The organism is Campylobacter canadensis (assembly GCF_013177655.1).
Classification (GTDB): Bacteria; Campylobacterota; Campylobacteria; order Campylobacterales; family Campylobacteraceae; genus Campylobacter_E; species Campylobacter_E canadensis.
On sequence record NZ_CP035946.1, the window covers coordinates 1,326,446 to 1,384,116 of the forward strand.

General features: G+C 27.1%; 52 protein-coding genes and 3 pseudogenes (2 of these 55 running past the window's edge). 17 read left to right on the forward strand and 38 right to left on the reverse strand.

The genetic code is table 11. From position 1 onward, the window contains the following. From CCANL266_RS06315 to CCANL266_RS06355, 9 genes are all read right to left on the reverse strand, one after another. A protein-coding gene (locus tag CCANL266_RS06315; protein ID WP_172232963.1) for a TIGR03986 family type III CRISPR-associated RAMP protein crosses the window boundary here: on the reverse strand, positions 1–2,038 show its 5' portion. Its footprint begins 71 nt before the window's first position; only the first 2,038 of its 2,109 coding nucleotides appear in the window; its start codon is at positions 2,036–2,038; its stop codon lies beyond the left edge, outside the window. Further along, positions 2,038–2,475 (reverse strand): type III-D CRISPR-associated protein Csx19, encoded by a 438-nt coding sequence (gene csx19, locus CCANL266_RS06320; protein WP_172232966.1) that lies wholly within the window; start codon positions 2,473–2,475, stop codon positions 2,038–2,040. Before csx19 ends, CCANL266_RS06315 begins: the two co-directional genes overlap by 1 nt. Next, positions 2,472–3,788: an RAMP superfamily CRISPR-associated protein gene (locus tag CCANL266_RS06325; protein WP_172232969.1), complete on the reverse strand. Its 1,317-nt coding sequence runs from the start codon at positions 3,786–3,788 to the stop codon at positions 2,472–2,474. The genes csx19 and CCANL266_RS06325 overlap by 4 nt, the downstream gene beginning before the upstream one ends. Beyond that, the gene (locus CCANL266_RS06330; protein WP_216657289.1) at positions 3,785–5,203 is read right to left on the reverse strand and encodes a hypothetical protein; all 1,419 of its coding nucleotides are present in this window, start codon (positions 5,201–5,203) and stop codon (positions 3,785–3,787) included. Before CCANL266_RS06330 ends, CCANL266_RS06325 begins: the two co-directional genes overlap by 4 nt. Beyond that, positions 5,203–5,784 (reverse strand): RAMP superfamily CRISPR-associated protein, encoded by a 582-nt coding sequence (locus CCANL266_RS06335; protein ID WP_172232976.1) that lies wholly within the window; start codon positions 5,782–5,784, stop codon positions 5,203–5,205. The genes CCANL266_RS06330 and CCANL266_RS06335 overlap by 1 nt, the downstream gene beginning before the upstream one ends. Next, the gene (locus tag CCANL266_RS06340; protein ID WP_172232979.1) at positions 5,781–7,280 is read right to left on the reverse strand and encodes a Cas10/Cmr2 second palm domain-containing protein; all 1,500 of its coding nucleotides are present in this window, start codon (positions 7,278–7,280) and stop codon (positions 5,781–5,783) included. The genes CCANL266_RS06335 and CCANL266_RS06340 overlap by 4 nt, the downstream gene beginning before the upstream one ends. After that, entirely contained in the window at positions 7,273–8,034 is a 762-nt protein-coding gene (gene cas6 / locus CCANL266_RS06345; protein ID WP_172232982.1) for a CRISPR system precrRNA processing endoribonuclease RAMP protein Cas6, read from the reverse strand. The genes CCANL266_RS06340 and cas6 overlap by 8 nt, the downstream gene beginning before the upstream one ends. 100 nt (positions 8,035–8,134) lie before the next feature. Beyond that, positions 8,135–8,332, reverse strand: a complete 198-nt coding sequence (locus CCANL266_RS06350; protein ID WP_172232985.1) for a hypothetical protein — start codon at positions 8,330–8,332, stop codon at positions 8,135–8,137. 278 nt (positions 8,333–8,610) lie between these two features. Next, positions 8,611–8,847 carry a helix-turn-helix domain-containing protein gene (locus CCANL266_RS06355; RefSeq protein WP_172232988.1) on the reverse strand — a complete coding sequence of 79 codons (237 nt, stop codon included), beginning with the start codon at positions 8,845–8,847 and terminating at the stop codon, positions 8,611–8,613. Between the two features lie 120 nt (positions 8,848–8,967). On the opposite strand from CCANL266_RS06355, the gene CCANL266_RS06360 reads away from it, so the two are divergent. After that, complete coding sequence (locus CCANL266_RS06360) at positions 8,968–9,309, forward strand: hypothetical protein (protein WP_172232991.1); 342 nt, start codon at positions 8,968–8,970, stop codon at positions 9,307–9,309. 1,069 nt (positions 9,310–10,378) lie between these two features. On the opposite strand, the pseudogene CCANL266_RS06365 reads toward CCANL266_RS06360, so the two are convergent. The 12 genes and pseudogenes from CCANL266_RS06365 to CCANL266_RS06420 all read right to left on the reverse strand — a co-directional run bounded on the left by CCANL266_RS06365 (position 10,379) and on the right by CCANL266_RS06420 (position 20,859). Next, a pseudogene (locus CCANL266_RS06365) lies at positions 10,379–12,839 on the reverse strand (type I restriction endonuclease subunit R). A 25-nt stretch (positions 12,840–12,864) separates the two neighbouring features. After that, positions 12,865–14,700, reverse strand: coding sequence for an AAA family ATPase (locus CCANL266_RS06370; RefSeq protein WP_172234415.1), 1,836 nt, complete (start codon positions 14,698–14,700; stop codon positions 12,865–12,867). Next, a complete protein-coding gene (locus CCANL266_RS06375; RefSeq protein WP_172232994.1) occupies positions 14,697–15,176 on the reverse strand; it encodes a hypothetical protein in 480 nt (159 codons plus the stop codon). Before CCANL266_RS06375 ends, CCANL266_RS06370 begins: the two co-directional genes overlap by 4 nt. A 10-nt stretch (positions 15,177–15,186) precedes the next feature. Then, a complete protein-coding gene (locus CCANL266_RS06380; protein WP_172232997.1) occupies positions 15,187–15,609 on the reverse strand; it encodes a restriction endonuclease subunit S in 423 nt (140 codons plus the stop codon). Positions 15,610–15,827: 218 nt separating this feature from the next. After that, the gene (locus CCANL266_RS06385; protein WP_172233000.1) at positions 15,828–16,298 is read right to left on the reverse strand and encodes a restriction endonuclease subunit S; all 471 of its coding nucleotides are present in this window, start codon (positions 16,296–16,298) and stop codon (positions 15,828–15,830) included. A gap of 132 nt (positions 16,299–16,430) precedes the next feature. Next, positions 16,431–17,562, reverse strand: a pseudogene (locus CCANL266_RS06390) (N-6 DNA methylase). Between the two features lie 102 nt (positions 17,563–17,664). Continuing rightward, on the reverse strand, positions 17,665–18,180 hold the full coding sequence (locus CCANL266_RS06395; RefSeq protein ID WP_172233003.1) for a hypothetical protein: 516 nt from the start codon (positions 18,178–18,180) through the stop codon (positions 17,665–17,667). 76 nt (positions 18,181–18,256) lie between these two features. Then, the gene (locus tag CCANL266_RS06400; RefSeq protein ID WP_172233006.1) at positions 18,257–18,571 is read right to left on the reverse strand and encodes a hypothetical protein; all 315 of its coding nucleotides are present in this window, start codon (positions 18,569–18,571) and stop codon (positions 18,257–18,259) included. 387 nt (positions 18,572–18,958) lie between these two features. After that, positions 18,959–19,381 (reverse strand): hypothetical protein, encoded by a 423-nt coding sequence (locus CCANL266_RS06405; protein ID WP_172233009.1) that lies wholly within the window; start codon positions 19,379–19,381, stop codon positions 18,959–18,961. A gap of 22 nt (positions 19,382–19,403) precedes the next feature. After that, positions 19,404–19,619, reverse strand: a complete 216-nt coding sequence (locus CCANL266_RS06410) for a hypothetical protein (RefSeq protein ID WP_172233012.1) — start codon at positions 19,617–19,619, stop codon at positions 19,404–19,406. A gap of 11 nt (positions 19,620–19,630) precedes the next feature. Beyond that, the gene (locus tag CCANL266_RS06415) at positions 19,631–20,335 is read right to left on the reverse strand and encodes a hypothetical protein (RefSeq protein WP_172233015.1); all 705 of its coding nucleotides are present in this window, start codon (positions 20,333–20,335) and stop codon (positions 19,631–19,633) included. A gap of 215 nt (positions 20,336–20,550) precedes the next feature. Beyond that, positions 20,551–20,859, reverse strand: a complete 309-nt coding sequence (locus CCANL266_RS06420; protein ID WP_172233018.1) for a hypothetical protein — start codon at positions 20,857–20,859, stop codon at positions 20,551–20,553. A 115-nt stretch (positions 20,860–20,974) separates the two neighbouring features. On the opposite strand from CCANL266_RS06420, the gene CCANL266_RS06425 reads away from it, so the two are divergent. Further along, a complete protein-coding gene (locus CCANL266_RS06425) occupies positions 20,975–21,847 on the forward strand; it encodes a WYL domain-containing protein (protein WP_172233021.1) in 873 nt (290 codons plus the stop codon). 13 nt (positions 21,848–21,860) lie between these two features. Here the strand turns inward: CCANL266_RS06425 and CCANL266_RS06430 are convergent, their stop codons facing one another. From CCANL266_RS06430 to CCANL266_RS06445, 4 genes are read right to left on the reverse strand one after another with little or no spacing between them, the layout of a single operon-like run. Next, complete coding sequence (locus CCANL266_RS06430; protein ID WP_172233024.1) at positions 21,861–23,123, reverse strand: LlaJI family restriction endonuclease; 1,263 nt, start codon at positions 23,121–23,123, stop codon at positions 21,861–21,863. Further along, positions 23,110–24,921 carry an AAA family ATPase gene (locus CCANL266_RS06435; RefSeq protein WP_172233027.1) on the reverse strand — a complete coding sequence of 604 codons (1,812 nt, stop codon included), beginning with the start codon at positions 24,919–24,921 and terminating at the stop codon, positions 23,110–23,112. Before CCANL266_RS06435 ends, CCANL266_RS06430 begins: the two co-directional genes overlap by 14 nt. Beyond that, entirely contained in the window at positions 24,905–25,999 is a 1,095-nt protein-coding gene (locus CCANL266_RS06440; protein WP_172233030.1) for a DNA cytosine methyltransferase, read from the reverse strand. The genes CCANL266_RS06435 and CCANL266_RS06440 overlap by 17 nt, the downstream gene beginning before the upstream one ends. Continuing rightward, the gene (locus tag CCANL266_RS06445; protein WP_172233033.1) at positions 25,996–27,627 is read right to left on the reverse strand and encodes an HsdM family class I SAM-dependent methyltransferase; all 1,632 of its coding nucleotides are present in this window, start codon (positions 27,625–27,627) and stop codon (positions 25,996–25,998) included. Before CCANL266_RS06445 ends, CCANL266_RS06440 begins: the two co-directional genes overlap by 4 nt. 364 nt (positions 27,628–27,991) lie before the next feature. Here CCANL266_RS06445 and CCANL266_RS06450 point away from each other — a divergent pair, with 364 nt between their 5' ends. From CCANL266_RS06450 to CCANL266_RS06460, 3 genes are all read left to right on the forward strand, one after another. After that, positions 27,992–28,933 (forward strand): HamA C-terminal domain-containing protein, encoded by a 942-nt coding sequence (locus CCANL266_RS06450; protein WP_172233036.1) that lies wholly within the window; start codon positions 27,992–27,994, stop codon positions 28,931–28,933. Continuing rightward, positions 28,930–30,528: a DEAD/DEAH box helicase gene (locus CCANL266_RS06455; protein WP_172233039.1), complete on the forward strand. Its 1,599-nt coding sequence runs from the start codon at positions 28,930–28,932 to the stop codon at positions 30,526–30,528. The genes CCANL266_RS06450 and CCANL266_RS06455 overlap by 4 nt, the downstream gene beginning before the upstream one ends. A gap of 140 nt (positions 30,529–30,668) precedes the next feature. Then, positions 30,669–31,463, forward strand: coding sequence for a hypothetical protein (locus CCANL266_RS06460; protein ID WP_172233042.1), 795 nt, complete (start codon positions 30,669–30,671; stop codon positions 31,461–31,463). A gap of 72 nt (positions 31,464–31,535) precedes the next feature. Here CCANL266_RS06460 and CCANL266_RS06465 read toward each other — a convergent pair whose 3' ends face one another. From CCANL266_RS06465 to CCANL266_RS06485, 5 genes are all read right to left on the reverse strand, one after another. Next, on the reverse strand, positions 31,536–31,736 hold the full coding sequence (locus tag CCANL266_RS06465; protein ID WP_172233045.1) for a cold-shock protein: 201 nt from the start codon (positions 31,734–31,736) through the stop codon (positions 31,536–31,538). 54 nt (positions 31,737–31,790) lie between these two features. Beyond that, positions 31,791–31,949, reverse strand: a complete 159-nt coding sequence (locus CCANL266_RS06470; RefSeq protein ID WP_172233048.1) for a hypothetical protein — start codon at positions 31,947–31,949, stop codon at positions 31,791–31,793. After that, positions 31,942–32,166 carry a lysophospholipid acyltransferase family protein gene (locus CCANL266_RS06475; RefSeq protein WP_172233051.1) on the reverse strand — a complete coding sequence of 75 codons (225 nt, stop codon included), beginning with the start codon at positions 32,164–32,166 and terminating at the stop codon, positions 31,942–31,944. The genes CCANL266_RS06470 and CCANL266_RS06475 overlap by 8 nt, the downstream gene beginning before the upstream one ends. Before the next feature lie 443 nt (positions 32,167–32,609). Next, positions 32,610–33,590: an NADP-dependent oxidoreductase gene (locus CCANL266_RS06480; RefSeq protein WP_172233054.1), complete on the reverse strand. Its 981-nt coding sequence runs from the start codon at positions 33,588–33,590 to the stop codon at positions 32,610–32,612. Positions 33,591–33,655: 65 nt separating this feature from the next. Continuing rightward, on the reverse strand, positions 33,656–34,495 hold the full coding sequence (locus CCANL266_RS06485) for a class I SAM-dependent methyltransferase (protein ID WP_172233057.1): 840 nt from the start codon (positions 34,493–34,495) through the stop codon (positions 33,656–33,658). Between the two features lie 230 nt (positions 34,496–34,725). On the opposite strand from CCANL266_RS06485, the pseudogene CCANL266_RS06490 reads away from it, so the two are divergent. The 5 genes and pseudogenes from CCANL266_RS06490 (at position 34,726) to CCANL266_RS09685 (ending at position 43,903) form a co-directional block, all read left to right on the forward strand. Next, positions 34,726–36,627: pseudogene (locus CCANL266_RS06490) on the forward strand (type I restriction-modification system subunit M). Beyond that, positions 36,624–37,931, forward strand: a complete 1,308-nt coding sequence (locus tag CCANL266_RS06495) for a restriction endonuclease subunit S (protein WP_172233060.1) — start codon at positions 36,624–36,626, stop codon at positions 37,929–37,931. Before CCANL266_RS06490 ends, CCANL266_RS06495 begins: the two are co-directional and overlap by 4 nt. After that, complete coding sequence (locus CCANL266_RS06500; RefSeq protein WP_172233063.1) at positions 37,928–40,657, forward strand: KAP family P-loop NTPase fold protein; 2,730 nt, start codon at positions 37,928–37,930, stop codon at positions 40,655–40,657. Before CCANL266_RS06495 ends, CCANL266_RS06500 begins: the two co-directional genes overlap by 4 nt. Further along, the gene (locus CCANL266_RS06505; RefSeq protein ID WP_172233066.1) at positions 40,650–43,568 is read left to right on the forward strand and encodes a type I restriction endonuclease subunit R; all 2,919 of its coding nucleotides are present in this window, start codon (positions 40,650–40,652) and stop codon (positions 43,566–43,568) included. Before CCANL266_RS06500 ends, CCANL266_RS06505 begins: the two co-directional genes overlap by 8 nt. Before the next feature lie 212 nt (positions 43,569–43,780). Further along, positions 43,781–43,903 (forward strand): hypothetical protein, encoded by a 123-nt coding sequence (locus CCANL266_RS09685; RefSeq protein WP_263450621.1) that lies wholly within the window; start codon positions 43,781–43,783, stop codon positions 43,901–43,903. A 536-nt stretch (positions 43,904–44,439) separates the two neighbouring features. Here the strand turns inward: CCANL266_RS09685 and CCANL266_RS06515 are convergent. The 3 genes from CCANL266_RS06515 to CCANL266_RS06525 form a co-directional block, all read right to left on the reverse strand. Beyond that, the gene (locus tag CCANL266_RS06515) at positions 44,440–44,991 is read right to left on the reverse strand and encodes a hypothetical protein (RefSeq protein ID WP_172233072.1); all 552 of its coding nucleotides are present in this window, start codon (positions 44,989–44,991) and stop codon (positions 44,440–44,442) included. A 15-nt stretch (positions 44,992–45,006) separates the two neighbouring features. Continuing rightward, a complete protein-coding gene (locus CCANL266_RS06520; protein WP_172233075.1) occupies positions 45,007–45,342 on the reverse strand; it encodes a hypothetical protein in 336 nt (111 codons plus the stop codon). 119 nt (positions 45,343–45,461) lie between these two features. Continuing rightward, positions 45,462–45,629 carry a GNAT family protein gene (locus tag CCANL266_RS06525; RefSeq protein WP_172233078.1) on the reverse strand — a complete coding sequence of 56 codons (168 nt, stop codon included), beginning with the start codon at positions 45,627–45,629 and terminating at the stop codon, positions 45,462–45,464. Between the two features lie 293 nt (positions 45,630–45,922). Between CCANL266_RS06525 and CCANL266_RS06530 the strand changes: the two genes are divergently transcribed. The 6 genes from CCANL266_RS06530 to CCANL266_RS06555 are packed head-to-tail and all read left to right on the forward strand — an operon-like array spanning position 45,923 to position 51,733. Continuing rightward, entirely contained in the window at positions 45,923–47,410 is a 1,488-nt protein-coding gene (locus CCANL266_RS06530; protein ID WP_172233081.1) for an FAD-dependent oxidoreductase, read from the forward strand. Beyond that, positions 47,411–47,755: a cytochrome c3 family protein gene (locus CCANL266_RS06535; protein WP_172233084.1), complete on the forward strand. Its 345-nt coding sequence runs from the start codon at positions 47,411–47,413 to the stop codon at positions 47,753–47,755. Continuing rightward, positions 47,752–48,267 carry a cytochrome c3 family protein gene (locus tag CCANL266_RS06540; RefSeq protein WP_172233087.1) on the forward strand — a complete coding sequence of 172 codons (516 nt, stop codon included), beginning with the start codon at positions 47,752–47,754 and terminating at the stop codon, positions 48,265–48,267. Before CCANL266_RS06535 ends, CCANL266_RS06540 begins: the two co-directional genes overlap by 4 nt. Continuing rightward, positions 48,264–48,923, forward strand: a complete 660-nt coding sequence (locus tag CCANL266_RS06545; RefSeq protein WP_172233090.1) for a response regulator transcription factor — start codon at positions 48,264–48,266, stop codon at positions 48,921–48,923. Before CCANL266_RS06540 ends, CCANL266_RS06545 begins: the two co-directional genes overlap by 4 nt. After that, complete coding sequence (locus CCANL266_RS06550; RefSeq protein ID WP_172233093.1) at positions 48,886–50,511, forward strand: sensor histidine kinase; 1,626 nt, start codon at positions 48,886–48,888, stop codon at positions 50,509–50,511. The genes CCANL266_RS06545 and CCANL266_RS06550 overlap by 38 nt, the downstream gene beginning before the upstream one ends. Further along, the gene (locus CCANL266_RS06555) at positions 50,504–51,733 is read left to right on the forward strand and encodes an FAD-binding protein (RefSeq protein ID WP_172233096.1); all 1,230 of its coding nucleotides are present in this window, start codon (positions 50,504–50,506) and stop codon (positions 51,731–51,733) included. The genes CCANL266_RS06550 and CCANL266_RS06555 overlap by 8 nt, the downstream gene beginning before the upstream one ends. A 4-nt stretch (positions 51,734–51,737) precedes the next feature. Here CCANL266_RS06555 and CCANL266_RS06560 read toward each other — a convergent pair whose 3' ends face one another. From CCANL266_RS06560 to CCANL266_RS06570, 3 genes are read right to left on the reverse strand one after another with little or no spacing between them, the layout of a single operon-like run. Continuing rightward, positions 51,738–52,346, reverse strand: a complete 609-nt coding sequence (locus CCANL266_RS06560; RefSeq protein WP_172233099.1) for an ABC transporter ATP-binding protein — start codon at positions 52,344–52,346, stop codon at positions 51,738–51,740. Then, the gene (locus tag CCANL266_RS06565; protein ID WP_224316123.1) at positions 52,343–53,932 is read right to left on the reverse strand and encodes an ABC transporter permease; all 1,590 of its coding nucleotides are present in this window, start codon (positions 53,930–53,932) and stop codon (positions 52,343–52,345) included. Before CCANL266_RS06565 ends, CCANL266_RS06560 begins: the two co-directional genes overlap by 4 nt. Beyond that, positions 53,929–54,930, reverse strand: a complete 1,002-nt coding sequence (locus tag CCANL266_RS06570) for an extracellular solute-binding protein (protein ID WP_172233102.1) — start codon at positions 54,928–54,930, stop codon at positions 53,929–53,931. The genes CCANL266_RS06565 and CCANL266_RS06570 overlap by 4 nt, the downstream gene beginning before the upstream one ends. 170 nt (positions 54,931–55,100) lie before the next feature. On the opposite strand from CCANL266_RS06570, the gene CCANL266_RS06575 reads away from it, so the two are divergent. Further along, on the forward strand, positions 55,101–56,816 hold the full coding sequence (locus tag CCANL266_RS06575; RefSeq protein ID WP_172233105.1) for a phosphoethanolamine transferase: 1,716 nt from the start codon (positions 55,101–55,103) through the stop codon (positions 56,814–56,816). 17 nt (positions 56,817–56,833) lie between these two features. On the opposite strand, the gene CCANL266_RS06580 is transcribed toward CCANL266_RS06575, so the two are convergent. Beyond that, entirely contained in the window at positions 56,834–57,481 is a 648-nt protein-coding gene (locus tag CCANL266_RS06580) for a DNA alkylation repair protein (protein WP_172233108.1), read from the reverse strand. Position 57,482: 1 nt separating this feature from the next. Further along, positions 57,483–57,671 carry the 3' portion of an ArsR/SmtB family transcription factor gene (locus tag CCANL266_RS06585; protein WP_172233111.1) on the reverse strand. 120 nt of this gene lie beyond the right edge of the window, so 189 of the gene's 309 nt are visible here — the last part of the coding sequence; the start codon falls outside the window, past its right edge; its stop codon occupies positions 57,483–57,485.

A 57,671-nucleotide genomic window follows, 5' to 3' on the forward strand; every position in this document is an offset into this window, starting at 1 on the left:
CACGAGTGCATAAGAAATGGTCTTTTAGCTCTCTTGGACTAGGCAAAATCAACTTTCTATCAAACTTAATATCAGTGTTTTTGCTATTTTTATCAAAATTAACAACCATATATTTAGTGTTTAAATCCCAATTAGGCAAGCTTGTATTTTTAAAATCAAGCATAGCTTTAAGCTCTTTTATTCTTTCAAAATCATCATAAGATTTTATATCATTAAAGCCTTTTGAGTTTTCTTTAATGCTCTTTAAGGTTATATCTTTAAAGTGTTTTACAAGTTCTTTAATCTTACTATCGCTAGAGTTATTTTCATATTTTTTAAAATAATCATTAGCAAATAAATCCGAGTATTTTTTATCTATATCAAAAAGCTTTAAAGTTGATTTTAGTTCAACACTACCAAAACCTAGCGGCTTTGCCCCGCCTAACTTATAAACGCTTTTATCATCTACATTTAAGCTATAAAGCAAAGCTCCTAATTCTTCTTTTTTAAGGTTTAAAAACCTTATTTTGCCAACAAACTCAACGCCACTTTTAACAGCCTTAAAGCTTTTTAAAACATTTTTCATTGCTTTTTCATCTTTATTTGGGTCTAGCATAGCTTCTTTTAAATCATTGCTTAAATTTTTATGATGATACATCTTAAAGCCTTTAAGTTTAGCTTTTACATTAGCATCTCCATTGTAAGTTAGAATTTTACTAGGCTCATTATTAGCTAAATATAGGTTAAACGCTGTTGGTTTTGGTGCTAGAAGTGGTTCGGTTGTTTCTTCTTTTGTATAAATATTTTCATCTAAATAGGCTTTTAAGTCATCTTTATTTTGTAACTCTTCTTGGTTTTTAAGCTTTAAATCTTCAAAAAACACTCTAGTAGCAAACTCGCCTTCCTTGCCAAATACAAATTCAGTTAAATCATATTTATCATCTTTTTTATACACCCCATCAACACAATCAAGCGTTGTGTAAAAATACGGCACTCTAATAAACTTTGTATTTCCAAAAAACACATAATCATTACCATTTGTATCTTTTGCCTGTATATAAAAGCAAGGCACTCCACACTCTTTAAACCTTTTTTCTTCTAATCTTTCAAAAAGATTTATAGTTGTTATATCTTCTTCGGACTTTGTTTTAGAAGAATAATTTTTTCTTTGTGAGCTAGTTTGTGCGTTCTCGTAATCTAGCTTATATGGCAAAACATCTCTTTGATAATCTAGCTTTATAGGGCTTTTATCTTCTTTATATTCTGCTATGTGATAATAAGTTTTCTTGCTATTCATATACCCACTATAAACATCAAAATCAAATGCTTTTCCCATGATTTTATGAGCGTTATTTTTTAATTCTTTATCACTCTTATCGTGTTTATATTCATAATTAGCTGGATAAATCACATAATCTCTAAAACCATTGCACTTAAGGTAGCCCATGTGTGCTTTTGATACTTTTTTCATTTCTGGTTTGCCATTTTTTATTATCTCATTGCCATTATTATCTTTTTTAGGCACCAACTTAGCAGCAACCTCATCATAAGCTATTCCTATAGGTGATTTTGCTCCATCTGCAACATTTCTAAAATAAAACCTATGATTATTTATATTATTAAACTTAGAAAAACTAACAATCTCAAAAATATTTCTAACCATTCCTCTAAAGCTTGAGCCAGATACCTGTGGAATTTCATTTTTTACGCTAAAAAAACAAACCTTGCTAGGGTCTTTTTTGTCTTTAGTACTATCACCTACTATAAAAGGGGTTTTACTCTTAAGCGTAATTTCAATCTCTCCTGTAAAAAGCTTTTTATCAAAAACATCAAGCTTAACATCGCTATTATTTTTCTCATTATTTTCTTTTTTATTTTGTTCTTTATCTTGTTTTTTATACAAAGCCACTATTGGTTTATTATTTTCTCTAATATTTATAAAGTTAAACGGAGCTATTGCTACATTGTCTTTTTCATAGTTTGGTTTTTCTATTTTTTGCTCAATACCACTTACATCCACCCCCGCTTTTTTAAATTCTTCTAAAAATATTCCGTTCATCATCTTATCTCCTTTATTGCGTAATCCTTTATTGCATAGCCTTTTATGTAAGCTTGATGTGTTTTCTTGTGATAGCCTATGATGTCGCATTTTTCTATGATAATTTCGCCGTCTTTTTTATCAAGCGGCAAGTAAAACTTTCCGCCCCTACCATCATCTACCTTGCTCCAGCCGTTTTCACACTTAATAACCTTACCTAGCATTTTTGTAGTGCTGTTTATTTCATCACCTTTAAACTCATAAACCCTTGAGCCTTCTTTCCAATAATAAAGCTCTTTTACTCCATCAAATGCACGAAGTTCTAAAATACCATCTAATGTGCTGATTTTTTTATCGTATGAGCAAACTTCTACCCCATCAAATATTCCAAAATAAATCTTATCCATTGTCCAAATAATTACTTTTGCATTCACAAAATCTTTTAAAAGCTCTTTCATTTTAGCAACTCCTTAGCTATCTCATTCATCTCTTTTGGCTCTAATTTTTTGCCATTTTCATAGGCAATAAACTTACCACTAAACACCCCACGACCAACATTTTTACCCCCACCAACAGCTAAAAATCCAGCACATAAATCTCTTGCCACAAATAACATTAAGGCTTTTTCTTTTTCGTATCTTTTTAATTTTTCTTCATTTCTTGCTTTAATTTGTTCTTTTTCTTCATCTGTTAAATTTTCATTTTTTTCATCTTCTAATTTTTGTGAAAAAACCTCTATAATTAGATTGATTTTGCCATCATAAATAGCCCTAGCATCAAACAATGCTCCATCAATGGTAGCCCCACTAAATCTATCTATTTTATTTCTTTGATGAAGTTTTGTAAGTGCTTTTTTCATTGTTTTGTAATCTCTTACAATCTCGCTTTCATTAACCCTAACTCTTGACTTTTTCGCTGCAACGCCATCTACATAGCCAAAAAGCTCATCTACAAACTTTTCACCTAGCTTATCACTAAAAGTGTTTGCTATCCTTAAAGCTTGGTGTCTAATAGCTCCTTTAAAGCTTGTCCCACTTGCTATACTTTTGCCATCTTCGCATAAACTCGCAATATCTGCTATCTCGCCATCATTATTTACACTACCTATCAAAAGTGAGTTTGTAATATCTAGCTCTAGTTTTATTTCAAATTTATTATTACTTTCTTTGGTCTCTACCTTACTTTCATAAAAAGACTTTCTTAAAAAGCTTTCATATCTACTAAACTCATCATTTTTGCTAAAATCAAACTCAATTTTAAAAAGCTCTTTCATAGCAAATTCCCCAAAGCCACTCATAGTTTTCATACCGACTAAAAGCTCTGAGTTTATAGCTTTTTCAAACTCTTGCAACTCGCTAGTAAAATCATCTTCATAAATATTTATAAGGCATTCAAAATCAAACTCAGCACCCTTAAAAACTACTTCATAATCAAACAATGCTTTATTTTCTGCTATATTTGTTGTAGGATTAATTTTTACGCCATTTCTAATGCCAACTTGATAGTTACTTTTATCATTTAAATAACAATCGCTTAAAATTACCAAGCTTTTATTATCGTTATCGCCTAAAAGTTTATTATTTTTAAGCTTAGCTTTTAGCACTCCTGCAAGACTTGTAGCACTAATATAAGGCTTATTAGACTTATCTTTTAAACACAAGCTATCTATAAAATCGCCTTCTTTTGTGCCTATGCTAAATGCTGTTTGGTTTTCTAAAATACCTTTATAAAATATCTTTTTTCTTAATTTTTTATGCACTTCTTGGCTCATTTCTCATCCTTTTTTAGCATTTTTCTTGCGTATTTTATCTTGCTAATTAGCACCTTTTTTGCTATCTCATTTTTTATATCATCAGTATAAAAGCTTTTATATTTTTCGTTTTCATGCTTTGCTATATCAAATTTATCTAGCCTTAGCCCTTTGTCTTGCATTTTTTTATAAAAGGCACTATCTTTGTATTTATCTTCAAACTGTGTTTTAAAGTCTTTGTTAGTCTCAAAAGCACTAGCTATACTTTGCATTCTACTTAGCTCACTTGCACTAAATATTTCTCCATGCTTTTTATAGTTTTCATCTTGAATAACATAGTTTTTGTACTCATTACTTAAAAATACTCTTTGCTCTAAATCTTGTTTTAAGATATTTTTTAAAGCTGGTTCTATTATTTTAAGTTCATCGCTAGAAATTTCATTTGTTTGTTTAGTTTCTTGATCCTTTTCTAGTTTTAAATCATTAAAACTTGCATAAGCTTTAAGCCGTCCAAAACCAAATTCTTGTTGCACTCCAACCATGCAAAACTCATCATTTAACTTCCCACTAACCTTAAACACACTTCCTATGCTAAAGCCCATTACTTGCGGGGTTTTGCACTTGTAAGAATTGTTATAAAATTGTGCTTTTTCATATCTTGAAATAATAATTTCTTTTAATTCCAAATCACATTCTTCAATATCTTTTAAAGCCGATTTTAAAGCATCAAAACTAGGTTCAAATCCGCCAATTTCGTTTCTTAATAATACCGGACTAATCGCTACTAGATAAAATTCCCCGTTAAAATTAACTTCCTTATCGTTTGAACTTTCAAAGCTGATTTTTACCCTACCATACTGAGAGTTTGCACTCTTGCCAAGCCTTAAAACCTTGCCATCAAGCTTACTAAAATCCTCATCATACATTAGCTTTATAGCAAATTTTTGCCCTTTTCTAAGTGCTGTATATGAAAAGATTTTGTTTTTATATTCCCCTTCGCTTTCGTATTTTTCAAGCTCTTTAAGACTCATATTTTCTTTATCAGCTAAGCTTACGTGGGTTTTGTTTATGGTGCTAATTTTTGCTTTACTTAAAACGCCATTTTTTATACAAATATATCCGCCTATGCTTGATTTTTTATCTATGTTGAGATTTTTATTTTTCTTTAACTCTTCTTTTTCTTTTTCTTCATCAATTTCTGTGTAAATTTTTAAATCTTCTTGCACATATTTATTCTTTTTAAGGTTCATTGGTGCTGGATAAAAGATATTTTTACCATCATAAAAATAAGCATTTTGAGGATTTTTATACTCCACTCCAAGCTTTTTAAACGCTCCTTTTATAGCACTTGCACTTAAATATCCTTTAGTATCTACGGTATTTTCATCGCCACTAAGGCTTGTAAATATCACATCATCAAGCAAGGTAAAAATCATCATTTTATCATTTTCATTAGGGCTTTTGCCATTTTTTGTTCGGTATTTTTACCTTCTATTAGCTCACATTTTACCTTACCAAAGCCTCTTGTTCTTTTATGCCCAATGTAGCGAAGATTTAAGCAAATTAACTCTAAATCTTTTTGAAATTCTAAATTCCCTTCAATTTCGCTTTCAAAAACAAGCCCCTTATCATAAGCCCTAAAGCGTCTTAAACTTCCTGCTTTAGCTACTCCAAACTCATCTAAGCTTGTTTGATTTAAAATAACTGAAAAAGAATTTTTTATTATATCAGTTTTGAATTCGCTTGATAATTTTTCTAAAATTTCGCTATTTTCAAGCGTTGCGTCACTTAGTTTTATAATACCTTCATTGTTTTCATCGCCAAAAAGCTTAAGCACATTTATATCTTGCCCCATAGAAATTAGCTCATTTGCACTATCTTTTAGCATTCCTTTTATGCGTTTTGCACTAATATATGGCAAGCCGTATTTATTATAATCGCTATCTAAATCTATTAAAGCATCGCCGTTTCCATTTGTAATTATCGCATTGCTTGAAAGTGTAATTCTTAATATCATTGTCCGTCCTTTTGTGGGTAAAATGCACTTAGCTCTATCGCATCAAGTAGCATATTTTTGTGTTTTATCTCATTGCCATCTAGCAAATCACTAGCATTAAACTCATCGTTTTCACAATAAATTTCAATGTATTGTGTAAGACTTCTTTCATCGTTATAAAATAACAAATCTCTAATCTTCATCATCTTAGACCTTGCCATTTTGTTTAAAATCTTAATAAGACTTAAAAGCTCATCAAAATCATAACCTTTGTATTTTTCGTTTTTGTTGTTGATGAAATACCCTTTGTGGTTTATAAATTCATTTTTACCAGTTGTTCTTTCGCTTGTGTAAGTATTTTCTAGGTAATTTAGCCCTGATTTTACTTGATTTGAAAGGATTAAAAAGGCTAGGCTTGATTTAGATTCATCTTCTTTTGCTAGTGCTTTTGCCTTGCTTGCTAGCTCTTCGCTAAGCTGATACGCCCTGCTAAAAGGCGTTTTAGCCTTGCATATTGCAATTCCAGCACTTGCATAAAGACTACCACCAAAAATTTCTTTTAGTTCATTGTTGAAGTTTTTATTTTTTTCTTCAAACGCATTTTCAAGCTCTTTTATAAAAATCTTACTAAGCCAAACTCCAAGCCTACCTTCGCTAACAAAGGTAAAATCATCTCCGTTTAAAATAATCGGTCTTATTGGTAGGTAATATTTATTTTCTTTTTTATCTTTAAAACTGTCTTTAGTGATTTTTACATCTTTAAACTCAAAACCACCATTATCTAAGTGATTTACTAGCTTATCTATCATCTTTGCAAAAGCTTCTTGCATAATCAAATCAATTTTTTTAGAAAATTCTTTTGATTCTTCTTTATTTTTTAGCTTTCTAACCTTTTGTCCAAGTGCGTTAATATCACAATGCACCACGCTTATAAAGGCGTTGTTGTGGATATAAATTTTATCTAATTCGCTACTGAATTCATATCCTTTACCCTCTAAATACTTGTTAAATCTTTTAGATTTTTCTACCATTTTTCTTTTTATATCTGTAGCTTTACTTATTTTTCCTTCATTATCTACACCGATATTTGAGCTAGGACATAGTCTTTCAAAACCGATATTTAATGAATGCGTAAGTGGATAAAAGCTGTTTCTAATCTTATCTAGTTCATCTTTAGCATCAGCGATATCTTTTTGATACTCCCCACTCATTTTAAAAGGCAATAAATAAGGCACCAAGCTAGGATAAGTTTTAAGTAAATGTAGGCTGTATTTTTTTATGAATTCTTTTGCGATTTCAAGCTCATCAAAAAACAAATAAGCATTCCCACCGCCACTAAAACCATCTTTTATCTTGCTTGTATCAAAATCAAATTCCTTACAATTTTCCTTTATTGTTTCAACATCAGTCGCTCTTGCTATTATCTCACTAGCTCCTACCATATCTTTTAACTTGTTTGAGCTAAAGATATATTCTTGCTTAGCAGCTATATCAACCAAAACTAAAACTTCACTCATTTTCCATCCTTTCTAAAATTATTTTCCCAAAGCCAAATGCTGTGTGTTTTCCAACACCAATCAAAGTGCTTAAATCAAGAAGTTTAAAGCACTCTTCATCTAAATTATAAAAATTTATCTCTCCTATTTTTGCAAAAAAGTTCATCTTTTTGCCTTGATTGTTTGAGTATCTTAACAAATTATAGTCATATAGTTTTTGACTGAATAAAAAATTATTATCAAAAAATACCCTTTCGCTAATTTTGTTCATTTCATTAACTCGGCGTTTAATTGATATAAAAAAGCTAAGTGGGTCAAAATTACTTTTTTTATCATTTATCATAAAAGGGCTTTTAAAAATAACTTTTACATTTTTGCAAACATTTTGTTCTACAAATTCAAGGCTTTTTATATCTTTATTCAACACATTACCTTTATTATCCATAAAAGCTTCATCGTTTAAAAGTATCATTTCATAATCAAATTTTTGTCTATTTACACCAAGTCCAAAAGCTCTCATTTTCTCAATTGCTAAGGCAAAATAAGGAGTGAATTTAATATATTCATTAAAAAGATAAATGCTAAAATCATAAGTGTTAAAATCTACATCCAAACGATATTTTGTGTTCGTGTTATCTTTATTAAAAAATAAGGCAAAAACATTTTCATCAACGCTTTTTAACGCCCAACCTAGTGTTCCACGAATTGCAGAGCCATTAAATTCGTATTTTGTATTAATATTTATATTTTTTACGCTAAGTTTTACATATTTCAAAATATAACCTTTATTTATATATTATTAGTTTTAATTAATAATATCAATTATTTATTGACATTGTTATAATATAAAATATTTTTATAAAAATAACTTATTTTTAATCATTGTTTTTTTTAAATGAAGCAATTATTTTATCCTTGCTATAATTTTCATAAAATGCTCCAGCTAATATTAAAACAGTAAGTATAGAAGAAGCTATGCTAAAAGTAAAGCCATTATTAACTATATCTAAAATGATACTTACACTCATTAAAAATACCAATGAAATCTCGGTTATATATTTAAATTTTTGCATTATTTTTCCTTTTATTGATAATATTTTTAACTTATTAAAATACGATTTTATTATAAAAACTTAATATTAATTAATTTAATTTATAAAAATTTTCTATTAATATAAAGTTATAAAATTATTAAAACATAGACTAAAAATACTAGCACACAAAAAATTATAAAATTAACTAAAAATCAAAGCATATTTATTAAATATTTTATAAAAATAACAATACAAAAATACTAACTTAGCATAACAACTAAATTAACATTAGTTACATTAATTAAGATTTTTATTTCTTATTCTTTTAATAATTCACAAATATCAATACCCAAAACCTTGCTTATATTATAAATATGCTCTAAATTAAAATGTTTTTTATTTTTATTATTTTCGCAATTTGAATAAAAAGCAATTGATTTTATACCTATACTTAAGGCTAATTCTAATTGACTTATATTCTTTTTATTTCTATGTTTTTTAACATTGCTTGATACTAATTTGTAAAAATTCTCTATTTCTTCGGTATTTTTCATACATTATCCTATAGGTAAAATAGGATAATTAAAACAATATGAAAATTTAAAATCTATATCCTATAGGATAAGTTAATTTATTTATGATAAATTTATCTTTATTTTTAAAAAGGAGAAATTATGAAAAAAATATTTGTATTTTCATTAGTTGCACTAATTTTTAGTGCTTGTGCTGCTATTCAAGACTTTGGAAGCTATACCGAAGGTACTGAAATTACCCAAGCTGAACTTGATAGTATTATGATAAATAAATCTAAAAAAAGTGATTTAGAAGAAAAGTTTGGAGCTCCTAGCAGAATTAGCTCTACTAGTGAATGTGAAATGTGGCATTATGATTTTATTAGGATTAGACACATTGGTTCAAATGTAAATGAATCAAATATATTTTGCATTAATAAAAAAGGTATTGTAATTAAAAAATTAAAAGGTAAAACAAAAAGTAATAATCCTTTATTAAGATAAAGTTATAAAAGAATTTTTTAGTAAGATATTTGCAGAGCTTAATCCTAGTTATTATTTTAGGCATTTATTTTTTGGTATTGTAATATCTATCTTAATTTTCATAACTAGTAACCATAAATCTTTTATGAAAGCTTTATGGTTAATTATATGCTTGATTTTTATTTATTTATATTTAATATTTATTTATAAAAGTATTGCTGAATTCATAATGTCAGATAATATATTTTTCTTTAACTGTATTGTGTTTTTAGTAGCTAAATTTATCGCTATGATATTTTGTTATTTATTTGCCATTTTCATTGCCCCTGTCGAACTAGTATATTTACATTTTTATCACAGTAAAAATTTTACATATTTTCAAATAAAGCTTTGTTTAAATATATTTGTCTTAATGCAGTGATTTACAATACTGCAGGAAAAGTTACTCTATAAGCAAGTCCAGCAATATCCCAAGCAATATGACCTATTACAAGAGATAAGGTTCTAGCAATTGCTGCATTACCTGCCAATCTTAATCTATATCAAATAGTATTCTCCAAATAAAGTTAATTAATTTAAGTGTAAACACATAGAATTTAAAACCACCTAGCCTAAACACTGCGATATATTATTGCAAGTCCTTGTGTTTTTAATTATGTGTATTCTATGCCAAATTCTTTTGCAAGTCCTTTTAGCTCATCGCTACTTAATTCACATAAAAATTTTAAGTCTTCATTATAATCTATAAGATACTTGCTCTCCTTAAAAAATAAACATTATTCTACCCCTCCTATAAAATTAAAAATATAAATTTTATATAATGTAAAAAAAGTTTTACTAAAAGGAATTTTAAAAAATTATAGCTCTACTATGCTAAATATTTTGTAAGTGTATTTTAAGTCCACAGTAAAATTAATTCTAAAATACATAAAATAATTTTAAGCAATTAAATTTTAACTTTAATCTTAATAATTTTTAATTTTTGTTATATATTTATTATTTTAAACCATATTACATTTTATTTATATTGTAAAATAACAACAATTAAAAAAAATTTAATATAAAATATCGATACAATATAAGTAAAATATTAAAAGTTGATATTTTTATTAGCTAATTCCTTAGTCAAAATTTCAGCTTGAGCTAAAACACCATCAATCGCAAGCTGTTGCATATCAGGTGGATAAGCATATTTATTTAACACTATTTTTACAGCTACTCTTAATTTTGCTCTTACATTTTCTTTTAATCTAGTCTATGCTTACATTGTTTTTAATGATTTGTAGTATCTTGCTAACGAGTGCTAAGAGCATTTCAAAGGCTAAATTTTTACGCTTCATATTCTTTAATTCTAGTAAAAACTTACTAGAAAGTATAGATATATCAGGCTTTTTTATACCACTAGCATCAAAAATATCCACCACTTTAGATGATACAATAGCCTTATTTATACTTGCTTTATCAAAGCTTGATTAAGCAAAATTTCATTCTCATTTTCTTTAGCAAACTTTAAAAACCTAGCCTTTATCGCATACATAAAAGCGATTTTATCCTTTATACTCAAGGCTTTTTCGTGCGGCATAGCTATCGTGTAGGCTTTATCAAGCGCTGCAAATTCTTTTATAAATCTGTTCTTACCATCTTTATTTGATAATATATGCTCTTTTATATCAAGTATATATTCAAGTTTAGCCCCCGTATCAAGTTCAAAGTATTTTTCATAGTCATTTGGTAGCATCTGCTCTACAATCTCTAGCTTTTCTATCATCACCTTTACTGCATCTTCTTGAGTAGTGATTATATCGCCCTTGCCACCACTTTCACTATAAAACGATAAAGCCTTTTTCAAATCACTTGCAATCCCAAGATAATCCACCACAAGCCCACTAGGTTTATCCTTATAAACCCTATTTACCCTAGCTATAGCTTGCATTAGATTATGCCCTTTCATAGACTTGTCTATATAAAGAGTATGAAGCGATGGCACATCAAAGCCAGTTAGCCACATATCCACCACTATAATTAGTAGCTTTTGCTTTTTGGCTATCTTGGTTTTCAAGCTTTTCATCTAATTCATCTACAAGTTTTTTTCCTTCTTCGCTTAGCTCTATTTTAGCAAGTCTGCTTTCATAATATATACTCACAGTAGCACCATCTTCAACAGCTCTTGATATATCATATATATCTATGTAGTTTCCAAAAACTGCAGGGGTGTTTATATCATGGCTTTCAATAGGCGTTCTTGTAAATCCTATATAAGTAGCATTTGGCAAAGCATCACGCAGATATTTTGCAAAACCATAAACTATCTTTTGCCCTAAAACATCGCCACTTTTAGACTTTTCTTCTACTACTTTTGCATCAAAGCCGTATTGGGTTCTGTGTGCTTCATCTGCAATTACGATGATATTATCTCTAAGCGATAAGCACTCAAATACATTATCATTTTCTGGACTAAATTTTTGAATAGTAGTAAATACCACTCCACCACTAGCTACCTTTAAAAGCTCTTTTAAATGCTCTTTATCATTTGCTTGTTTTGGCTCTTGTCTTAGAAGGTTCTCACAACTTGCAAAAGTACCAAAAAGCTGGTCATCTAGGTCATTTCTATCCGTGATAACCAAAATCGTAGGATTGTTTAAAGCCTTTATCGCTTTAGCACTATAAAACACCATAGACAAAGACTTCCCACTACCTTGCGTATGCCATACCACACCGCCTTTTTTATCCCCGTCTTTACTACTTGCTGTGATTGTCCTTGATATAGCTTTATTTACTGCGTAGTATTGATGATAGGCTGCGATTTTTTTGGTAGTTTTTATACTTAAAATACCATTTAAATCTCTTATTTGCTCTTTTTCAAAAACTATGAAATTGCAAATGATATCTAGCAAGGTTTTTGGATTTAGCATACCATCTATTAGGGTTTTAATTTCTAAAGACTTGTTTGGAGCGTAGTTTACCCCATCGCTACTTTTCCATGCCATAAACCTTGAAAAATCAGCTGAAATACTCCCCGCCCTAGCAAAATACCCATCACTTATCACGCAAAAAGCATTATATGTAAAAATACTTGGGATTGTTTGTTTATAAGTGTTTATTTGATTATAAGCTGAGTTTATCGTGGCGTTTTCATCGCTTGGGCTTTTTAGCTCCATTAAAACAAGCGGAATTCCATTTATATATAGCACTACATCGGGGATTTTGTTTTCTTTAGCTTCTGTGATGCTTAGCTGGTTTGTTACTATAAATTCATTGTTGCTTGCATTATTAAAATCAATTAGATTTATGATATCGGCTCTACTTTCTCCGTCTTTTGTAGTGCTTATATTTACCCCATTTACAAGCTTATAATGAAAGTTTTCGTTACTATCTAAAAGGCTAAGATGATTTTTGCTTTTTAGCTCTTTATAAATCTCATTAGCCTTTGATAAATCAAGCTGTGGGTTTAGTTTGCAAAGTACATTTACAAGGCTAGTTTCTAGCAAGACTTCATCGGTGGCTCTTACAGGCTTTTCATAGCACCACCCAAATTCTTGTAGTGATGATATAACAAACTACTCCAAATCAAACTCGCTAGTTTTTGCCTTGCTCATTTTTATTATCCTTTATTTCATTTGCTATCATTTCAATTTGCCCTGGAATTATTTTAGTTAAAGCATTTATAACATCTACACAACAACGCTTTTTATCATCTTCTGTTATTGGTTTTTGGCTTACATATCCACCATGAGAGCCGTCATTTATAAAACTATACAAAATATTATCAGCTTCCATAAGTCCTAATTTTTGCATAACATCATACAAATCATCCGTCGGATAAAAAAATCTTCCGACGGACTCTAAAACATTTCTAATAGAATTTGCTGTATGATATTTTGGTTTCTCTTGACCTGTATATATTTTATATATCTCTTTTAATTGTTCAATATATGGCAATATATATTTGTTTTCATTAATTTTTATTATTTTTCCATTTTCTAAAATAAAATTATCTTTTGTGATTTTATTTCTTATCAACATATTATAAAAATCTACATTATGTGTTAATATCAAAAATCTAATCTTCTCAATATCTGAAATATAATTTTGCAAATCTCTTATTACACTAGAAACAGAATAAACATAATGATAATCCATGCTAGATATAGGGTCATCTATTATAAAAAACATTTTTTCATATTCATCGGCTTGGGAGATTTTCACATGGCTTTCTGCTATATAATGACAAAATGCTATTATACTTTTTTCTCCATCACTTAATACCTTAGTTGTCTTATTTTTAAGTTTATGTGCATTATTCAATGTTAAACAAAAATCGCTCTTACTAAAAGAATACTTACCTTGAAAAAATACATCCAATAACATACTGAACGTTTTGATAAATTCTTCTTTTTTGCTTTTTTTAGCTTTTTCCTGCTTTGCTAATATATTTTTATTTAATTTTTTTAAGGAAATAATATTATTTTTATAATCTTCTATTTCTTCTTTTGCTATATTTTTAATTTCTAGCATTTTAGCTTGGCAAATCTTTATTTTTAATTCTTTTACATAATCCTTGCTATTATTTTTTAAGCTATTTATACTAGCAATTAATTCATTGTTATATTGTGCAACTTCAATAGCTATATTAATATATTTTTTAATACTTTCTATATAGTCATTTATATTAATCGCTTGTGTTATGTCTTTAGATTTATTGTCTAATGCTGAATAGATTGCATTAATCCCATTTTTTAATAATTCAAACTCTTCAGTCTCAATATTTTCTAAATTACCTAATTCTTTTTGTTTAAATAAAGCCTTTAACATGTTATAGCTAGCTTGAATATTTTTCGATTTTTCAATATCACTTTTGATTTGATTAGAAAAATTATCTAAATTACTTCTACTGCGTTCAATAAACTTTAAAAGTTTTGTTTCTTCTGCATCTAAAAATTCATTATATTTATTTATTAAATCTCTAGCCTTATCATCTAATTTTTGCTCACAAAAAGGACAATTAGAATTATCTTCTTTAATATTATTCACACCTAATTCTATAAAATCCTTTTTGCTTTTCATTTTTTCTAAAAAATCTTCAGCGAAATCAGACTTTGAATACTCTTTTTCTAATTTAGTTTGTATTTCACTAAGAAAACTAACATCATCAATACCAACACAATCTATATTTTCAATATCTTTATATTCTTCAATATCGCTTGATATATTTTTATATTCGTTAGCTAGACTAAAAAAATTTAAGCTATTATCAAATCCTTGCTCTATATCTTCAACAATATTATCAAATGTAATGTTTTTATATTCTTTTAAGAGAGGACTTATTTTTAAGTCAGTTAATTCTTTTAACCCTTCTTGAATTTTATCACTTATTTTTTTCTTTAATTCTTTTTCTTTGTCTTCTAATTTTATTTTTTAGCTTTATCATCATTTAAATCTATATTCTCTTTCCCTATAATATATCCATCTATATTACCATTTACTTCATATTGCCTAGATTGTATATTCTCCAAAATATAATCACTATTAAAAACATGAAATATATACCATATTTTTTGATTAAAACGTGGAAATTTATCCCTTGTAAGTTCTATATCTAAGTCAAACTGATCTTGATTTTTTAAATTTTTAATTTGTAGTTGAATTTTAGCATTGTTACTATCAAAAGAAACAATGTCATTAACTTTATCAATCATACTATTTTGTTCGGCTGTATTTTGCATTTCTGCTAAACGAAAAGCCCTGCTTATAAATGTTTTACCGCTACCATTCATTGCATATAAAGCAATTCTTAAAGAATTTACACCTTCCTTAAAATTTAATAATTGATGCTTTCCAATATTTTTTAAAGTTAAAGAAAAATCTATTATTTTATCACCCTTTGCCATCTCTCCTCCTTTAGTTGTTTATTTTTATTTCTCCATTTAGAAGTTTTAGTATAAGTATATCACACATATTTTCTAGGGTTTGGATTTGTTCTAAATTTTTATCTATTTTATCAAAGATTTTTTTTGCAGTAATATCAAATTTTTCAAGCAATAAATCATCTGCCAATAAAATTTCTATCTCTCCCAAATCTGATTGTCTTATTAATGGTTGAGTGCTACCAAAATCTAAATTTTCATGGCTGCTTGTTTTTAAAACAAAATACATAAAATAAAAATTAGAACTAGGTTTGATAATTAAGGTATTATCTAATAACCAAACTTTTTTAGCTGAATTAATTATAAAAACTTTCCCCAATATCCCAACTCTACCTGTATATAACAATGGTTCATTATATAAATATTTATTAGTAAAACCTATTACCCATTTGCTCACAATATAGGATTTTCACCATTATCTTGCATATCTAATCTTTTTAGTGATTTTCCACTCGTTATACTTACCAATTCTTTAATTTTAACATTTTGCCAAGATGGGTTTGGGTTTTCTATGAAATAGTATCTAAAAAGAGTTTTGGAGAGTTCTTCTAGGGTTTTGTTTTGCTCGTGTAGTAGTTCTATCTTGTCATCAATACTACTTAAGATAGCAGCGATTTACCTTTGCTCTTTTAATGGCGGTAATAAAATTTCAATTGTTTCAAAATCTGATTTGTTTAATATAGGAACTGCAGTTCCATCCAATCCATAAACTCTTAAGGTATCATACATTGACACTAACAAATAATATACAAAATCAGCATCAGCTATTTTTTCATGAAGAATTATTGAATTTATCTGTTGATTTGTAATAGATGGACTTTTATTTACAGCAACTTTTCCCATATCAGAACCTATACAAGTAACCATTATTGACTTTGGCGGCAATATCTTATTTTTTAATCTCTCAATACCAATATTTGATAGTTTTCTTATGCTTGAACTAGCTATTTTACGATAATCTTTATAATCAGTCGGAATAATAAAACACATATTATTTCCCCAATCTTCTGGGTTCTTAGCTGATGGAATTTTCCCTGTAATTACGCTTCCTATATCCCCAAGCTTACATTTTTTCCAATTATTCATATCTTAATCCTTTGGAATTTATTTGCGTAAAAAATCCAAAAAATACACGAAATGAATTCAAGAATTTAAATTCGGAATTTCCTTTGTTTAAGCTTAGTTTAAAAGATAATGACGAAAGCACAACACAAAACATCATTTAATCTTCTCTAAGTTTTTTAAGATAGTTTCGCTTAGCTCTTGCTCTGTTTTGATTTGGGATTTTAACTTGGTTAAAAGCTCGTTAAATATAGTATCAAAATCAAACTCATCATCACTATCAGCAAGCCCCACATAACGCCCTGGAGTAAGCACATAAGAAAGCTCTCTTATCTCATCTATGCTAGCACTTTTACAAAAGCCTTTTATGTCTTCATAGTCGGTGCCGTTTTTCCAAGCTTTATAAGTGTTTGCGATTTGGTTTATGTCGTCTTTGTTTAGGGTTTTGTTGCGTCTATTTATCATAGTTCCTAAATCTCTTGCGTCTATAAAAAGCGGCTTTTAAGTCTTTATGAGCGTCGTTTAAAAATGAGCCTTCGTTGTTCCATATCACTTGTGAGCTTTCAATTTTTCTTATGGCTAGGTTCATTTTGGCGAGTTTGTAGGTGGTCTGATTTGACTCTTGACCATAGATTGAGATATCATCTAGTCTGCCTTGGCGAGATTTTACAAACTCTTCGCTTTGAACAAACATACCGCCACTCCCGCAGCAAGGGTCAAACACTCTGCCCTTGTATGACTCAAGCATAGCTACTAGGAGCTCTACGACGCATTTTGGAGTGTAGAATTGTCCGCCTTGTTTGCCTTCAGCTAGGGCAAATTCACCTAAAAAATACTCAAATACATGACCTAAAACATCGGCACTTTTACCAGTATCAAAGGCGATATTTCCTATAAAATCTATAAGTTCGCCTAGGCATTTACTATCTAAGTTATCTTTGGCATAGACTTTTGGCAAAACTCCTTTTAGAGTATCGTTGTGTTTTTCTATCTCGTCCATTGCTTCATCTAGCATTTTGCCTATTTTGGGATTTTTGGCGTTATCTCTTATGTAGTTGTAGCGAGATTTTTCTGGAACGAAGAAGATATTGTCAGCTAGGTATTCGTCTGCATCTTCTGGGTCGGCTCCTTCGGATTGCTCTTTGAGCAATTCTTCGTATTTTTGCATGAAGCTATCGCTAATGTAGCGTAAAAATATAAGTCCTAAAACTATGTGTTTATACTCTGCTACGTCGATATTTTTGCGTAATTTATCAGCACTTTTCCATAACGCATCTTCTAGTTTTATTTCTTTTTTTCTTTGCCATTTTTGTCCTTAAGTGGTTTTTCTTAGTGTAGCAAAAAAAGCCTTATATTTGCCTAGCTTTCGCTAGGCTTGAAGTGGTGTAAATCATTTAGTAGTTTTAAAAGGGATGTTAAATTTTTCTAAAATATCTACTTGCTTTGTATCAAAAATTAATCTTATTTTATTCTTATCATCTAAGTCGTATTCTAAAAATGTTTTTTTACCTATACTTGATAAAATTTTAATATCATTAAATCTTAAATTTCCCTTTGCTGTCTTACAAATTTTTAATTTTTTAGTATTGCTTTCTTCCATTTTATTATTTTCATAACAAGACTTATCATTGATATCTATTCCGCGCTCTTTAAGATAGTCAATCACATTATCATTCACATACACCATCACATCTGCTTTATAATTTCCAATCCCTGCTCTTTTTTCTATATTTAAATTTGTAAAAATAAAATATAAAACCAAACAAACCAAATAAAATATTCTAAAGTATTTTATACAAGATGGTTTAAAGGTAAAAACAATAATTGAAAATAAATAAAAAAATGTAATCTGATATATATAATCTAACTGTTCATCTAAAAAATCATCATTCTCTAAAAATAACAACGATACAAGAAGAAATAAAAAATGAATAGAACAAAAAATAACAATAAAAGCAACATTAGATATCGTATCAATTATTTTATTTTTTTTTCTTTATTTTAGTATTAAAAAATATACATAATGATTCATAGCAAAAATAAGGAATAGTAGCTATTATCAAAATATAAAATAAATTATGAAACCCAAAAGCTAAAAATTCATTTAAACCAAAATCGGGATATTCATTAAGTTCAAATATAAAATATTTAACATATAAAATAGCTGAGCCTAAAAACCAAATCACAAGAATTGCACTACTAATATTGCTTAAAGTTTTACATATATTTATAATTTCATCTAAGACAATTGAAAAATTACCTTGCTTTGATGTTTTATTGATTGAATTTTCTTTCATATTTTCTCCTTAGTAAAATAATATTTAGTTAATAAAAAGTTTTGCTAAATAACTAACAAACAATGTATATTATAAAAACAATAATCCATCAAACTGATTTTTATCTTTACGGTTTGTATGAAAGTATTTTATGTTCTTGTGGCTTTACTTATAAAATAACTCAAAAAATCAAGAATTTAAAATCGGAATTTCGTTTGTTCAAAATTTTTAGCATAAATACAATATTAATTCAGCACCCATTTAAACAAACAAAATTTATATCAGCAATTATAGCTTGATTTTGAGTGATAATATAGTTTGATTTTTCTTCTTTTAAATTACCAAATAAACTCATATCTCCTCCTTTGTTTTAATAAACATTATCAAAAATTTATAATAAAAAATAAATTAATCCGCCACATAAAAACCTTTTTCAGTATAGATTTGAAGAAATTTTTTAACATCTTTATCATTATAGGATTCTTTAAAATCATTTAAAATTTTAATCATTTCTTCTAATACCTTTGCATCATCTTCTTGCCCCACATATGGAAGATAAAGCTTATCCTTGCACCACATATAATGTTTAACTTCAAAAATTCTTTTTAACATCATTAACTCATAATGGGTATCCCAGTGCCTCCACTGCCAAACAACCTTAAAAAATCTAAACAAATTCTTTATCCCATACCTAAAATCATGGTAATTATTTCTAACAAAATCTACAGGTTTTTCATATAAATAAAAACTCACTTTTTCTTTAAAACTTAGTGGTTTGTTTAACTCTTCAAAAAACTCCTCTGCTGTGTAAGTTCTCTCATTTGTTTTCATAATTTTTCCTTTTATTGCAGTTTTAAATTGTTTTTATTTCCGATTTAGAATTCTTTTGTAATTTTGCTATGATCTTATCTTTTTTATAGCTTTCATAAAAGGTAGTGCTTAGTAAAATTACTGTAATAAGCGTAAGATACTCCACTTCAGCAAAGCCATTTAAAATAAGCTCTAACACAAAATAAAAACTCATAAACACTACCACTAAAATTTCTAAAACATACTTTGATTTTTGCATAATAATCCTTTCTAATTTGCTTGTAATTTTTGCATAATTTTCTTTGCAATTTGTTTTTTAAAAGGCTCAAGTTTTGTTAGAGCCGATGGGTTAAAAATCTGCTCTATATTTTGAATAATAACTTTAAGCTCTTTAATTAATATTTGGTTATCTTTTTTGTTTTCTAAATGCACAAAATTATTTCTAATACTTGCAACCTTACATCTTAATTTAAAAATAATTTTTAAATATTTTTTAATGTATTCGCTTAAATTTTCATCTTTAAAAATCTCATTCCAAAAAAATCCAAATTTATTTTCTCTTACAAGATGAACGCCAAAATCTCCTACAAAATACCTATAAATACCCACATCTATGCCATCTTTTAAAGCTAGTGCCGAATTTATATAGTATTCTTTGTCACAAAAAAGCTTTGCTAAAATTAAATAATTATTAAAAGTAGATAAACTTTTATCATTTTCAATATTTATTTTTATCTCATTTATTCTAAAAAGTCTAAAAATACCTAATATTTCTTGTCTAAAAGGATAAAAAATACTATCTTTTTCTAAATTTTCTATATTTAGCTTTATTTTTTCATATAAAGTAAAAATTTCTTTATATTTTGCAAATTGTAAAACTCTAGCTAATTCTCTAAGTTGCATATATAAAGGCTCATTTGTAGATAAATATGGCATTTTAAGAGTGCTTGAAAACTCTCTTAAAACAAATGCCACATTACTAAAACTACTTTCAAATAAGCCATTAATTTTATATACATTTATTTCTGATTTATCCTTTTTAAACTCTAAAAAATCAATATCATAAAGTTTAGAAAGATTTAAAAATTCTATCGTTTTAGATGTGTTTTGATTATTTAAAACAAATAAATATTTTTTATTAACATCTAGTCTTTGAACAATTTGCGGGATAATATCTTTGTTGTTATCTATTAAAAATAAATCTTGATTTTTTGTTTTTCTAAATTGCTTATAAGTGCTATTAGAATAAAAATATTAAATTTTATATTTTTATAATATTTTTTTATAAAATCTCTTTCATTTAGATATTTTTGAGATTTATTTTCGTATGTGTATTTGCTACTATTTAATTTCATTTTTGCGTCAAGTGATATTAAAATACATTCATGATATTTATTTTCTTGCTTTATTTTTGTTTCCTTTTTAATCTTTGCAAGGATTTTTGCTTGTTCTTTTTTACTTGGCAAAAATGGCTTTAAATCATTTAATATCTCTAACATCACTAACCTTTATTTTTGAATAATTATAATAATTTTTATTTTAAAAAGCAAATTTTAATAATTTTATGATATAAATAGAAAAATTATTATAAATATTTCTTTTTAGGATAGCAAAATGAAGGTTGATTATAAAGATTTAATGCTGATTGATTTAATTTTTGAAAAAATTTCATCTAAAGATGAGCTTGCAAAAGCTTTAAATGTAAGCACAAAAACCATTGAAAATAGAGCAAAAAATCTAAGTGAAATTATAAAATATAGTAAAAAACTTGAAGGTTATATTTTCACTGACTTGCTCCCAAAATACATAAGCCCCAAAGTTGTTTTTAAGCATATATTTGCTGAGCTTGAAAATGCAAAGCTTGAAAGCGAGTTTAAAGGGCTTTTTGATGAATATTTTTGCTCACAAGAAAAGCTAATTGATACTTCAAAACTATCAAACCTAAACCAAAAAATCATTATGCTAAATCATGCAATTAACCATAATATTTTACTAAGTTGCGAGTATAAAAACGAGCGAAAAATCATTCAAGCAAACCAGCTAAAAGTATCTAATTCTAAACGCTATCTTTATATAACTTATGATAAGAAAAATGGCGAAAACGCAGGAGAGCATAGAACCTTTGCTCTTAATTCTATGAAAGATATAAAGGCTTTAGAATATGTAAAAAATGGCAATTTTAAAAACACAAAAGTAGGAAATGCTTTTGGTTATGCTGAAGATAAAAAAAGCGTGATTTTATACCTTAAAAATGAAGCGGCTAGTTTTTTTAAAAGAGAAAATCCAAAAAGCCATAATTTTAGCTTTTTAAGCGAAGATGATAATGGAATAGAAATTGAGTTTTTTTACTCACCAAACTCGGTTGAGCTTGAAAGCTTTATCGCTTCTTGGCTACCATTAATTAGCATCAAAAACGACGATGAACTAGCCAAAAAAATCTATGAAAACATACAAAACAACCTAAACGAACTAGGGAATTTAAAATAGGAATTTCGTTTGTTTATGACTTTAAATATCTTTCAAATGCTTCTTGGTCGTAAAGATATAAAAAATGTATTTTTTTACCTTCAAATATCTCAAATTCTACAAAGCCTTCGTTTTCGTTATTTTTAGTATCGCTTGGAAACACAAAGATATTTTTAATGACTTTATGTGTTTTCTCATAAGATAGCTGATAGCAAAACTGCTTTATTACATCTCCTACTCCAGGATTTTTATATATTGTTTTACCATCAAGCTTTATACTATAATATTTAGCATCGTATATTTCTATGGTATTTTCATCTTTATTTTCAATAACAATATCAGGCTCTAAAGTATCTTTTTCGCACATTATGTCATTTATATGCCATTTTGGTTTTTGCTCAATCGGTTTTTTATCACCGTCAAAATACACTTTACAAACATCTTCCCACACCATATGAAAGCTAGAAGTTCCAACAAACGAAACAAAATCACCGCCCATGCCATAATCGCTATTTGATAAGTATTTTTTCATCATCCTTAAGGTATTTTGTTTATGAGTTATAAACTGCCTAGACAATTCCTGTTCAATCTGCTTAATAATATAGCCTGTGTCACCAAAGCAACTAAGCTTTTCATCACTAAGTCTTATATGATTTAATTCTACCAAGGCTAAAACTCCCTCTAACCTATCGCAAATTTCACTCAATATAGTAGCGTGCAATCTTGTAAAATAATTTCTTTCATTAATCTTTTTATTAACATTAAAAGTATCTAAATAAATAGGAATATTATTGAAAAAATATACTGATGTATTGCTCGTAGTTTTATCCCAATGGATTTCATTGTCTCCGTTTAACTCAAAAAATTGTTTTTTTTGCTCATATAAACCATATGTTGCATAATCTTTAATAAAACTAATCGCAAAAGAAAGTAAATTAAAGTTAAAACACTCATCAAAGCTACCTAAATTTTGAATATGTTTTTTGTGTTCATATTTTTTAATAACTTGTACTAGCTTTTTTAGCATACTACGATTATTATCATTTTGATAGCTTTGCAAATATTTTGGATATACAGCAAAACATATATTATCTACCATAACAACACCTACATAGGTAAACACATAGATATTTTTATGGCTAAATTGTTGTAGTTGATTTTGCGAAACACGCTTTACTATACCTAAGGCTAAAAGATTTTTAATAATTTCACTTAGTTTATCCTTTGACACACTAAACAAACTAAGCAAATCATCAAATGAATATATCTTTAACTCTTGTAAATTAATTATCTTCATTATCAGCTTTAATCAATTCTTCTTTTAAATCTAGTTTAAAAAGCCCTAAAACATTTTTATCAAATTTATTACACACATCAGAATAAGACTTAGTTTCATTAAACACCGTATTTCTACAAGTTTTTACAACATCTTCATATAAATACATCAAAACTTTATATTTGATGATTTTGGTGCGTTCATTTATATCTTCCATCTCTAAAACTGATTTTGATACAAAATAAGGTCCTAAAAGCTTATCTTCTGGAATTTCTAATTCTAAAAGTTTTTCGTTCAATGCTATTCTAAAATCATTCCAACTTATCTTATACCCATCTCTTGATTTAAAACAATACTTTTTAAATTCTTCATCATTAGCTGATGAGTTTATATCCATATATTCAAAGTTCCATCTACGTTTAAATGCAGTATCTAACGGCATTACACCTTGATCTGCACTATTCATAGTAGCCCAGATATAAAAATTGCTAGGAAATGATATTTTTTCATATTCATTCCCAAATTGTCTTTTAATATCATCAGAACACTCATCAAGTTCAAACTTTAAAAATTCTTGCATTTCTTTAGAAGTTGCTACTGAATATTCACTACGACCATTTTTATCTCTATCTAATAATTGAAACATATCTCCAAATACAGCCGCCACATCAGCTCTATTTATCTCTTCTATAATTAAAAGGTAATTTTCACTTGGATTTTTAAACGCTCTTAAAAGCACTCTAAGCAAGACACCTTCTACATATTTATAAGTAATACTTTCTTGAATATTGCCATCTTCATCTTTTTTCATACTGCCATCTTTTAGCTTTAAAATCTTAGGGAAAGGCTTATAGGAACCTACAAAATGGCTATAAAAATAATTTGTATGAAATGTAACTCTTTCGTAATTATCACTAAAACACTCTTTTGCCTCTTTATTTAAAAGATAGCTTTTCCCAGTTCCCGGTGCTCCAAAAAATATTCTTTGGTGTGGTTTTGGTATTGGAGTGTATGTCAAGATACTTAACATTAAATAACTATTTTCATATTCTTTTATTCTTTGCCTAATATAATTTAAATAGCCATCTTTTATTTTTATCTTATTATCCTTAACTTCTAATGTTTCCAACTGCTCTATAATCAAATTAAATCTACTCTCAAGCTTTTTATTAACTTTCAAACCTTTATAAATTAGAGAGTATTTTGCATAATTTTCCCTAAACATCATAATTAAAATCAAGCTATCTAAGTACTTTTCATATATTGTTTGAGTGAAAACAAAATTATCGTATTCTTCTTTGCTAATTTCATATTCTTCTGTTACATCACCAATACTCAATAAAAGTTTATATAAAAACATAATCGGAAACAATCTAAAATCTTTTCTAATACCATTATATTCTTCATCTAAATTGGAGCTGATAAATATTTTTTCAATTTGAGTTTTAATAATATCACTATATAACTCTGTATTTTCAAACTCACCTTTTGTTAGATTTTGAATTTTATAAAAAATATCAGTTGGATTTGTGTTTTTATATTGATTTCCATGCGTTAATAAACCAAAATATTGTGCAATTTTCAAAGCTCTATGATTTGTTGAAAGTTTTAATTTGGTCTTTAAATTATTTATATTTTCTATCTCTTCTGTAAAATTATCTTCTAATGTTTTACCATTATCTATATCTTTAATTTTATTGAGAATATAAACATAATAACACTGTTTCCAAAAAGTTGTATCTTGTCTTACTATATACCAACACTCATCTTTTTTCAATTCATCTAATCTATCTTTAAAACCATCAAGTGTTATATTCATTTAAAATCCTTTTAGTTAAATTTGCAAAAAAATAAGCAACTTTAATAGGAACCGCATTTCCTATTTGTTTCATAATCGATGTTCTTGAACCACTAAAAACAAAATCATCGGGAAAGCTTTGAATTCTTGCTGCTTCTCTTGGAGTTATCGTCCTATCATATATAGGATGTATAAATCTACCACCGCTTGGTGTATCAAACCTTGTTGTAATGGTATTGGAAATACCATTAAAACTCATTCTTCCATAAGAACCACTATGTATTGAATTTATATCTTCTTGCAAAGAAGTATAATTTTCATTGGGTTTTATTCGTTTTATTCTTTCTAGTGCTTTTTTAGAGTGATTAGTTTGTGTGTGGTTTTTTAAAACACCTTTGCTATTACCATGCAAATACTCTTGGTATGCAGTTTTTGGGTATGAAATTAAATTATCACCAATGCAATTTGGCATACCAAACAATGCATCTTTTATCATTACATTGTCAAAAAAAGTAGGAATTTTTTTTAATATATTAGCTTTTGTATTTTTAATTTCTTTGTCTATATCAATCTTGTTGTCTAATACACCAATAATTATAACTCTTTCTCTATTTTGCGGAACTCCAAAATCTTTTGCGTTAACAAGTAGCGGATAAATATGATAGATTTTATAATTTTGCGTAATATTTATTTTTCTTTCAATTTCTTTAATTATTTCACCTTTATTAGAGCTTAAAATACCTTTTACATTCTCCATAATAAATACTTTAGGATTTATTATATTCACTATATTTATATAATGCCTAAAAAGATAATTTCTCTCGTCATCAATAAAACCTTTTCTTATACGAGCTCCAGCCATTGAAAATCCTTGACAAGGAGGTCCTCCAATAATCACATCGGCTTCATTTTTTTGAAAATAATCATAATTGTCTACTTTAGAAATATCTTCGTTAATCATCAAAGTTTGCGGGTGATTAGCCATATACGATTTGGCTATAGTTTTATCAAATTCTACAGCTTTTATGATGTTAAATCCACTTTGCTTAAAGCCTAAAGAAAATCCACCACAACCTGAAAATAAATCAACAACATTCATATTTTTTCACCCTTTCTATATCTTTCAGCAAATTTAATAACATAGTTTATCTCTTCATGGCTCAAGCCATACAATCTACATAGATAATTATCTATTTCATCTATCTCAGCTTTACACAATCTATGCTTATACTCATAGTCTGTTTGACGACTTCCTATATATTTTTTTGTCTTTTCAAGCTTTTTGGATAATTTATCATACAAATAACAAAATATTTCATTTTCTTTATCATCTATATCTACAAATGAAAAATACTTTAAATCTTTTTGTGTAATATGCCAACAATCAGAAACAACATTCCAAAACCAAAAAAATAAAGATGAGTTTAATATACAATATAAATAATACAAATGTTTATTATAAACAACAAACTCTTTATACTCTTTGCTTTTTTGTGGAGTTAAAAAGCATTTAATCCAAAAAGTAGCTCTCATATTTAAAAAAATGCTAACAACTTCATCTCCTTTAAACGATGTAAATAAATTGTCAGCATTTTTTAATTGTTCTAATAAATTGTTTTTATTATAAGCAAAAACTTTATTAAATATTGTTTTAGAGACACCATCGCCTATTTTTGGGATAAAATCACTAAACAAATAACTATTTTCTATTTTAACATCATCAAATAAATTTACCCTTTCGTTTGCATACCAATATAAATAATTAGATGTTTTTATATTACAATTTTCTATGCTCAAGTCATTTTTTTTAATCGCAACTAAAACGTTTAGCTTTTGATGCACACTAGTAAATAACGAATCAGGCCTATCTGCAAAACTAAAGATAATTTGCTCTTTTGTATTTTGATATACATATTTTCTTATATCCATCATTCTTGGCGTACTAACATAAGAAATAGGTATAACTAAAGCTAAAATACCATTTGATTTTAAAATTTTCAAGCTATTTTCAACTATATTTGCATACATGTTTCCATATTTTGCATCGTAAGTAAAATTTTTAGAATTTTCTACATACGGTGGATTTCCAATAACATAATCATACTGAACTTTCAATTTATCAAAATCTACAACAAAATCATAATGTGTAAAATTAGCATTTATTATTTTAGCCATATCTTCTAATTTTTTTGTACATTTAGCATACTTTAAATATGTGAAAAACACTCTTAATTTTGAAACTATGATAGATTTTTCATTAATATCATTGCCGTAAATATTTTTAAAAATATCATCAATATTAGTTTTAGGATGCCTTTTAATATATTCTTTAATATATTCTAAAATAAATTCGGAATTTCCGCATGTTGGGTCAATAATTTTTGGATTTTTTTTACAACCAAAATAAAACATTTGTCTAATCATAAATTGGCAAACATCATTAGGCGTGTAATATCTTCCATATTTTTTTCTTTTTTCATCTACTTCATAAAGATTAGCAGATTCTTCTATAAACTCATCTATTTCCAAAAATACAATTGATGGTTGTATTTTAAAATCAGGATAAATCAAATAAATAGACCGTAAAATATCTTCTAAACAACCTGAACTCTGAATTTTTATTAAATTAATCACATTAGTAAGTTTCACATTAAGAATATCCACAGCATGACCTAAGTTTAAGTATAAAGTATTATTATATACTTTTAACTTTAATATTGCAATCAAAAAAGCTGTCTGTTTTTACACTCTTAAAAGTTTGACTGTAAAATTATAGTTTATTAAATTAGTTTTTTACCTCTAAAAGCTTTATATAAAGTATTTATTTTTATATTTTATATCTTTATTTATCCATAAAACTCAAAAAATCAAATTTGGCTTTGGAATTTATTTTTGCATTTTAAAACCTAACTATGATTTTGTTTGCAATCTGAATAAAAATTCTTTTATTTAAAAATTTCTAAAATAAATTCTAAATTTCTTATTGTTAAATCAAATAAAATAAAAAAACAAAGTTATTAACTATTTAAAACTAGATAAATAAAAAAGTTTATGTTATTATGTAGCTATTTATTTTACTTATAGGTAACACATGAAAATATTTAAAGAAAATGAAGAATTTGTAAATGATTTGACTCATATAAAACAAATGCAACTAACGGCTGCTAATGATATTGGGACTATTGATTTTTTTATGTTGCCGATAATAAATAAGGATTTTCATTATAATTGCTTAATAAACAATTTAATGAAAATACTTCACCTACATTCATTAACTGGTGAAGAATTAGACAAATATAATAGTCCAATAATTATCAGTCAAAAAGCAAGAGAAAGATATGTATCTTTTAGAAAAAATTCAAACAATAAAAATAAACAAAATGATTTAAAAGATGGTGAACTAGGAGAGTTAATTTTATTTGCTCTATTAGAAGGACATTTGAAAGCACCAAAGATACTAACAAAAATGAGCTTAAAAACTTCAGGTGGAACATATGTTCACGGTAGCGATGGTGTGCATTTATATAAAAAAGGAGATAGGTATCAATTGATTTTTGATGAATCAAAATTATATCAAAATATACGTAGTGCTATTAAAAATGCTTTCGATTCAATACATCAATTTAAAAATGAAATCGACAGCTATGGTAATCACAAAGCTGGGATAAATTATGAAAAGTCTTTATTATCAAATAATCTAGAAAAACATGTTTTTAGCGAAGAAAAAAAAGAAATTATAGAACAATTAATAATCCCATGCGAATTCCAAAAAAACATATCAATAGATGATGCTTTTTCTATTTTCATAGGTTATGAAATAAATATAGAACAAGAACAAACAAAATATAGCGATAGTGAATTCGAGCTTAAAATAAAAGAAAAAATAAAAAAAGATATAGATAATCTAGAAAAACTATTTAACGATCATATTAAAAAACTAAACTTATACATGCATAGTTTTTATATTTATTTAATACCTTTTACAAAATTAGAAGAAAATAGATCAAAAATCATCAATAGGATACTATCATGACAAGTTTAATAGAAGATATCGCCAATAAAGTTTATAACAACCCTTACCTAAAATCATTGTTGTGTATACTAGAAAAAGACTATGTAAATAACTTAAGCCAAATAGATAAAAAATGGTCTTTAAACAATAAACAATATAAAGATTTAATAAGATTTATAGATATTTTATCTAGATCTAAAACACCAAAGAATAAAAATTTAACTATAAAAATAATCAGTTTATTGATTGATTTTCCAATAATCAATGATGATTTTTTTAAACTACTTATTGTAAACAGCTTTGTAAAACTAGGAAATTTTCCATCATTACAAATTTTAGATAATTTTCAAGATTGTTTTTATTTTAGAGAATTAAGAGAAGACTACAATATTAAAAACATAACCAACCAATCGCCATTAAAACATATATTTACAGATAGTCAAAAACAATTATTTGATGAATTAATAAAATCGAATCATTATAGTTTTTCTAGCAACACTTCTTTCGGAAAAACTTTTGTATTGACGGCTTTTATTAAATATATTATAGAAAATAAGAAAAATGAAAATAATGAAGACAATATAGCTCTAATGGTTCCAACCAAAGCACTAATTCATCAATTATTCAAAAGTATAAATGAAATTTTAAAAGATTTTCCAAATAATTACAAAGCAATAATATCACCTAAAATTCCGAAATATTTCTTAAATAATAAAAATAATTATATTTTTATATTTACACCAGAAAGACTAATATCATTTTTTGCAGAAAACAATAACCCACCAATAAAATATCTTTTTGTTGATGAAGCACATAAACTATTAAGCAATAATGACACAAGGTCGGTTTTAATATATCATGCGATTACAATGGCAAATTCAAAAGATATTAAAATTTATTTTTCATCTCCAAATATTCACAACGCTGATATTTTTTTAAAAATTATAAATAAAAATCAAAATTTTAATAAGTATATTGAAGAATCTCCTGTAACTCAAAATAAATTCTTTATAGACACCACAACAAATGATAGTTATATGCTTTCTGATTTTCAAGAAAATATAAAAATTGATAATTTACATTTTAAACACGGCAGCAACCCCATTCAAAATCTTTATGACTTAATAAACTTCATATCTTTTAAAAATTCACAAAGTATTGTGTATTGTAATACCCCAAGAAATGCCATGGAATATTCTACAAAATATGCAGAATTATTAAGCAATATAAAAAACGAAGAAATTCAAGAAACCATAACATTTATAGAAAGAAATATACATAAATCATACTTTTTAATCCAATGTTTAAAAAAAGGTATAGCATATTATTTTGGTAATATGCCAGAAGAGTTAAAAATTCAAATTGAATATCTATATAACAAAGGGGTTATAAATTTATTATTTTGTACTTCAACGCTATTGGAAGGTGTAAATTTACCCGTCAAAAATATCTTTATTTTAAATGAAAAAATAGGTAGAAGAAGATTTCAAAAAATTGATTTTTGGAACCTAGCTGGTAGAGCTGGTAGACTAGGCAAAGAATTAAGTGGTAATATATTTTGTGTAAGACTAGATAAAAAATATTGGGGGGGGGGAAAAATGCTAAAGAACTATTAAACAAAAACATAGAAAAACAAGATTTTGAACTCTTTTCAAGCAAGAAGAAATTATATAATAATCTAGGCAAAATCTTAAACAATGAAAAAATTAATTTAAAACCAAATAAATTGAAACGCTTAAATGCATATGCTAATGTAATGTTTTATCATGAAACAATGAGTATCGATTCTCTTTTAAAAAATAATTTTATAAATACAAATCAAAATAATAAAGATAAGTTGCAAGAGTATAAAAATAATTATACAACCATAAAAGATATTGTTGCAAAAAACATAAATATAGATATACAAACACAAATAAAAATATTTAATAACAATTTAACACCTATGCCAAATGAAATTAGTCATAAAGCATGTTTGGAATTACTAAAGATTATTCATACAAAATATAATTTAAAAAACATAACCGAACCCCAATTATCTTATTATGCATTAATGATGTATAAATGGATAGATTCTCAATCATTACATGAAATTATCAATAGTTCCATTACATACTATGAATATAACAACAAACCAATAAAAATAGAATATAATAAAGATGAAAACTTTAATAAAAATAATCCATTACATGTAAATATTCTTATTGAAAATATCATCAATTGTATAGAAAAAACTATAAAATTTGATCTGAAAAACTACATATCAAACTACCAAGAATTTTTAACTTTTAAAGGCTACCAAATTAATTTAGATTGGGCATCATTTATTGAATATGGTAGTAGTAATAAAACCTTAATAGAACTTCAAGAACTTGGTTTTAGTAGAAATATTGCAAATTTTTTAAAAAAATATCATTTAGATAAATTCTTAAACACAAATGATGTTATAGATGATTTTAATGAAATAGATTTAAAAAATTCAATTGATAAAAAACAACACAAAAATGAATACAATGAGATTGCAGATTTTTTAAACTGGGAAAAAATATAAAATTTATATAACTTAGTTATGTTAAAATTAATTCACATAGCTATAATTAGAATTTTACCCTAATGTTTCCACTTAAAAGTTCGATAAGGAGGTGAGGTTTACACCTAAGCTTTTTTTGTTTTTAAATTCACTAAATTCTACCTTCTGACCTGCGTTTGGCAATATTTCACTCTTCCATTCTGTTATATTAAAATAATAATCTTTATTTGTATCTGCCGAAAAAATAAAACCATAACCATCGTTTGAATTATAAAATTTAATAGTTCCTTTCATAAATTGTCCTTTTATTGATATCTTCATAAAGCCATAGCATTATATTTGATTTATCTAAAAACAATCTTCATTTTGTTTTAGTATCTTATTAAGTTCTTTTTGCATAGCAATTCTTGTATTTTCAAGCCAATTTTCATCATCTAAATTAGCAATATCAAAAAACTTAATGATTATTTTTTGATTTCTTTTTATATGCAAGGTTGTGCTATGCATTTTTAGCACCTACTATTAAAATGGGTTGAACTTTTAAATTTAGCTTTTTTGCTAAAATCTCAGCCCCTCTTTTAAAAGGCTTTATAATTTTAATGTCCCCGCCTCTAGTTTTATCAGGAAATATTGATAAAATTCTATTTTCTTTTACCCTTTGTTCTGCTTCTTTTACAACCCTTACGAGAAAATCCCTTGCTAAATCTCTATCAATCAAAATCATTTTGGCTTTTTCATCACTTCAAAAACATATCTCCTATTTCTTTTTTACCAATCCATGATATATCTTTTTTGCTTATCGCCTCAAGTAAAATAATATCTAATAAGCTTTGATGATTCATTATAAACATTTGGGCGTTTTCATTGATTTCGCCCCTTATTTCTACTTTTGCACCGAGTAAAAAAGTATAAATCTAGCCCACAAAATCCTAATTTTATGAATTTTATTAGGAAAAATATAAAACAAACAAATAACAATACTAACGCTAAAAACAAAAATAAATATAAATAAATAAAGCCATAATTTATTTAGTATTTTCATATAAATCCCGCAAAATATCATATTTAATGCTTTTAGCTTTAATTATACCTAAAATAAACTATTGTTTTCTAGGCTTTTTGATTAGCCGTTATTTTATCTTTAACACACTTTACAATGTAATTTTCTTAAAATTTAATTAAAACTTTGCCTTTTTTGTTATTATTTTTTAGGCTTTTTAAAGCCTTGTTTATATCATCTAGGATAAAAATCTCGCCTACTGATGGATGGTATTTGATTTTTTCTAGCATAGAAGATATTTGCTTAAGCTCTTCGCCGTTTTTATTAACGAACATAAAGTAATACTCGCAGCCTACTTTTTTAGCTGCATTATTTAACTTTAAGCCCGCAAAATAAAACAAAATCTGCTTTAATTTTGAAAGATTAAAACTTTTAGCAAATTTCATATCTGGCATAGCCTTTAAAGATACTAATTTTCCGCCTTTATTTAGTATTTTAAACTGCTTAAAAGTTTCATCGCCACCAATGCTATCTATTACAAAATCTACTTTAATTTTTGTATAATCATCATTTTTTGTAAAATACTCACAAACTCCTAATTCTAAAGCCATTTGTTTAAAATTCTCATTTCCATTAGCGTATATTTTAAAACCCATTTGCTTCGCAAGTGCTAAGGCAATCATACCAAAACTCCCACTAGCCCCAGAAATAAAAATAGAATTACCACTTTTAGCATTTATTAATTTAATAGCTTGTAAAAAAGTAAGCGCTGCTAATGGTATACAAGCTGCTTCAGCATCACTTAAGTAAGTAGGAACTTTTGCTATATGTGTATGATTAATTGATATAAATTCAGCAAAGGCACCGATTTTATCAATACTAAGCCTTGCAAAAACCCTATCTCCTACTTTAAAATCTTTTACATTTTTGCCTATGCTAGTTATAAATCCCACCATTTCATTTCCTAAAATTTGTGGCAATTTATAAGGGCTTATTAGATTTATTGTGCCATCTTTTATAAGATTATCTAGCGGATTAACAGCTGCATAACTTATTTTTACTAAAACTTCATCATCTGTTATCTTTGGAATATCAATTTCTTTTATTTCTAAATCGCTTTTAAAATTATTTAAAACCGCTGCCTTCATACTTTTCCTTGTTTTATTTATTAAAATAATTAAAACTTTTTGCAGTTAATATTTAATTAATAATTTTAATTATCAATTTTTACCCCCACAAGCGAAGAAAAATTTCTTAAAAAACTTTGCGGCAATAATCCAAAAAATACCCCAGCTAGACCATATCTAAAAGAGTATTTTTTCATATACACAGTCTCATTTAAAGGCTTTACTTTTACTATATCGCTAAGCAAAGATATAAAATCATCAAGCCCATTTATACCACTTTTAAAATCAATTTTAAGCTCGGACATAGTTTTATGTTTTACTTGCTTGTTAGCTATTTTCGTGCCTACTAAATCAGCATAAATATAAACATCTTTTAACAAGCTAAAATTCTTTATAATTTGCTTAATCTCGCTTTTTTTAAAATACATCAAAAGCCCTTCTAAAATTACTATAAAATTAGCATTTTTGTGCTTTTGTTTTATATCTTTTATCCAAGTATCATCAAAAACATCTCCAACTAAGCTAAAATTTTTATCATTATCGCTAAAAAATTGCTTACGAATTTTTATAACTTCAGGTAAATCAGCATTATAAAACACAATATTTTTATCTTTTAATTCGTCTTTTAACCTTTCATATCTACTATCAAGCCCACAAGCAGCATTTATTACTACAAGCTCACTAAATTGATAGCAAAGCTCACGCACTTTATCATCAAAATATTTAGCTCTAAAAAGGCAACCAATATTAGAAAATCTATCTTTTTCATAAATTTCATACTTTCCTTCAATGTTTGAAACTAAAAATTCTGCTTTTGGGTCGTTTAAAATAGCATTTTTTCCTTCTTTTGCTCTTTTGCTTTCTTTGGCTTTGTAATAAAGCGGGATTAAAAGTGTGCTTGAAATTTCATCGTTTATTTTTAGCATAAGTCCTCCTTTTTTTAGTCTAAAATTATAATATATTTGATATTAATTATCAAATATATTTTATTTAAATATTGTATATTTGAATATAAAATTTATTATCAATAAGTAATTTTTATTATCAAAATATAAAAAAGAAAAATAAAGTAAATACTTTATCACAATATAAACAAATAATATTGTATTTTTAGTATTCTTTTGTCATAATAACTCATTCAAGTATAAGGATTTTCATGAATTTAGAAGCGCATAATGATATGATAAATTTTATTTGGAAAGTAGCCGATGATTTAAGAGACCACTATGTAAAAGGCAAATATAGAGATGTGATACTTCCGATGACAGTTATTCGCTGACTTGATTTAGTCTTAGCACCTACAAAACAAAAGGTTTTAGATACTTACAACGCTTACAAAGACAAGCTAGACAATCCAAACTCTATATTAACAAGCGAAAAATTTGGCAGTGGATATAGCTTTTACAACCACTCAAATTTCACCCTAGAAAGCCTACTAAACGACCCAAGCAATATAAGAATTAATTTTGAAAACTACCTAGACGGCTTTAGCCCAAATGTAAAAGATATCATCGCTAAGTTTAAGTTCAAAAACGAGCTAGAAACACTAGATGAAGCAAACCTTTTATATCAAATCGTAGAAAAGTTTTGCTCTAAAAAGATAAATTTTAGCATTCATCCTACCTACAACGACAAAGGAGAGTTATTAGAAGGGCTTAGCAACCTTGGAATGGGATATGTTTTTGAAGAACTTATCCGTAAGTTTAACGAAGAAAACAACGAAGAAGCAGGAGAGCACTTCACCCCAAGAGAGATTATCCGTCTTATGACTTGCTTAGTTTTTTTGCCTGTCAAAGATGAGATAAAAGAAGGAGATTTCATCATCTATGATAATGCCTGTGGAAGCGGTGGAATGCTAACAGAATCCAAAGAATTCGTAACCGACCCAAATGGCAAAATCAAATCAGAAGCCAACTTCTACCTATACGGACAAGAGCTAAACCCCGAAACCTACGCAATATGCACAGCCGATATGCTAATAAAAGGCGAAAATCCGGAAAACATCAAATTTGGCTCTACTCTTAGCAACGACCAAGTAAATGTAAAATGTGATTTCATGCTAACTAACCCACCTTATGGTAAAAATTGGGACAAAGACCAAAAAGACCTAAATGTAGAAAAAATCAAAAGCAAAAGCGTATGTGATGACCCTAGATTTAGCATAGGTATCACTAGTAAAAGCGATGGACAGATGATGTTTTTGCTAAATATGATTAGCAAAATGAGGCATGATACAAAGTTGGGCAGCCGAATTGCTAGCGTTCATAATGGTAGCCCATTATTCAACTCAGACGGCGGTCAAGTAGCCATAAGAAGCCATATTATAAAAAATGATTTACTAGAAGCCATAATCGCACTTCCTACAAATATGTTTTATAACACAGCCATACCTACTTTTATATGGATTCTTACAAACAAAAAACCAGAGCATAAAAAAGGCAAAGTGTGGCTAATGAACGCTACAAATTATTATCAAAAAATGAAAAAATCCCTAGGCTCAAAATCAAACGAAATGACAAACGAGCATATAGAAAAAATCACCGAGCAGTTTTTAGACAATGCTAGCAATGATGATTGTATCATCTTAAATAACGATGATTTGGGCTATGTAAAAGTAGTAGTTGAACAAGTAAAAACGCTAAATGAACTACAAAATAACGAAAGCTTTAACAAACTAAAAGATAAAGAAACAATTATCTCTAAACTAAAAGAACTTGAACAAAGTCCAAAAGATTTTAAAAACTCTTTAGAATTTGCAAAGTTTTTAGGCGTAAAGCTAAGTAAATCAGAGCTAAAACTCCTAATAAATAGCGACAAAAACACCAACACAGAAAAAATCCCACTCACTAGTGATATAAACGAATACTATGAAAAAGAAATAAAACCATTTATACCAAACTCTTGGGTGGATTTAAAAAGTAAGCAAATAGGCTATGAAATACTATTTAACAAGTATTTTTACACCTACGAAAAACCAAGAGAATTAGATGAGATAAAACACGAATTAAGCTCACTTGAAAACGAACTAAAAGACCTTTTAGGCGAGATTTTATCATGATAGCATATAAAGAAAGTGGCATAAAATGGCTAGGTAAAATCCCCGCTCATTGGGAAGTAGCAAGAGTTAAGGATATATTTTATTTATTTAAAGATATTAGCTACATAGAAAATCCTACTGTTTTAAGTCTTACAAGAGATGGTGTAAAAGTTAGAGATATGAGTAATTTAAAAGGACAATTTGCTGAAAATTACAACAACTACAATAAGGTAAAAGTTGGAGATTTGCTTTTAAATGTAATGGATTTATATAGTGGAGCAAATTGTAATGTTTCGCAAGTTGATGGAGTGATAAGTCCTGCGTATGCAAATTTAAGACAACATAAAGAATGTTACCCTAAATATTTTGATTATTATTTTAAAATGCAGTATATAAGTAAAGCATTTCAGGCTGCAGGTAAGGGTGTATCGTATGAGCATAGATGGACTTTAACATCTGAAGTATTATTAAATTATCCAATTCCTTTACCACCATTAGAAGAGCAAAAGAAAATCGCTGATTTTTTAGATGAGAAGTGCAAAAAAATAGATGATTTTGTAACTAAACAAGCGAAATTTATAGAACTTTTAAAAGAACAAAAACAAGTTTTGATAAACCAAGCTACCACAAAAGGCTTAGATAAATCCACCGAACTAAAAGACAGCCATATCCCCCACTTAGGCAAAATCCCCACCCATTGGGAAGTTGTAAGGCTTAAGAATATAGCTAAGTTTAACAGGGGTTTGAATATAACTAAAGAAAATTTAAAAGATGATGGTGTTTATTGTATTAGTTATGGAGAAATACATTCAAAATATCCATTTATAGTTAATCCAAAAAATCATAAATTAAAATGTGTAGAAAATGAATACTTAAATACTAATATAAATTCAATGTTGTATAAAGGTGATTTTATTTTTGCTGATACTTCTGAAGATATTGAAGGGTCTGGAAATTTTACGCTTTATGATGGAGAAGATGAAGCGTTTGCGGGTTATCATACAATTATCGTAAGAGTGGATAAAAATATTTTTTATCCAAAATTTTTAGCATATGAATTTGATAGTAAAACTTATAGAAATAAAATTCAAAGTTTGGTATCAGGTGTAAAAGTTTTTAGTATTACACAAGCTATTTTAAGAGAAACAGAAGTGTGGATACCACCACTAGAAGAGCAAAAGAAAATCGCAAAATATTTAGATGATAAGTGCGAGAAGATAGACAAAGCGATAAACAATATAACAAAACAAATAAGCCTTATTCAAGAATACAAAACAAGCCTAATAGACACCACCACCAAAGGCATGCTAAAGGAGTTAAAATGAGTGATAATAAACTCAAGCTTATACAAGATATAGAACTAGATAATTTAAACGATGAAAATGATTTTTTAGAAACTAAAAAGTATTCAAAGACTTTACAAGAAATCATAAAAACCACTCATACGTCTTGCACGATAGGACTTTTTGGAGAATGGGGCAGTGGTAAATCATCTATCATAAGAGATGTTATAAATAAGCTTGATTACAATAAAAGCAAACAGCATTACAAAGATACAAACGAAAAAATAAGATTTGTTGTCTATGACGCTTGGAAATATTCAAAAGATTCTTTTAGAAGAACCTTTTTGCTAGAAATGGCAAAAGAATTGAAATTTCAAGAGCAAGATTATTTTGATATGTTTTATGCAAATCAAAGTGATGAGAAAATAAAGCGTTCGTTGGAGGTTGCAAATGCTTTTGTTGAGCTTGTAAAAGCTATTGGTGGTGGCATTCCTAATCCTATAAATGTGATTGAAAAAACAAAGATAACTACACAAAAGCCGTTTATATTTGCTCCAGAACAATTTGAAAATTTATTTGATGAAATGCTTGAAAAATCTTTGGGTGTAAAAAGCATTTTTGCAAGAGCTGTTGATTATTTTAAAAAAGATGGTTATGAAGCTGAAATTAATAAACTTGTGATAGTTATAGATAATCTTGATAGATGTAATGCTGATACGGTTTGCGAAATGCTAAGTGATATAAAAGGCTTTTTAAATAAAGATAAAGTAGTTTTCATAGTGCCTTTAGATGATAAAATGCTTAAAAAACATTTAGAAAAAATCAACGGTTATGAAGATAGTGAAAGCAGTGAGTATCTAAGGAAGATTTTTGATTGTGTATTATCACTTAAAAAAACTCAAGAATTTGATATGTATGAAGTTTTAGATAAATTACTTAAAAATCACAAAATAGAATATAACCCAAATACAATGGGTGTTATTTCAGAAGAATACGCAAGTAATCCAAGAAGGATTATAAAGTTTATAAATAATTTTGAGATAGAAAAAGAGTTATTATATAAAAGGGGTGTGGATAAAGAGCTTATCAAAACTAATGAAACATTAATAGCATTTTTGCTTATTCTTAAAGAAGAACAATATAACCTTTATCAAAAAATATTAGAAAATATATCAAATATACATACGATAGGAGATAAAAATAATAAATTAGTCAAGAATGAAGCTAAAGAAGTAAAAGTTGAAAGCACCGAACCCAAAGAAGAAATTGAAAGTGTTGAAAATATTTATATCAAAAAGTTTTTGGAACATACCAAAGTTATATGGAGTAAGGCTGATTTGAATGTGGTTGATAAAGTGGTTTGCAATCTAAACACCGAAGATAAGCTCCCATATGAAATTCGTGAAAAATTAGAAAAGAATGAATTTGGCAAAATTAAACAAGAAGAATATGCAGAAGCATCAAAGCATTTGGTTTTTAGTTTTAATAAATGGTGTGAAAGAGGGGTATATGAAACTAAGGCTTTAAGCTTTTTTAAACAACTTATAAAAGCTAATGCTTATAAAATGCTTAGTAAAAATAATTTTGATGATATTTACAACAAAAGTGAATATGCTTTAAAAGAATTGTTGGAATATCTAGAAGATGAAGAAGATATTAAAAATGCAATACAATTTATAAAATCTAGTATTGATAATGATTATATAGATTTAGATTTTTTTTACACCAAAGAGTTGATACATAATTACTCTGCAATTGATGTTGCTAAAAAAGAATATGCTCACGGTGAAGCAACGAGTATGCTAGCTAAATATGGGGAAATGAAAAATATATATAAGGTAGGTTTTGAGCATTATTTAAATCATCAAATATATAGCCAAGAAGATTTGGAAATTTACCAAGAATATTTCTATACACATTCATATTTTAATGATTATAAACCTTATTTAAATTTAAATAATGAAGTGTTTGTAGATATTTTTAATGAAGATATAATTGATTTTATACCTAGGCATAAAGTTGATTGTGGGGTTTTGATAGAGTTAATATTTAGAATGTATCGCTTGGAAGTTATTAGTATCGGAAAAGCTTGTGATTTGGTTTTAAGTATTCCTAGTGATAATTTAGCAAATATCAACAAGCTAGAATATTTTAAAGCCATATTAAATAATGTTGATTTGGTTGATATGGCTAGTTTCAATAATGATAAATATCTTAAATTATTATATAGTTTAGATGTGGATATAGAGCTTGAGATTAAATTTATATTTGATAAATTTGCTAAAAATACACTTAATGATGTATTTTGTCATTTTATAGAGCAGTTTTTTAGACTTAAGATAAATCAAGAACAATTGCACTCAAATACTAAAAACTTAGAAGAACAAATTTTATTAATTCATTATTGTATAAACAATTATAGTGATTTTGATGAAATGATTTTATCATTTTTTATTGATAGTATTGGAAAGTATTTTTATATACAAGGAGTTGATGATATCTTATTATGCGTTTATGGTTATTTTAAAAGATTTGGAGCTAAGTTAGATAATAAAATTTTATCTAACTTAACTAATATTACAAGCAACATGTTTGCAGGTTTAAATGGAGATATAGGCAAAAAATTACAAAGATTTTTAATCAAATTATCAGATAATGATGAGATGAAAATTGAAATAATAAATAGGCTTTCAAATTATGAGAGACATTTTTCAAAACTAACACCAGAATTTAAAGAAATATTTTTGAAAGGAGAACAAAATGCGTAAATATACCGAAAAGGATTTGGAAACCTTTATAGAAAACCATTTATTAAGCAATGGATACATAAAAAGACAAAGCGATGATTATGATAAAAATTATGGTGTAGATACGCAAATATTGTTTGAGTTTTTGAAATCAACTCAGCTAAAAAGCCTAAATGATTTAGCATTAAGAGTGGGCGAGAATAATGTAAAAGAAAAATTACTCAAAAGACTTTCAAGCGAATGTGATAAAAAAGGCACTCTAGAGGTATTAAAAAATGGCTTTAGCGAAAATGGTATAAAATTTAGTTTGCTTTATCCTAAGCCAAACAATTCATTAAATCAAACAGCTGATTATAATTATTCTTGTAATAAATTTTGTGTAATTCGTCAATTATATTTTAGTAACCAAACTAGCGAGTCAATAGACATTGTGATTTTTATAAATGGTCTAAGTGTTGCCACAATAGAGCTTAAAAACCCATTTACAAACCAAAACACACAAAATGCAAGATTTCAATATACTAAAAGAAATCCAAACGAAACGATATTTAAGCGTAGCATAGTGCATTTTGCACTAGATAGTGAAAGTGCGTATATGAGCACAAAATTAGAGCGTGAAAATACTAAGTTTTTACCATTCAACAAGGGCTTAAATGATGGTTTAGCAGGTATTGGAGTGCAAACTGGAGCAGGAAATCCACCAAGCGATGGTATAAAGACTGCTTATTTATGGGAGAGAATTTTAAGTAAAGAAGTATTACTTGATATTATTTTAAAATACATTCAAATAATCAAAAAAGATGATAAAAATGTGGTGATTTTTCCTAGATATCATCAATTTGATGTAGTAGATAAGCTTTTAAAAGATTGTTATGATAAAGGAGTGGGACAAAGATACCTTATCCAACATAGTGCTGGTAGCGGCAAAAGTAATTCTATATCATGGCTAGCATTGAATTTAGTAGAACTTCATAAAGATGATAAACCTATATTTGATAGTGTTATAGTAATAACTGATAGAAAAGTATTGGATAGACAAATAAGAGATAATCTTAAAAGCTTCGAGCATAAAGGCGGGGTTATAGAAGCTATAACAGATGGTAGCAAACACCTAAAAGAAGCATTGATAAATGGCAAAAAAATTATCATCACAACAATTCAAAAATTCCCATACATAGCAGATAGCATAACAAGCCTTGATGGCAAAACATTTGCAGTGATAATTGATGAGGCTCACTCATCGCAAGATGGACAAATGTCATCAAAGCTAAGCGAAAGTATCAAAGAAAAATCTATAAAAGCAGATAATTTTGATGAGGTTTTAGAAGAAATAGCAAACAATAAAAAATTACAATCAAATGCGACTTATTTTGCATTCACAGCTACACCAAAACCAAAAACATTAGAAAAATTTGGCTCTGCTTGTATGGTAGAAGAGGAGAAGAAATTTTTTCCATATCATTTGTATTCTATGAAACAAGCCATAGAAGAAGGCTATATTTTAGATGTTTTAAAAGGTTATGTTACTTATGAAAGTTTTTATAAACTTTTAGTTGCAACAAAAGGCGATAAAAAATATGATGAGAAAAAAGCCAAAGCAAAGCTTAAAAAATTTGTAGAAAGTAGCAAAATCACAATAGAGAAAAAAGCAGACATAATCTGCGAGCATTTTTATACCCAAATAGCTATGAAAATTGATGGTAAAGCAAAAGCTATGGTGGTTACAAATTCTAGACAAAGTGCTTTAAATTATTATTTTGCGATAAGTAAAATCCTAAAATCTTATCATCCTACATATAAAGCTTTAGTAGCTTTTAGCGGGGAATTAGAGGTTGATGGTGTTAAATACACAGAATCAAGCGTAAATAACATAAGCGAAGCTGAGCTAAAAAAAGAGTTTAAAAAAGACATTTATAGGTTTTTAATCGTAGCAGAAAAATACCAAACAGGATTTGATGAACCACTTTTACATACTATGTATGTAGATAAACCGCTAGATGGTATAAGTGCTGTACAGACACTCTCAAGACTAAATAGAGTTTGCAAAAACAAATACAGCACTTGTGTGGTGGATTTTGCTAATACTCATGAAGATATCGCAGAGGCTTTTTCTAAGTTTTATGAAAATAGTTATCTTGAAAACGAAAGCGACCCTAATAAAATCTTTGATTTAAAAGATAGCATTAAGAGTTTTATGTTTTTTAGTGATGATGAGGTTGATGAGTTTGTAAGGTATGTGTTAGAAGAAAAAAGTGAAAATTATATACATTCTTATCTTGATATGATTACTTATAGGATAAATGAAAGCAATGAGGATACAAAATTTGAGTTTTATCAAAAATGCAAAAATTATATAAAATCTTATGAATTTTTATCTCAAATTTTACCTTATGCGGATATAGAACTTGAAAAAATTTATATATTTTTACCAAAATTAATTAGCAAAATAAATCTTAGTAAAATACAGCTAGAAAAGGATTTGCTAGCAAATGTAGATTTTGATAGTTATAGAGTGCAATTAAAAGCTAAAATGGATATAAAATTAAGTAGTGATGGTGGTTTTTATCCAAGTAATGCAGATGGAAGCAAACAAAAAAGTGAAATTGTGCTAGATGAACTTGCAAATATTGTTAGAAGTTTTAATGAAAAATATGGCAATTTTGAATTTGATAGTAATGATAAAATCAAAAGATATCTAACAAGCTTAAAAGATGATGTGTTAGAAGATAAAAGCTTTTTAAAATCTTTGCAAAATTACGATAGACAAAATACAAAAATCGCCTTTAATGAGATACTGCCAAAAGCAATACTAAATAAATGTGATACTAATTTTGCTTTTTATACATCATATTGTAATGATAAAGATTTTCAAATTATTATGTCAGAAAAAATCTATGAATATATAGTGGAAGAATATAGAAAATCTCTTTAAAATACACGGATTAATTTTAATCCCTGATAGAATTTAAATCCGTGATTTTATTAAAACAATCCTATAATACGCAAAATTATAAGGAGTAAAGAGAGAAAATTAAGTCCGAATTTATTTGTAACAAGCGTAAATAAGTCAATTTTATTTTATGAAAAGCTTGGGTTTTGCGTAGAGCAAAAGATAAAAATGAAAACAGCTTAGTGTGGACTTTTATGAAAAGCTGTGGTGCTGAAATAATGCTACAAAATATAAATAGTGCTAAAGAAGAGTTTGCATTCCTTGCTAATGGCGAATTAAAAGCAACCTTGAGCCTTTTTATGCAAACTGATGAATAAGATTATAAAGCTATGAAAGAAATAAACGCAAAAATCATAAAAGATATTAGCAGACTTTTACGGTACGAAAGAATTTGTGGTGCAAGATTTTGATGCTTATGTATGTGTAATCGCACAAAAGCTTGATAAATAGGAGATTTTATGGCTAGTAGTAAAAAGTATTTAAAGTATGTTTTAGAGCTTTTTAATGAGCCGAATATAACTTATAAATATATGTTTAGCAATATTCTTTGTATTTTAAAGATAAAATCATAGGTGGTATTTTTGATAATCAATTACTTTTAAAACCCACAAAATCAGTACTAAACTACATAAAATAGCCAACGCTAGTTTTACCCTACGATGGGGCAAAAACTAAAATGATTTTGTTTGATAAGAAAGATTGTGAGCTTTTAAAAACAATTGTATTAGCAATGTATGAAGAACTTCCAAATCCTAAGAAAAAGCCTAAAAAAGCTTAATGCAAAAATAAATTCCATACTCCAAAGAAGCGAAAATTAATCACTATCTACTAAATTTTAGTAATTAACAAATACCTACTTTTTAAAGTATTTTGACATATCAAAACTACCGTTTTTGATTAATTCATCACCAAAAGCTTCCCTAAAAGCAGCCAAAAATGCGTAGCAAATGATTTCATCTTTGCTATCTTTTTGCGGTAATTTATTTAAAATGATTTTATTATTTTCTAATTTCACGCAAGATTTTGCTAAATGTGGCAAATTATTATCAAAAAATGACTTTAAATCTTTGTTTTTATGCTCTTCTTTTAGCTCTTCTAGTTTAGCATACATACTAACACCCATATATGGATACAGCATTTTAGAAAGGCTAAAAACCACCTTATCATTTTTACCCAAATCATACTTAGGACATACGCTATAATCTTCATAATCTTCTGCTGATTTACTAAAATCACCCGTTAAAATAGCATTTTTATCTTTTTGGTAATACGCATTATGCTCTACTACAAATCTCCCACAAACCGTATTTTTAAGCTTATAATAACTAAAAGCGTCTTTACAAATCTCGCTCATACCATCTAATTTTGTAAGGATTAGCTCATCGTTTTTTACTTCAATCTTCATGCAAGGCTTTTTATCTTAAGTGATAAGCTCATTTTGTTCACTAAAGATGATATTTTTATCAAAAGGTTTAAAATCGCTTAGCTTAAAAGCTTTTGGCTGATAAAGATTATCCACATACCATTTTGTTAAATCATCGCTAAAAAAATAAGCAAAACTAAGTGCTGTAAATTCTACATTGTGGATATGCTCTAAGCTTTTATGCTTTATTTGTTTAAACCATTCTTCTTTTTCTTCTTCTGTAAAAGCATTAATCAATCCTGCATTTGCTACGCCAAAAAATACTAAAATAAAAAATAACTTTTTTACCAAAAATCCTGCAAAACTTCTAAATCTCATTACTTGACCTTTCATATTCAATAGATTACTAGTGCTGTTTTTAGAAAATTTAACAAAACATTTCAACACTTTAATATCCATAAAATACTTATAATTATACTTTATAGGCATTTATTGTTTTTAAAACTAAAACCTTAAGCCATTTTCATATACAACAAAGGATAAGGATTTCCTTGTTCATCTAAATCACTTCTTTTATAAATTACAAAACCCATACGCTCATAAAAAATTCTTGCTAAAGGCTTTTGCTCATTTACACATAATTCATTTAACAAAATTGTTGCGGGTTTAATAATTATCATTTTTATACATTAGCTTTAAAATTACAACACATCTTATAATACTAGCTTTGCTTTTTACTTAAACTTTTTAACATTTAAATTAGTGTTTAATTTTAAAATATTTTAACATATCAAGACTACCATTTTTGATTAATTCATCACCAAAAGCTTTTTTTAAGCAGCATTTTTCATCAAAATTAGCATATATGCTCAAATTTATATATGGATATTGTAAAATTAATTTTTCTTAAATAATTTTGCCACTTTTTTGCCACTGCTTTTTTATAAAATTTAAGCATTAAAAGGAGGATAAAATGATAAATAGAAGAAATTTTCTTAAAACACTTACAGGAACAACTATTGCACTCCCTAGTATTTTAAACGCCAACGAAAACCTTAAAAAAGATATTAAATTTGATGAGATAGCAGATGTAATCATCGTTGGAAGTGGCGTAAGTGCTCATATATGTGCTGCATATTTGGTAAAAAACAAGCTAGATGTTTTAATGATTGAGAAAATGGATAGAATTGGAGGTAATTCAGTTCTTTCTCAGCAAGATTTTGCTGTACTTAATTCGGATTTACAAATTAAAGCAGGTATAAAAGATAGCGAAGAATTATTTTTAAACGATTTAAACAAAGCTGGAGCTGGATACAATCATTTAGAACATTCTTTAAGAATTATAAGAAATTCAAACGAAGCTTATGAATTTGCAAAAAGCTGTGGGGTTAAATATGCCAATAAGCTTAAGTTTTTAGGCGGACATAGTGTTGCTAGAAGTGTTGAGACTATCGGAGGTGGCGGTGCTTGCATAAAGGCATTACACGAGTTTTTCTTAGCAAACAAAGGAAGATTTAAAAACGAAACTAAAAGCGATGAAATCATTCAAGATGAAAACGCTAAAGTAATAGGCATAAGCGTAAGAGAAAATTATAGATTTGATAGAAATCTAGCAAATGATGATAGGCAAAATTTAAGTGGGGTTAAGAAAAATTATAAAGCAAGACTTGCTGTAGTTTTTGCAACTGGTGGATTTAGCCGTGATGTTGAGTTTAGAAGCATAGTAAATCCTAGATTAAGACTAGCAAAAAGCCCATCAAGCTTAGGTCAAACTGCAGGTGCATTAAAGCAAATGCTAAAAATCGGAGCAATTGCAACCCAACTAGCACTTAGTAGATTTTCTTTTGGAATTCCAACGGAGGATTTAATTTATGGAATTATGCTTGATAAGAATGCTAAAAGATTTTTAAACGAAGATGGCGATAGACAAGGCTTATCAAATAAAATCCTAGCACATATGCAAAATCTAAACACCACAAGTTATCCAACCATTATTTTAGATAGCACAGGTTTTGCTAATTCGCATGACCCAAATAGAATGCAAAGCTTTATAATAGCAGGAAAGATGAAGAAATTTGATACTTTAGACGAACTTGCAAATCATTTTAAACTAAATAAAGATGAATTATTAAAGAGTATGCAAATTTATGAAGATGGCATTAAAAAAAATAAAGATGAGTTCAAAAAAGATTTAAGCAAGATTAAAAACTCTAGTATGAGTAAAGCACCTTTTTATGCAATGACAGCTGCACCTGGGCTTAGCTATACACCAGGTGGTGTTTGGGCTGATACAAATATGAGAGTTTTACACATTAGCAATTATGAACCTATAAAAGGACTTTATGCAATAGGCGAAGCAACAGGTGGCGTTCATGGACAAGCAAGACTTACAAGCTGCTCTATTCCTGATTGTATGACTTCAGGTATTGCTTGTGCGAAAGATATTTTAAAAGGAATATAAATGCGAAAATTATTAATGATTTTAATGTTTAGTATTTTTGCACTAGCTAACGAATTTTTAATCAAGCCACACCATGTAGATGTAAAGCTAAAATGCAGCGATTGTCATAAACAAGCAAATGAAAAAGATTATAAAGCACTTGATTCTAACGCTTGTTTAAGCTGTCATGGGAGTAAAGAAAAATTAGCAAAAAGACTTGATTTTTTAAAGGGCAAAAACCCACATAATAGCATTCATGATAATGCTAATTTAAATTGTTATACCTGTCATAACGAGCATAAACCTTCGTTTAATATGTGCAATACTTGCCACAATACTAAAACTTGGATGAAGGAGATAAAATGAAAAAAACTATTATTTTTATTTCATCTATTGTAGTTTTAACTTTAATTTTTGTGTTTTTTTCACATAAGGCTATTAAGATGACAGGTGGTGATAAATTTTGTGCGAGTTGCCATGTAATGCAGCCTATGAAAAAATCTTATATTAAAGATGTTCATGGTGGTAATAATAATTTAGGTATTAAAGCAAATTGCGTAGATTGCCATTTGCCACATGATAATATGTTTAATTATTTAGGCACTAAGGCTTATAATGGCATTAAAGAATTCAGTATCACTGCTTTAGGTAAAGATAAAGATATTAATTGGCAAGATAAATTAGAACACAAAAAAGATTATGTTTATGATAGTGGCTGTATGAGTTGCCATCAAGACATAACCAAAGTAAATTCTAAAAACGAAATGCAAAATATTATGCATAAAAGATATTTAGATTACGCAAATGAATTAAAATGTGTAAGTTGCCATACTCATGTAGGTCATGATGGTTTAAGGGGTGAATTAAATAAATTATGAAAAATTATACTATTTTGTATGCTGAAGATGATTTAAAACTAGCAAATCAAGTTATTGATTTGCTAGAACTACTTGATTTTAAAGTATTTTATGCAAAAGATGGCTTAAGTGCTTTAGAAATTATTAAAGAAGAAAAAATTGATATATTATTACTTGATATTTCTATGCCAAGACTTGATGGTTTAAAATTATTAGAGCAAATTAGACAAAATGATAATAAAACTCCTGCTATTATGATTACAGCCTTAAGCGATTCGCCAACTTTATTAAATGCTGTTGAATTAAATATTTGTAAGTATTTAATAAAGCCCTTTGATAGATTAAAACTTGAACTTGCTTTAGATAAAGCAATTAAGCAAAGCAATAACTTAATTAAAGTAAGCAACAATGTATATTTAAATATGCTTACAAATGAATTATTAGTAAATAATGAACTTAAAAAACTTAGCAAAAAAGAGTTTTTATTGCTTGAAATACTATTAAAAAGTAGTCCTAATATAGTTGATTTTTATACAATTTGTGAATATGTTTATAATGATTATAATGTAAGCTCTGATGCTATTAAATCACTTGTTAAAAACCTTAGAAAAAAGATAAATTATAAAGGAATAATCCATAATGCAAATGCTCGTGGATACTACATCAAAACTACTTAATATAAGCATTCGCAAAAAAGCCTTTATATTTGTTTTAGCACTTATTGTTTTTGTTTGTATTGTGCTTAATTTTTTATATATAAGCCAACAAAAAAACTATTTATTTCAAAGTAAAAATAATTTTAATGATAGATTTGAGTATTTTTATAATGATTTTTTAAATAATTTGAAAAATAATGCTTTTAGTATTAGTTATGAATTTAGTTCTAATTTAGATGGTTTAAAAAATTACGAAAAGCTATTTAAATTAAAGCAATTATTTTTAAACTTAAGTTCAAATGAAGCGTATTTAAAAGATATAAAACTTTATTTATTAGATGAAAAAATATGCCTTACAAAGGACAAAATTATTTTAGAATGTAATTACGATAAGAATTTAAATATTTTACTTAATTTTCAAAATGAACCTTATTATTTAATTAGCTTTAAAATTAATTCAAAATACGCAATAAATTACACAATCAGTGCTAAAAAATTATTAGATAATATAAAACTTCAAGATGAATTCTTAGCTGCTTTAAGATATAAAAATCAGTATTTTTACAATGAATCAGATTGGCACAATAAACTAAAACTGCTTATGAAAAAAGATGGAGTGATTAATTTTGATAATAAATATTATATAAATAACGAAATTTATCTTGATAATAACTTTTCTATTTTAATTTTAAAGGATATTACAAAAGATTATTTACACCATTTAAAAACATCTAAAAAAGCTTTTATAATAAGTATGATATTAGTATTTTTTGCGTTTATTTGTGTGTATTTTGTCTTGGGGTTTTTAATAAATAAACTCTTAAAAACAGAAGAAAAATTAAAAAAATTAAACGCTAATTTACAAAATGAAATTGATTTAGCCGTAAATACCATAAAAGATAAGTTAGAAGAAAATAGACAAAAAGAACAAATGCTAAACCATCAATCAAAACTAGCTGCGTTAGGGCAAATGTTAGCTTGTATAGCTCACGAATACAAGCAGCCCTTAGCAACTTTGGGTGCAATTTCAAGCTATCTTGAAATAAGTATTGAAAAAAATAAAATTGATGATAAATTTAAAAATAAATTAAAAGAAATAAATCCTATTTTAAGCTATATGTCAAAAACAATTGATGATTTTTATAACTTTTTTAAAACAAAAGAAGAAAAAAGTAAATTTTTTATTTATGAAGCAATAAATAATTCTTTAACAATTAGTAATGCCAGCCTTAATAAAAATGCAGTTTGTGTTATTTTAAGACTTAATAAAAATATCCAAATCAATACTTATAAAAATAGCCTTACACATATACTAATCAACTTACTTACTAATGCAAAAGACGCTTTAAAGACTAGCAAAAATCCTTTTATAATCATTAATTTATATTCTTATAAAAACAGTTTTTACATTAGCATTAAAGATAATGGCGAAGGAATTAAAGATGAATTAAAAGAAGAAATTTTTAAACCTTATTTTAGTACAAAAGACAGCTCAGGACTTGGTCTTTTTATGATAAAAAATATTTTAAAAAAGGACTTAAACGCTACAATTTTTGTAAAAAATAGAAAAATCGGAGCGCATTTTATAATTAGGATAGATAATGAATGAATTGTTTTGCTTAATTGTTGGCGGTGGGCTTAGTGGTCTAGTTTTAGCAAATTTATTAGCAGATAAAAACATTTTATTAATTGAACAAGACGAGCAATTAGGCGGAGTAGCTAGCTATATGAATTTTGCCGCATCAAATACCAGCTTTCAGGCATTCGCAAATATAAAAGATGATAAATTTTATGAGGATTTAATATCTTATTCACCTAATTATTCGGACTTTTCTATGCTTAAGGTTTTAAGCGATAATTCATCACATGCAATAGAACTTTTGCAAAGTTTTGGTGTGGAATTTGAATTAGGGATTAAAAGTAGTTTTAATCATCAAATTCCAAGAGAATTAAGCCCTTTAAAAGATGCCAAGCAAAGCGTAATAAATCCACTCATAAATAGATTAATTAGCAAAAATGTAAATATTTTAACAAAGGCAAAATTACTTGATTTTAAAGATAACACAGCAAGTATTTTATATAAAGATAAAATCTTAAAAATAAAGCTTAAAAATATAGCCTTTTGCACGGGTGGCTTTGCAAATGATAAAGATTTTATAAAAATTCATTACCCATTAGCATTTTACGCTAAAACTCTAAGCAAAAATAATGCAAATTCACTCAAAATTATGCTTAAAAATAATGCAATCCCAACCCAGCTTAGCTTGATGAGATTTGCTTTTATTTTGCCTATGGAGATTTTTAAATATGGAATTTTAATTAATTCTGATTTTGTAAGATTTGTTAGCGAAGATAAACAAAGGCAAGAATTAGCAATAGCTATTTTAAACGAGTTTAAGCAGGGCAAAAAAGTAAAATTGCTTTTAGATAATCACGGAATAAATTATATAAATAACATAAGCAATTTTAAGAAATATTATTCTTTAAAAGACATTGATAAAAGGCTTATTGATACGGTAAATGATTATAATTTAGGTATTACAAATAAAATTGATAACTTTGGTAAAAACTTAAATAATATCGCTATAAAAAAGATAAAAGAAAGCTTGTTTTATTTATGCGATGTTGATGTTTATTTAAACTATACTTTAGGCGGGGTTAAGTCTAATACAAATGCACAAATTATTGATATTAATACAAATAAAGCAATAGATAATATCTTTGTAATAGGAGAAGCTAGTGCGATGTTTGGCGAAGCAAGGCTTAGTGGGGCTGCAAGTACTGCTTGTGTTGTTTTTGCTATGAATGCAGCTAGATATATGCTAAAATAAAACATTAATCAAGTTTTAAAAGTTTAGAATTAAACGCTTTAACATCAGCTAAATCGTGTGTTACCATTATACAAGCTATGTTAAGTTTGTTTAAATAATCAAGTACAAAGGTTCTAATTGATGAGCGAAGATTTGCATCTAAAGCACAAAAAGGCTCATCTAAAAGCAATAATTTTGGCTTTTGTGCAATACATCTTGCAAGAGCTAATCTTTGTTGCTGACCACCACTTAAAGTTTTTGGATAAGCATTTGCAAGATTGCTAATTTCAAGAGAAGTTAAAATATCCATTGCTATTTGTTTTTTGTTAGCTTCTTTGATAGCAAAAGTTACATTTTCTATCGCCTTTAAATGTGGAAAAAGTGCGTAATCTTGAAATAAAAATCCTATATTTCTTTTATGTGCAGGTATTTTAGTAATATTTATACCATCTAAAAATATTTCTCCTTCTTGTATTTCTTCAAAACCTGCAATTAGTTTTAAAATAGTACTTTTGCCGCTTCCACTTTGTCCTAAAATACACAATTTTTCTGATTTTTCAAGGCTAAAACTAAGATTATTAAAAAGTGCTTTTTCATAAGCAAAGCTTAGATTTTTAAATTCAAAATAACTCATTTTCTTTCCTTAATTAAATTAAAAATTACTAGCAATATAAAGCAAGTTAGCACAAGCACAAGTGCAGGAGCGCTAAGCATTGCAAGTTGCTCATCGCTTGCGTATCTATCCATTTCAAAAGATAAAGTTTTAAAATTACTTGTTGCTAGCAAACTTGCAAGTGGTAATTCTTTTAAAATTTCAATAAAAATTAATATAAAAGAACTTATTAAACTAGGAAGAACTAAAATAAATTCTATTTTAAAAAAACTGCTAAATGGGTTTTTTCCTAGACTTAACCTTGCGTATGTAATTGAGCTTGGCAGTTTATTAAAAGCAGCATCAAGCCCATTAAAGCCAAGAGCTAAAAATCTAACAACATAAGCAAATATTAAAAGCACTGGGCTAAGCGTTAAAAATAAAGCATTATTAATACCAAAAAAATTATAAATTGGCTCATTAATTCTATCAATACAAATAAATAAAGCAAGCATACAAATAGCAATAACAGAACCAGGAATGCTATAACCCATATTTGATAAAGAGCTAATAATTATCTTAGCCCTACCCTTCTTAAAGCGTTGATTAAAAGCTAAAAATGTAGCAATAATTAAAATTATTAAGCTTGAGCTTAAGCTTAAAAAGAAGGTGTTTTTGCTTAAAATAAATAAAGCAGAGTAATTAACATCTAAAAAACTTCTCTTAAACCAAATTAAAATATGAATAACAGGTAATAAAAAACTAAAAAAAAATATGAACGAAAATAACACAATAATTATAAAACTAGCTATTTTACTAAGTTTTTTTCTTTTTATCGGATAAGTTTTTGAGCTTATTTCATAAGGTCTTCTAAATATTTTTTCAACAAGTAAAATAAAAAACACAACAAAAAGTAAAATAACAGCAAGTTTAATAGCCGCATTTAAATCATTATAAGCAATCCAAGCCTTATAAATCCCTGTGCTAAAGACATGTAAGCCATAGTAGTTTGGCGCTCCATAAGCATTAAGTGTTTCCATAGCGCAAAGACTTGCTCCTGCAACAATGGCTGGGCGACTTAGCGGTAAAATAATTTGAAAAAATATTGCTGTATCGCTTTTACCAAGGCTCTTTGCACTGTTTATAATATTTGCTGAAAATTTAGCTAAAAAACCCCTAAGTAAAATATAAACATAAGGAAAAAAAGCAAGGCTAAATACAAAAATAGCACCATAAATATTCATAATATCAAAATGAATTCTTAAATTAAATTGCTCTCTTAAAAATATATTAAACCAAGAAAAATAAGAGAAAAAATCAGCATAAATATAAGCAAATAAATAGCTAGGAATAGCAAAAGGTAGCACTAAAACAAAGCGAAAAAAATTTCTAAATCTATACTCATAAAAACTTTCAAAATACGCTAAAAATATAGCAATAATAGTAGAAAACAACAAGGTAAAAAATAATATTATTCCTGTATTTTTAAAATACTCTACTAAATAACTATCAAATAACACAGCCGTGTTATCTTTTATTGGCTGTGTTATGAAAAACATTACATAAAAAATAGGAATGAGTATTAAAAATAATAAAAAATAAGCAAGAATATCGCTTAATTTTCTCACTTCCACAACGCCTTATCTGCTATTACCTGAGCTTGTTCAAGGTTTTTTGCAATATCATTAAAATCAATTTCACTTGCTTTAAACTCGCCCCAAGATTTTACAACCTCAGCAGGACTTGCTTTAGAATTTACAGGAAATTCATAATTTGTTTGAGCTAGAATATTTTGTGCTTCTTTACTTAGCAAAAATTCCATCAAAGCAGTTGCTTCTTTTATGTTTTTAGCATATTTTGTAATACCTGCACCACTGATATTTATATGAGTTCCGCCATCGTTTTGATTTGGAAAAAATATCTTTAATTTTTTAAATACTTCTTGCTCAATTGGGTCTTTTGAAACCGACATTCTACCTAAATAATAACTATTCATAATAGCAATAGCACCATTTCCAGCCACAATCGCCTTTGCTTGGTCTCTATCATTACCCTTTGGGTCTCTTGCAAAATTTGCTACAAGTTTATTTGCCCAATTTTGAGTTTTTTCTACTCCATCTTTTGTAATCATAAAGGCTATTAGATGGCGATTATATGATGATGTTGATGAGCGTGTTAAAACCTTGCCTTTAAACTTAGCATTAGCTAAATCTTCATAAGTACTAAGCTCTTTTGCATCAATTTGTTTTGGGTCATATACAAAAACCCTAGCTCTATAAGTGATTGCAGCCCAAGTTTTGTCTTTGTCTTTGAATTTTTGTGGGACAATTTCATCTACAACTTTTGATGAATAAGCTTGTAAAAGCCCTTTTGTCTTAGCCTTGTATAAATCCCCTGCTCCAACTGTCATAAAAAGGTCTGCACTTGTATCTTTTCCTTCTTGTTCTAATTTGTTTAAAAGTGGGTCAATTTTATCTTGAACTAAATTTACTTTTATCCCTGTTTTAGCTGTAAATGCATCAAATACAATCTTATCTGAATCATAATGTCTTGAAGTATAAACATTTACAACACCTTGCGCTAAAAGCATTGAACTTGCCATTAAAGTTAAAACAAGCTTTTTCAATATATCTCCTTAAATTAAAAATAAAAAAATCTATTTTATTATAAAATAGTAATTATTATCATCATCATAAAAATTATTTTTATTTAATAAATATTAATTAATTTAATATTAAATAGCTCTTTAAATAAAGCAACATATATTTATTTTTCTAAAAATCTAAAAGGAATTTAATGAAGCAAGGTAATTTTTCTACATTTTTTGTTAATAATTTAGGCTTTTTTCTAATTTTATTTTTAAGTAATGTATTTTTAAATAGTTATGAATTATTTTTAGAACACCATAATATTAGTGCTAGAGCTTTATTTATTTCTGACTTACTAAAATATTTTAAAAATTTTTTCGTTGCTGCTTTGTTATCTTTTATCTTTGTATATTTGGCATATTTAAGTAAAAACCATTATAAAAAAGTAATTTTTATACTTTTTATACTTAATTATTGTTGTTTTATTATTGATTATTTTTTAATATCACATTTTAATTCTTTTCTTAATCAATTTATTTTAGACTCGCTATTTAGAACAAATTCAAGTGAAAGTTTAGAATTTATAAAAAATTATTTTTCTTTATCTTTTGTGCTTTGTGCTGCCTTATTTTTAATAATACAACTAGTACTATTAAAGATAAAAATAAAACTACAAGTAGCTAAAAAAATCAATAAAATACTTTGCTCAATTTTAATTTTACTAAGCCTTGTAACCGTGCTTGATATGATTAAAAAGTATCACAAAACCCAACTTCTTTCTTATAGTTTTGTAAGGCTTGAAAGCTTTAATATTACAAGAATACTATGTGCGTTTTTATACTATAAAGAAAGCGCCTTTGTAGATTACAAAGCCTTAGTAAATGAATATAAAAATATGTATTTAAGCAAAGAAAAAATAAGCGCAAAAAATAACATAAAAAATATTATTTTAATCTTAGGAGAATCCTTAAATAAAAATAAAATGAGCCTTTATGGGGGGGGGTATTTAACAAATCCATATCTTTCTAAATTACAAAAAAATGGCAATTTAATAGCATTTTTGGATGTTATTGCGCCTTATTCTTCTACAAATCCTGTTATGCAAACGATTTTAAATTTCTCAAATTATGAAAATACAGATGAAAAACACCCTTGGCATAGCTATTTTGATGTTATAGGACTTTTTAAATTAGCTTCATATGAAACATTTTTTATTAGCAATCAAGAAGGTTTTGGTATGTGGGGAAATGCTGCTGCTAGCATTGGTAGCAATGCTTTGAATGTATATTTTAGCAATCAGGGTAAAAATAGTATAAGATATATGAATTTTAGACCTGATTCTGTTCTTTTTGAATATATAAATAATATAAAATTAAAAGAAAAGAATTTTATAATAATCCATCTTATGGGCTCACATTTTATATATGATTATAGGTATGAAAATAATTTTAAAAAATATAAAGCAGCCGATATTAAAAGTAATTTAGATGAAAAAAAGCGTAAAAAGATTGCTTCTTATTACAATAGCATTTTATATAATGACTACATAATAAATAGTATTTATGAAAGATTTGCTAAAGATGATAGCCTTATTTTATATCTTAGCGACCACGCAGAAAGTTTATATGATGATAAAACTAAAAGTGTTTTAGGGCATTCTATAATTGATAAAACAAATGCAGAAATTCCTTTTATTTTTATATTTAGCGACACTTTTAAACAAAAACATAACAACTTATTAGTAAAAATTCAAAATGCAGTAAATAAAGCTTATATGAGTGATGATTTAATACATACTTTATGTGATTTAGCAGGATTAAATTATTATGAATGTGATGAAAAAAGAAGCATAATAAATGAAAATTACAACGACAAAAGAAAAAGATTGTTTCATAATGTAGATTATGATAAGTTTTTAAAATAGCTTAAAAATACTTTAAGCTATTTTAACAATCTTAGCCTTTCTTTGTTTTCTTTAGAAATTCTTAAACTATCACGACACTTTTGCATACAAAGCTTTAAGCATTTTTCTTCAAGTTTATTTTCTTTTAAAAAAGCAAAAGTTTTTTCATAATCTTTTGCAAACATTACTTGAAAATACCAAGCTTTTGCCATATTTACATAATATTCATCACTTGTTACACTAAAAACTAGTTTTAAACCATCATCAATATTTATAAATCTCATAAAACATAAAATTGCAAATCTTATACGGTAAGTTTTGTTACTTTTAAGCTCTTTGCTAGCCCAAGATAAAATATCATTTTTCTTAAAGCTTTGTGGTGCTAAGCTATCACAATTTGCCCAATTATCAACATAATCAAGATAATAATCACAATATTTTAAAGCTTTGTTAAAATCTTTTTCTAAATTAATACCATAAGCGATAATTTGCAAATATTCATAGAATTTATCATTTTTTAAGAAATTATTAAAAAATTCATCAAATTTATTATCTTTTTGTAACTTTTTTGCATAATCTTTTAAATGCTGCGAGCGTACTCCTAAAAACTCATATTTAGTAAAAACAAGTTTTTTATGAAAATCTTTATATTTTAAATCAATAAATTTACTTAATTCTTTTTTCATATTAATCCTTACACTCAATTTTTTTTAGCTTTGGTAATTTTAAATCAAAATCATTTATTAAACTTAAAAATACATTTATGTGTTTATTTTCGTAATTAATTTCATAATAAATATAAGCCTTATTTCTCGTAGAAATAAGTAAATTTGCATTTTTTAGTATTTTTAAATGTCTTGAAATTCTTGATTGAAT

Coding starts and splice junctions, on each gene's coding strand:
- CCANL266_RS06505 (WP_172233066.1), top strand. CDS start 40,650: ATGCGTAAATATACCGAAAAGGATTTGGAAACCTTTATAGAAAACCAT.
- CCANL266_RS06520 (WP_172233075.1), bottom strand. CDS start 45,342: ATGAAAGGTCAAGTAATGAGATTTAGAAGTTTTGCAGGATTTTTGGTA.
- CCANL266_RS06535 (WP_172233084.1), top strand. CDS start 47,411: ATGCGAAAATTATTAATGATTTTAATGTTTAGTATTTTTGCACTAGCT.
- CCANL266_RS06560 (WP_172233099.1), bottom strand. CDS start 52,346: ATGAGTTATTTTGAATTTAAAAATCTAAGCTTTGCTTATGAAAAAGCA.
- CCANL266_RS06545 (WP_172233090.1), top strand. CDS start 48,264: ATGAAAAATTATACTATTTTGTATGCTGAAGATGATTTAAAACTAGCA.
- CCANL266_RS06555 (WP_172233096.1), top strand. CDS start 50,504: ATGAATGAATTGTTTTGCTTAATTGTTGGCGGTGGGCTTAGTGGTCTA.
- CCANL266_RS06470 (WP_172233048.1), bottom strand. CDS start 31,949: ATGCATAGCACAACCTTGCATATAAAAAGAAATCAAAAAATAATCATT.
- CCANL266_RS06335 (WP_172232976.1), bottom strand. CDS start 5,784: ATGATATTAAGAATTACACTTTCAAGCAATGCGATAATTACAAATGGA.
- CCANL266_RS06410 (WP_172233012.1), bottom strand. CDS start 19,619: ATGCAAAAATCAAAGTATGTTTTAGAAATTTTAGTGGTAGTGTTTATG.
- CCANL266_RS06530 (WP_172233081.1), top strand. CDS start 45,923: ATGATAAATAGAAGAAATTTTCTTAAAACACTTACAGGAACAACTATT.
- CCANL266_RS06465 (WP_172233045.1), bottom strand. CDS start 31,736: ATGAAAGGAACTATTAAATTTTATAATTCAAACGATGGTTATGGTTTT.
- CCANL266_RS06360 (WP_172232991.1), top strand. CDS start 8,968: ATGAAAAAAATATTTGTATTTTCATTAGTTGCACTAATTTTTAGTGCT.
- CCANL266_RS06340 (WP_172232979.1), bottom strand. CDS start 7,280: ATGAGTGAAGTTTTAGTTTTGGTTGATATAGCTGCTAAGCAAGAATAT.
- CCANL266_RS06550 (WP_172233093.1), top strand. CDS start 48,886: ATGCAAATGCTCGTGGATACTACATCAAAACTACTTAATATAAGCATT.
- CCANL266_RS09685 (WP_263450621.1), top strand. CDS start 43,781: ATGAAAAGCTGTGGTGCTGAAATAATGCTACAAAATATAAATAGTGCT.
- CCANL266_RS06430 (WP_172233024.1), bottom strand. CDS start 23,123: ATGAAGATAATTAATTTACAAGAGTTAAAGATATATTCATTTGATGAT.
- CCANL266_RS06350 (WP_172232985.1), bottom strand. CDS start 8,332: ATGCAAAAATTTAAATATATAACCGAGATTTCATTGGTATTTTTAATG.
- CCANL266_RS06425 (WP_172233021.1), top strand. CDS start 20,975: ATGAAGGTTGATTATAAAGATTTAATGCTGATTGATTTAATTTTTGAA.
- CCANL266_RS06455 (WP_172233039.1), top strand. CDS start 28,930: ATGACAAGTTTAATAGAAGATATCGCCAATAAAGTTTATAACAACCCT.
- CCANL266_RS06540 (WP_172233087.1), top strand. CDS start 47,752: ATGAAAAAAACTATTATTTTTATTTCATCTATTGTAGTTTTAACTTTA.
- CCANL266_RS06500 (WP_172233063.1), top strand. CDS start 37,928: ATGAGTGATAATAAACTCAAGCTTATACAAGATATAGAACTAGATAAT.
- CCANL266_RS06420 (WP_172233018.1), bottom strand. CDS start 20,859: ATGTTAGAGATATTAAATGATTTAAAGCCATTTTTGCCAAGTAAAAAA.
- CCANL266_RS06480 (WP_172233054.1), bottom strand. CDS start 33,590: ATGAAGGCAGCGGTTTTAAATAATTTTAAAAGCGATTTAGAAATAAAA.
- CCANL266_RS06330 (WP_216657289.1), bottom strand. CDS start 5,203: ATGATTTTTACCTTGCTTGATGATGTGATATTTACAAGCCTTAGTGGC.
- csx19 (WP_172232966.1), bottom strand. CDS start 2,475: ATGAAAGAGCTTTTAAAAGATTTTGTGAATGCAAAAGTAATTATTTGG.
- CCANL266_RS06525 (WP_172233078.1), bottom strand. CDS start 45,629: ATGATAATTATTAAACCCGCAACAATTTTGTTAAATGAATTATGTGTA.
- CCANL266_RS06435 (WP_172233027.1), bottom strand. CDS start 24,921: ATGAATATAACACTTGATGGTTTTAAAGATAGATTAGATGAATTGAAA.
- CCANL266_RS06485 (WP_172233057.1), bottom strand. CDS start 34,495: ATGCTAAAAATAAACGATGAAATTTCAAGCACACTTTTAATCCCGCTT.
- CCANL266_RS06355 (WP_172232988.1), bottom strand. CDS start 8,847: ATGAAAAATACCGAAGAAATAGAGAATTTTTACAAATTAGTATCAAGC.
- CCANL266_RS06460 (WP_172233042.1), top strand. CDS start 30,669: ATGTTTTATCATGAAACAATGAGTATCGATTCTCTTTTAAAAAATAAT.
- CCANL266_RS06385 (WP_172233000.1), bottom strand. CDS start 16,298: ATGAATAATTGGAAAAAATGTAAGCTTGGGGATATAGGAAGCGTAATT.
- CCANL266_RS06575 (WP_172233105.1), top strand. CDS start 55,101: ATGAAGCAAGGTAATTTTTCTACATTTTTTGTTAATAATTTAGGCTTT.
- CCANL266_RS06515 (WP_172233072.1), bottom strand. CDS start 44,991: ATGAAGATTGAAGTAAAAAACGATGAGCTAATCCTTACAAAATTAGAT.
- CCANL266_RS06450 (WP_172233036.1), top strand. CDS start 27,992: ATGAAAATATTTAAAGAAAATGAAGAATTTGTAAATGATTTGACTCAT.
- CCANL266_RS06400 (WP_172233006.1), bottom strand. CDS start 18,571: ATGAAAGAAAATTCAATCAATAAAACATCAAAGCAAGGTAATTTTTCA.
- CCANL266_RS06405 (WP_172233009.1), bottom strand. CDS start 19,381: ATGAAAACAAATGAGAGAACTTACACAGCAGAGGAGTTTTTTGAAGAG.
- CCANL266_RS06495 (WP_172233060.1), top strand. CDS start 36,624: ATGATAGCATATAAAGAAAGTGGCATAAAATGGCTAGGTAAAATCCCC.
- CCANL266_RS06325 (WP_172232969.1), bottom strand. CDS start 3,788: ATGAGCCAAGAAGTGCATAAAAAATTAAGAAAAAAGATATTTTATAAA.
- CCANL266_RS06475 (WP_172233051.1), bottom strand. CDS start 32,166: ATGATTTTGATTGATAGAGATTTAGCAAGGGATTTTCTCGTAAGGGTT.
- CCANL266_RS06375 (WP_172232994.1), bottom strand. CDS start 15,176: ATGGCAAAGGGTGATAAAATAATAGATTTTTCTTTAACTTTAAAAAAT.
- CCANL266_RS06440 (WP_172233030.1), bottom strand. CDS start 25,999: ATGAATGTTGTTGATTTATTTTCAGGTTGTGGTGGATTTTCTTTAGGC.
- CCANL266_RS06580 (WP_172233108.1), bottom strand. CDS start 57,481: ATGAAAAAAGAATTAAGTAAATTTATTGATTTAAAATATAAAGATTTT.